The organism is Actinophytocola sp., from assembly GCF_036402745.1.
GTDB lineage: Bacteria > Actinomycetota > Actinomycetes > Mycobacteriales > Pseudonocardiaceae > Actinophytocola.
On record NZ_DASWSJ010000097.1, the window covers coordinates 1 to 47,243 of the forward strand.

At 70.1% G+C, this 47,243-nt stretch carries 46 protein-coding genes and 2 pseudogenes; 25 read left to right on the forward strand and 23 right to left on the reverse strand.

The genetic code is table 11. The annotated features are described in order from the left end of the window. Positions 1-262: 262 nt before the first annotated feature. The 6 genes and pseudogenes from VGD70_RS09460 to VGD70_RS09485 all read right to left on the reverse strand — a co-directional run bounded on the left by VGD70_RS09460 (position 263) and on the right by VGD70_RS09485 (position 7,140). On the reverse strand, positions 263-3,481 hold the full coding sequence (locus VGD70_RS09460; RefSeq protein WP_331080188.1) for a S8 family peptidase: 3,219 nt from the start codon (positions 3,479-3,481) through the stop codon (positions 263-265). A gap of 222 nt (positions 3,482-3,703) precedes the next feature. After that, on the reverse strand, positions 3,704-4,717 hold the full coding sequence (locus VGD70_RS09465) for a sensor histidine kinase (protein WP_331080189.1): 1,014 nt from the start codon (positions 4,715-4,717) through the stop codon (positions 3,704-3,706). 210 nt (positions 4,718-4,927) lie between these two features. Next, the gene (locus tag VGD70_RS09470) at positions 4,928-5,584 is read right to left on the reverse strand and encodes a response regulator transcription factor (RefSeq protein ID WP_331080191.1); all 657 of its coding nucleotides are present in this window, start codon (positions 5,582-5,584) and stop codon (positions 4,928-4,930) included. Positions 5,585-5,745: 161 nt separating this feature from the next. Next, a pseudogene (locus tag VGD70_RS09475) lies at positions 5,746-5,943 on the reverse strand (winged helix-turn-helix domain-containing protein); the annotation flags it as partial. A 40-nt stretch (positions 5,944-5,983) separates the two neighbouring features. Then, on the reverse strand, positions 5,984-6,799 hold the full coding sequence (locus tag VGD70_RS09480; RefSeq protein ID WP_331080193.1) for a class I SAM-dependent methyltransferase: 816 nt from the start codon (positions 6,797-6,799) through the stop codon (positions 5,984-5,986). After that, entirely contained in the window at positions 6,796-7,140 is a 345-nt protein-coding gene (locus tag VGD70_RS09485) for a hypothetical protein (protein ID WP_331080194.1), read from the reverse strand. The genes VGD70_RS09480 and VGD70_RS09485 overlap by 4 nt, the downstream gene beginning before the upstream one ends. A gap of 167 nt (positions 7,141-7,307) precedes the next feature. Here VGD70_RS09485 and VGD70_RS09490 point away from each other — a divergent pair, with 167 nt between their 5' ends. Beyond that, a complete protein-coding gene (locus VGD70_RS09490) occupies positions 7,308-7,649 on the forward strand; it encodes a hypothetical protein (RefSeq protein WP_331080195.1) in 342 nt (113 codons plus the stop codon). On the opposite strand, the pseudogene VGD70_RS09495 reads toward VGD70_RS09490, so the two are convergent. Then, positions 7,636-7,716, reverse strand: a pseudogene (locus VGD70_RS09495) (SAM-dependent methyltransferase); the annotation flags it as partial. The gene VGD70_RS09490 and the pseudogene VGD70_RS09495 sit on opposite strands and share 14 nt — an antisense overlap. A 331-nt stretch (positions 7,717-8,047) precedes the next feature. Next, entirely contained in the window at positions 8,048-8,836 is a 789-nt protein-coding gene (locus tag VGD70_RS09500) for an alpha/beta hydrolase (protein ID WP_331080271.1), read from the reverse strand. 329 nt (positions 8,837-9,165) lie between these two features. Here VGD70_RS09500 and VGD70_RS09505 point away from each other — a divergent pair, with 329 nt between their 5' ends. Continuing rightward, positions 9,166-9,603 carry a hydantoinase/oxoprolinase N-terminal domain-containing protein gene (locus VGD70_RS09505; protein WP_331080197.1) on the forward strand — a complete coding sequence of 146 codons (438 nt, stop codon included), beginning with the start codon at positions 9,166-9,168 and terminating at the stop codon, positions 9,601-9,603. Between the two features lie 43 nt (positions 9,604-9,646). Here the strand turns inward: VGD70_RS09505 and VGD70_RS09510 are convergent, their stop codons facing one another. Next, positions 9,647-10,096, reverse strand: a complete 450-nt coding sequence (locus VGD70_RS09510; protein WP_331080199.1) for a MarR family winged helix-turn-helix transcriptional regulator — start codon at positions 10,094-10,096, stop codon at positions 9,647-9,649. A 56-nt stretch (positions 10,097-10,152) separates the two neighbouring features. Here VGD70_RS09510 and VGD70_RS09515 point away from each other — a divergent pair, with 56 nt between their 5' ends. After that, positions 10,153-11,079, forward strand: coding sequence for a zinc-binding alcohol dehydrogenase family protein (locus VGD70_RS09515; RefSeq protein ID WP_331080201.1), 927 nt, complete (start codon positions 10,153-10,155; stop codon positions 11,077-11,079). Between the two features lie 371 nt (positions 11,080-11,450). On the opposite strand, the gene VGD70_RS09520 is transcribed toward VGD70_RS09515, so the two are convergent. From VGD70_RS09520 to VGD70_RS09545, 6 genes are read right to left on the reverse strand one after another with little or no spacing between them, the layout of a single operon-like run. Beyond that, the gene (locus tag VGD70_RS09520) at positions 11,451-12,182 is read right to left on the reverse strand and encodes an alpha/beta fold hydrolase (protein ID WP_331080273.1); all 732 of its coding nucleotides are present in this window, start codon (positions 12,180-12,182) and stop codon (positions 11,451-11,453) included. Continuing rightward, on the reverse strand, positions 12,179-12,943 hold the full coding sequence (locus tag VGD70_RS09525) for an ABC transporter ATP-binding protein (protein WP_331080203.1): 765 nt from the start codon (positions 12,941-12,943) through the stop codon (positions 12,179-12,181). The genes VGD70_RS09520 and VGD70_RS09525 overlap by 4 nt, the downstream gene beginning before the upstream one ends. Then, entirely contained in the window at positions 12,940-13,716 is a 777-nt protein-coding gene (locus tag VGD70_RS09530; protein WP_331080205.1) for an ABC transporter ATP-binding protein, read from the reverse strand. The genes VGD70_RS09525 and VGD70_RS09530 overlap by 4 nt, the downstream gene beginning before the upstream one ends. Beyond that, positions 13,713-14,705 carry a branched-chain amino acid ABC transporter permease gene (locus VGD70_RS09535; protein ID WP_331080207.1) on the reverse strand — a complete coding sequence of 331 codons (993 nt, stop codon included), beginning with the start codon at positions 14,703-14,705 and terminating at the stop codon, positions 13,713-13,715. Before VGD70_RS09535 ends, VGD70_RS09530 begins: the two co-directional genes overlap by 4 nt. Further along, entirely contained in the window at positions 14,702-15,580 is an 879-nt protein-coding gene (locus tag VGD70_RS09540; protein ID WP_331080209.1) for a branched-chain amino acid ABC transporter permease, read from the reverse strand. Before VGD70_RS09540 ends, VGD70_RS09535 begins: the two co-directional genes overlap by 4 nt. A gap of 3 nt (positions 15,581-15,583) precedes the next feature. After that, positions 15,584-16,642, reverse strand: a complete 1,059-nt coding sequence (locus VGD70_RS09545) for an ABC transporter substrate-binding protein (RefSeq protein WP_331080210.1) — start codon at positions 16,640-16,642, stop codon at positions 15,584-15,586. Positions 16,643-16,887: 245 nt separating this feature from the next. On the opposite strand from VGD70_RS09545, the gene VGD70_RS09550 reads away from it, so the two are divergent. Then, positions 16,888-17,685 (forward strand): IclR family transcriptional regulator, encoded by a 798-nt coding sequence (locus tag VGD70_RS09550; RefSeq protein WP_331080212.1) that lies wholly within the window; start codon positions 16,888-16,890, stop codon positions 17,683-17,685. Here the strand turns inward: VGD70_RS09550 and VGD70_RS09555 are convergent. From VGD70_RS09555 to VGD70_RS09585, 7 genes are read right to left on the reverse strand one after another with little or no spacing between them, the layout of a single operon-like run. Continuing rightward, positions 17,682-18,404 (reverse strand): class II aldolase/adducin family protein, encoded by a 723-nt coding sequence (locus VGD70_RS09555; RefSeq protein WP_331080213.1) that lies wholly within the window; start codon positions 18,402-18,404, stop codon positions 17,682-17,684. The genes VGD70_RS09550 and VGD70_RS09555 overlap by 4 nt on opposite strands. Beyond that, positions 18,401-19,630: an FAD/NAD(P)-binding oxidoreductase gene (locus VGD70_RS09560; RefSeq protein WP_331080215.1), complete on the reverse strand. Its 1,230-nt coding sequence runs from the start codon at positions 19,628-19,630 to the stop codon at positions 18,401-18,403. The genes VGD70_RS09555 and VGD70_RS09560 overlap by 4 nt, the downstream gene beginning before the upstream one ends. Then, on the reverse strand, positions 19,630-19,824 hold the full coding sequence (locus VGD70_RS09565) for a ferredoxin (RefSeq protein WP_331080217.1): 195 nt from the start codon (positions 19,822-19,824) through the stop codon (positions 19,630-19,632). The genes VGD70_RS09560 and VGD70_RS09565 overlap by 1 nt, the downstream gene beginning before the upstream one ends. A 15-nt stretch (positions 19,825-19,839) precedes the next feature. Beyond that, positions 19,840-20,646 carry a 3-(cis-5,6-dihydroxycyclohexa-1,3-dien-1-yl)propanoate dehydrogenase gene (gene hcaB / locus VGD70_RS09570; RefSeq protein WP_331080219.1) on the reverse strand — a complete coding sequence of 269 codons (807 nt, stop codon included), beginning with the start codon at positions 20,644-20,646 and terminating at the stop codon, positions 19,840-19,842. Beyond that, a complete protein-coding gene (locus tag VGD70_RS09575) occupies positions 20,643-20,963 on the reverse strand; it encodes a hypothetical protein (protein WP_331080221.1) in 321 nt (106 codons plus the stop codon). The genes hcaB and VGD70_RS09575 overlap by 4 nt, the downstream gene beginning before the upstream one ends. Beyond that, complete coding sequence (locus VGD70_RS09580; RefSeq protein ID WP_331080223.1) at positions 20,960-21,544, reverse strand: 3-phenylpropionate/cinnamic acid dioxygenase subunit beta; 585 nt, start codon at positions 21,542-21,544, stop codon at positions 20,960-20,962. Before VGD70_RS09580 ends, VGD70_RS09575 begins: the two co-directional genes overlap by 4 nt. Further along, positions 21,541-22,923, reverse strand: coding sequence for a Rieske 2Fe-2S domain-containing protein (locus VGD70_RS09585; protein WP_331080225.1), 1,383 nt, complete (start codon positions 22,921-22,923; stop codon positions 21,541-21,543). The genes VGD70_RS09580 and VGD70_RS09585 overlap by 4 nt, the downstream gene beginning before the upstream one ends. Before the next feature lie 206 nt (positions 22,924-23,129). Between VGD70_RS09585 and VGD70_RS09590 the strand changes: the two genes are divergently transcribed. The 5 genes from VGD70_RS09590 to VGD70_RS09610 are packed head-to-tail and all read left to right on the forward strand — an operon-like array spanning position 23,130 to position 29,779. Beyond that, on the forward strand, positions 23,130-25,229 hold the full coding sequence (locus VGD70_RS09590) for a hydantoinase/oxoprolinase family protein (RefSeq protein WP_331080227.1): 2,100 nt from the start codon (positions 23,130-23,132) through the stop codon (positions 25,227-25,229). A gap of 11 nt (positions 25,230-25,240) precedes the next feature. Continuing rightward, positions 25,241-27,247 carry a hydantoinase B/oxoprolinase family protein gene (locus tag VGD70_RS09595; RefSeq protein ID WP_331080229.1) on the forward strand — a complete coding sequence of 669 codons (2,007 nt, stop codon included), beginning with the start codon at positions 25,241-25,243 and terminating at the stop codon, positions 27,245-27,247. Continuing rightward, entirely contained in the window at positions 27,244-27,537 is a 294-nt protein-coding gene (locus VGD70_RS09600) for an acetone carboxylase subunit gamma (protein WP_331080231.1), read from the forward strand. Before VGD70_RS09595 ends, VGD70_RS09600 begins: the two co-directional genes overlap by 4 nt. Continuing rightward, the gene (locus VGD70_RS09605; RefSeq protein ID WP_331080233.1) at positions 27,534-28,295 is read left to right on the forward strand and encodes an SDR family NAD(P)-dependent oxidoreductase; all 762 of its coding nucleotides are present in this window, start codon (positions 27,534-27,536) and stop codon (positions 28,293-28,295) included. The genes VGD70_RS09600 and VGD70_RS09605 overlap by 4 nt, the downstream gene beginning before the upstream one ends. A gap of 17 nt (positions 28,296-28,312) precedes the next feature. After that, positions 28,313-29,779: an aldehyde dehydrogenase family protein gene (locus tag VGD70_RS09610; protein ID WP_331080235.1), complete on the forward strand. Its 1,467-nt coding sequence runs from the start codon at positions 28,313-28,315 to the stop codon at positions 29,777-29,779. 152 nt (positions 29,780-29,931) lie between these two features. Here the strand turns inward: VGD70_RS09610 and VGD70_RS09615 are convergent, their stop codons facing one another. Beyond that, positions 29,932-30,942, reverse strand: coding sequence for a Gfo/Idh/MocA family oxidoreductase (locus VGD70_RS09615; RefSeq protein WP_331080237.1), 1,011 nt, complete (start codon positions 30,940-30,942; stop codon positions 29,932-29,934). 152 nt (positions 30,943-31,094) lie between these two features. On the opposite strand from VGD70_RS09615, the gene VGD70_RS09620 reads away from it, so the two are divergent. The 16 genes from VGD70_RS09620 to thiD all read left to right on the forward strand — a co-directional run bounded on the left by VGD70_RS09620 (position 31,095) and on the right by thiD (position 47,025). After that, positions 31,095-32,018, forward strand: a complete 924-nt coding sequence (locus VGD70_RS09620; RefSeq protein WP_331080239.1) for a glycosyltransferase — start codon at positions 31,095-31,097, stop codon at positions 32,016-32,018. Beyond that, positions 32,015-32,437, forward strand: coding sequence for a YciI family protein (locus tag VGD70_RS09625; RefSeq protein WP_331080241.1), 423 nt, complete (start codon positions 32,015-32,017; stop codon positions 32,435-32,437). Before VGD70_RS09620 ends, VGD70_RS09625 begins: the two co-directional genes overlap by 4 nt. A 17-nt stretch (positions 32,438-32,454) precedes the next feature. Then, positions 32,455-32,892: a cupin domain-containing protein gene (locus tag VGD70_RS09630; protein WP_331080243.1), complete on the forward strand. Its 438-nt coding sequence runs from the start codon at positions 32,455-32,457 to the stop codon at positions 32,890-32,892. Next, positions 32,889-34,106: a class I SAM-dependent methyltransferase gene (locus VGD70_RS09635; RefSeq protein WP_331080245.1), complete on the forward strand. Its 1,218-nt coding sequence runs from the start codon at positions 32,889-32,891 to the stop codon at positions 34,104-34,106. Before VGD70_RS09630 ends, VGD70_RS09635 begins: the two co-directional genes overlap by 4 nt. Before the next feature lie 10 nt (positions 34,107-34,116). Further along, positions 34,117-35,142: an SDR family oxidoreductase gene (locus tag VGD70_RS09640; RefSeq protein WP_331080247.1), complete on the forward strand. Its 1,026-nt coding sequence runs from the start codon at positions 34,117-34,119 to the stop codon at positions 35,140-35,142. Between the two features lie 12 nt (positions 35,143-35,154). Further along, positions 35,155-36,405, forward strand: a complete 1,251-nt coding sequence (locus VGD70_RS09645; RefSeq protein ID WP_331080249.1) for a glycosyltransferase — start codon at positions 35,155-35,157, stop codon at positions 36,403-36,405. 125 nt (positions 36,406-36,530) lie between these two features. Continuing rightward, the gene (locus tag VGD70_RS09650) at positions 36,531-37,748 is read left to right on the forward strand and encodes an MFS transporter (protein ID WP_331080251.1); all 1,218 of its coding nucleotides are present in this window, start codon (positions 36,531-36,533) and stop codon (positions 37,746-37,748) included. Beyond that, the gene (locus VGD70_RS09655; protein WP_331080253.1) at positions 37,745-38,950 is read left to right on the forward strand and encodes a glycosyltransferase 87 family protein; all 1,206 of its coding nucleotides are present in this window, start codon (positions 37,745-37,747) and stop codon (positions 38,948-38,950) included. Before VGD70_RS09650 ends, VGD70_RS09655 begins: the two co-directional genes overlap by 4 nt. Next, positions 38,931-39,782: an FAD binding domain-containing protein gene (locus VGD70_RS09660; RefSeq protein WP_331080255.1), complete on the forward strand. Its 852-nt coding sequence runs from the start codon at positions 38,931-38,933 to the stop codon at positions 39,780-39,782. The genes VGD70_RS09655 and VGD70_RS09660 overlap by 20 nt, the downstream gene beginning before the upstream one ends. Before the next feature lies 1 nt (position 39,783). Beyond that, positions 39,784-40,491, forward strand: coding sequence for a hypothetical protein (locus VGD70_RS09665; protein WP_331080257.1), 708 nt, complete (start codon positions 39,784-39,786; stop codon positions 40,489-40,491). After that, on the forward strand, positions 40,488-41,513 hold the full coding sequence (locus tag VGD70_RS09670) for an alcohol dehydrogenase catalytic domain-containing protein (protein ID WP_331080259.1): 1,026 nt from the start codon (positions 40,488-40,490) through the stop codon (positions 41,511-41,513). The genes VGD70_RS09665 and VGD70_RS09670 overlap by 4 nt, the downstream gene beginning before the upstream one ends. Continuing rightward, positions 41,513-42,181: an HAD family phosphatase gene (locus VGD70_RS09675; RefSeq protein ID WP_331080261.1), complete on the forward strand. Its 669-nt coding sequence runs from the start codon at positions 41,513-41,515 to the stop codon at positions 42,179-42,181. The genes VGD70_RS09670 and VGD70_RS09675 overlap by 1 nt, the downstream gene beginning before the upstream one ends. Then, positions 42,178-44,655, forward strand: coding sequence for a molybdopterin-dependent oxidoreductase (locus tag VGD70_RS09680; protein WP_331080263.1), 2,478 nt, complete (start codon positions 42,178-42,180; stop codon positions 44,653-44,655). The genes VGD70_RS09675 and VGD70_RS09680 overlap by 4 nt, the downstream gene beginning before the upstream one ends. After that, entirely contained in the window at positions 44,648-45,673 is a 1,026-nt protein-coding gene (locus VGD70_RS09685; protein WP_331080265.1) for a thymidylate synthase, read from the forward strand. Before VGD70_RS09680 ends, VGD70_RS09685 begins: the two co-directional genes overlap by 8 nt. Before the next feature lie 25 nt (positions 45,674-45,698). After that, entirely contained in the window at positions 45,699-46,205 is a 507-nt protein-coding gene (locus VGD70_RS09690; protein WP_331080267.1) for a nucleoside 2-deoxyribosyltransferase, read from the forward strand. A 4-nt stretch (positions 46,206-46,209) separates the two neighbouring features. Continuing rightward, positions 46,210-47,025 carry a bifunctional hydroxymethylpyrimidine kinase/phosphomethylpyrimidine kinase gene (gene thiD / locus VGD70_RS09695; protein ID WP_331080269.1) on the forward strand — a complete coding sequence of 272 codons (816 nt, stop codon included), beginning with the start codon at positions 46,210-46,212 and terminating at the stop codon, positions 47,023-47,025. Positions 47,026-47,243 lie beyond the last annotated feature (218 nt).

The following is a 47,243-nucleotide window of genomic DNA, read 5'->3' on the forward strand; positions in this document are numbered from 1 at the left end:
TAAAAGACAGGCCTGGTAGGTATTCAAAGTCCAGCCTTGTCAGATCCAGAAGTACCACCCCCAATCGTCGGCGTTTGCCGTGGATGGCGCCCAACAGCAGGCCCATTTATCCGAAGTCCTGCCCCAAGTAATCAGGCCGTCCGGTTCCGGATAAACAGGCGCGCTGAAAAGTTCGAACGAGGGTATGCACGAGACAACGGGAGGGCGGACGAGGTGCCGGCAGGGCCGTTACCTCGTCCGCCAGGAGGAGACGGGCTCCGGGTCAGCGCACGTGGTACGCGTCGATGATCGTCTGCTCGACGGTGTTGCCGTCGGTGTCGGTCGCCTTGGCGCGCAAGGAGACGTTGCCGCTGGCCGGGTGGTGGATCACCGCCTTGCCGTTGACCACCGGCACGTGCCTCCAGTGTGCGCCGTGGTCGAAGGAGACCTGGACGCGTAGCGATGCGACATCGGCTGGTTTGGCGCCGGGGTTGCGTTGCACGCTGACTGGCACCTCAACCACCCGGTTGCCGGGCGCGGAGTTGGTGGCGTCGAGAGCCGGGGTGAAGCGCACTACCTGGGCCGGCATCGCGGGATGATCCTTGTCGTTGGTGACCTCCCATACCACGCTGACCTTCGTCGACAGGTCGGTCCAGCCGCGGGTGGCCTCGGTCTCCACTCGGTACCGTCCGGGTGGCGGGGTGATGCCGTGGGTCTCGCACTGCATGGCGTTCGTCTCGCACAGCCTGGTGCCGTTCCGGTAGACGATGATGTGCGCGGTGTCCGTTTTCGACTCTCCTTCGGTGTCGCCGTAACTGCTGAACATCGGCACCTGGAACCGCACGTTCCCGTGAAGGGGGTCTTGTCGCGCCCAGCTGGCGTCGCCCGGCTCGGGCAGCGATGGCCCAAACACGGCGCCGTTCCACCGCTCCGTGTCGTGCGTGCCCTTCTGATAGCTCCGCTGGATCGCCACGTGCTGCGCGTCGGCCTTGTCGGGGTCCGGTGAACCCTGCTGGAACACGGTGGTCCAGGTGACGTCGTCGACGGAGAACAGCTCCTCGCGGGTGAACGGCAGCGTGATCGGCAACGGCGGCGCCGGGACCCCCAGGCCGGGGAACTTCGTCGGGACCGCGATCGATCCCTTGAAGGCGGAATTCCCCTTGCCCTGCGCCAGGTTCTCGGTGCGCACCGTGGCCAGGTCGGAGTCGAGGACCTGATGGGAGCCGGTGAACACCGTGCCAGGGCTGAAGAGGGCCAGATGGTAGACGTAGGGCGAGTCCGTGAAGGTCTTGTCCGCACCCGGCGCCGCCAGGGTCGCCCCCAGGACACCGGCGAACCTGTCCGCGGGAGCATCCGCGCCCAGCTGTGCCGCGCGCACCTTGCTGAGGTCTCCGCCCTCGGTCCAGCTTTGGCTGGTGCCGCCGTCATCGGCCATGGTGACAGCGCCCGTCACGCTGCTCGCCATGGTCGCGTCCTCGCGTTCCACGCCGACCTTGATCGGCTTGGTGGCGCGGGCGTCCACGGTGATCTTCCGGTCGGCCGACAGGTCGAGCCACGGCATCATGATGATGTCGTGGGTGCCGCCGTCGCCGGCGATGTCGGCGTCCATGACGTAGCGGCCCCTCGGTGCGCGGAACCGGATGCTGCCGTCCGGGTTGGCCGTCTGGTCGATGGTCACCGCGCCCGCGTAGCTTCCCAACCGCGGCATGAAGTTGGCGGCGGGCTTGCCGGCGCGGTCCAGCGCGTCGACCGTGACGTCGTAGCTTTCCACCTCGCGTACGACGGCGACCGGGGTGCGTACGGCCGTCCCGCCGGGTCCGGTCGCGACCACCGCGCCGGTGTAGTCGCCGTCCGGGTGGTTGCCTCGGGTGTCGGCCGCGACGTCGACGCTCGCCGTGCCGCCGGCGGGGACGGTCAGCGATGTGGTCGACAGGGTGAAGATCGTCGCCGGCGTGCCGTCGGGGCCGGTGGTGGACACCGTCAGCTTCAGCGGGACGTCGGTCTTGCCGGTGTTGCGGTAGGTCAGCCGGTGTTTGGTGATCGGGTCATCGTTGTGTGGCCATTGCGCTTTGCCGAAGCTGATGCTCGGCTGCTCGGGCACCACCTGCTGCATGATCGCCCGGGTCAGGTCGACCCGGCCGGCGCCCTGGCGGAACGGCGAGGCGCCGGCGGTCGGCGTCGCCGACGCCATCAGCGCGGCCTTCACCTGGGCCGGTGTCCAGTCCGGGTGCTCCTGGAACATCAGCGCGGCGGCGCCGGCGACATGCGGGGAGGACATCGACGTGCCGGTCCCTGTCATGTGCGGCTCGCCGGGCAGGCCCAGGTAGCCGTCCCTGGAGCGGGCGGCCACGATGCCCACGCCCGGCGCCGTGATGTCCGGCTTGATCGCGTAGTCACCCAGCCGCGGGCCCTGGCTGGAAAACGGCGGAATCGAGTCATCACGGTCGACCGCGCCGACCGAGAGCGCGGCATCGGCGGTGGACGGCGACGCCACCGTGTACTCCCCGCCGTCACCGAAGTTGCCGGCGCCGAGGACGAACAACGTGCCGTTCTTGGCGGTCAGCCGATTGATCGCCTCCTCAAGCGGCTCGTTGCTGCCGGGCTCGTCCGGACCGCCCGCGCTGATGTTGACCACCTTGGCGTGCTGCTCGGTCGAGGCCCACTCCATGGCCTCCAGCATCGCCGAGATATCACACCGCCCGTCCTTCAGGCACACCTTGCCGATGATCAGGGACGCGTCCGGCGCCACGCCGCGGTAGACCGAGTCGTGGGAGGCCACCGTTGCCGCGACGTGGGTGCCGTGCCCGCCCAGGTCGTCCGTGTCGGGCTCGGTGGTGAAGTTCTTCTGCGCCGCGATGTTGCCGACCAGGTCGGGATGGGCGGCGTCGACGCCGGAGTCCAGCACCGCGACCTTCACGCCCTTGCCGGTGTAGCCGGCCTTCCACGCGTCCGGCCCGCCGATCTGCGGGACACTGCGGTCCAGCTGCAGGTGAAGCTTTCCGTCCAGCCAGACCTTCTGCACCTCGCCGAGCAGCCGGTCACCGCTGGCCACCGCACGCCAGAATGTGTTGTCGCCCTTGGCCACCCGCAGCGCGGCGCCGTCGATCACGGACAGCGGCTGGACGTTTCGGGTGCCGGCCAGCGCTTGGCTACCCGCCCCGCCTTGCACGATCAGGGGGAGGTCGCCGCGCCCGCCGTACCCGTCCTTGTCCAGCAGGTCGACGTCGAACAGTTGCCGGTCGAGCTTGCCCTGGGCGACCAGTGACAACGCGTCGTCCGGGATGACGTACAGGTGGTCGCGGTCGCGGTCGATGACGAACCGCATTCCCTCGCGGCCCTTGCCGGCGACCGGCGTGACCTGCATGCTGCCCGCCGGTCCGAGCAGCACCGTGTCGCCGGTGATCAGGCTGACCGCGTGCCGGCCGTCCGGACTGCCGACGGGCGCGGCGGTCTGCCCTGTCGCCACCAACGTGGCGCCGAGCAGGAGGGCCCCGGCAAGCATTCCCGCCGCTGTGCCCAGCAACCGCTTTCGTGGCCGCCGGCCGGCAAGCCAACCGCGGCGTGGGTTGGGGTTCGGATCCATGTGATGAGCACTCGCAATCGGTTGTGTCCTACGGGGTCGTGCCGGGCTCTGCCACCAGGACCACGGCGCTGGGAATTAGAGCCGCAGCGACATTTCCCCGCCGTCACCGAGACGTTGACGCCGACGTGACGTCACCGTGCGTCACAGTGGTGCACGAGCAACATCGCGAGTGCTGTGCGGCGAAGCGCCATTTTCCTGACCGGGAACGTCGCTCGGAAGCGCCACGGTGACAACGAGCCCGCCGCCGTGGCGTGGTTCGGCGTGTACCTGGCCGCCGTGGGCGTTGGCCACGGCCCGCACGATCGACAACCCGAGGCCCGCGCCTCGGGACGTGGCGAGCCGGTTGGTGGCCAGCCGGTGGAACGGTTCGAACAGGTCCGGGACCTCGTAGGGAGGTATCGCCGGTCCGGTGTTGCTGACTACCAGCACGGCGGTGCCGTCCGGCCGGGTATCGCTGGTGATTCGTACCCAGCCGTCTTCGGAGATGTTGTGCCGCACGCCGTTCTCCACGCGATTCTGCACCAAGCGTTCCAGCAGCACGGCGTTGCCGGTGGTGGTGGCCGGTCGCGGTTCGGCGTGGATGGTGACCGTCTGTTGCGGTGTCTGGTCTATCACGTGCTCGACGATGTCGGCGAGGTCCACAAAGGAGCGATCGAGCACTTCGCGTTCGGAGCGGGCGAGCAGGAGCAGCCCGTCGATGAGTCGCTCATGGCGGGCGTTGATCTCCAGCAGTGTGCCGCCGAGCTCCCGTACCTCAGGTATCGCGGCGTTGCGGTGTAGCGCGATTTCGAGCAGGGAGTGGTTGAGGGTGAGTGGGGTGCGCAGCTCGTGGGAGGCGTTGGCGATGAATCGCCGCTGGCCGTCGAAGGAGTGGTCGAGGCGTTCCAGCATGACGTCGAAGGTGTCGGCGAGTTCCTTGATCTCGTCCGGTGGGCCGGTCAGCGCGATGCGTCCACGCAGTTCCCGGTCGGCCGCGGGGGCGTTGGCGATCCGTCGGGCGGTGTCGGTAACCCGGTGCAGTGGCTGCAGCATCCGTCCAGCGACCAACCAGCCGAAGCCGATCGCGGCCGCTCCCACTACCACGAGTGCGATCCCGCCCTGGGCGAGTAGCGCGTCGAGCGCGTCCTGGTTGGTGTCATCGACGGCCTGACTCACCGTGACACCCGCGGACGGGGCGCCGGCTCTTCGGTACCAGCGATATTCGGTTCGGAGACGGAGGAGTGGGAGTATTCGGAACCGTCGGATAGCCGGTGGGACACGAGGACATACGTCACCGCGAGCAGCAGCATGCCGGCAAGTAGGAAGAGCCCGCCGTAGACGAGGGTCAGTCGAACGCGGATAGTCAGTCTGGCGGGCCGCGGGCGGTCATGGGATCCGGTACCCCACTCCCGGCTCGGTCAGCACCACCGGCGGGTCGCCTAGTTTGCGCCGGAGTTTGTGGATCATCATGCGCACCGCGTGGGTGAACGGGTCCGCGTGTTCGTCCCATGCCTTCTCCAGGAGTTGTTCGGCGGAAACCGCGGCGCCGTCGACGCGGAGGAGTTCGGCCAGGACGGCGAACTCCTTGCGGGACAGCGGGACGTACCGGCCGTCGCGGTACACCTCGCGCCGGTTCGGGTCGAGCAGGATACCGGCGCGGTGCAGGATCGGTGGCGTAGCCGGGCGGGTTCGCCGGCCCAGCGCGGTGACCCGGGCCGACAGCTCTCGGAAATCGAAGGGCTTGGGCAGGTAGTCGTCGGCGCCAAGGGCCAGTCCGGTGATCCGGTCGTCGATATCGGCGGCCGCGGTCAGCATCAGCACACGCGTCGAGGTGTCGCCGCCGACGAGCTGTCGGCACACCTCGTCCCCGTGCACGAGCGGCAGGTCACGGTCGAGCAGCACGACGTCGTAGTCGTGCACACCGATCCGTTCCAGCGCGGCGTCACCGTCGTAGGCAACGTCCACCGCGTGCGCCTCGTCGCGTAGCCACCTGGCCACCGAGTCGGCCAGCAGCGGTTCGTCCTCGACCACCAGGATTCGCATTCCACCATGGTGATGCATGGTGACGTCATGTCGGCGTCAACGTTTTTCGGTGACGGCCAGGAAAGTCGCGCCGGCTCTAATCTGATGCGGTCTCGCGCGGCCGGCTGGGCGTTCGTCGGTAACCGGGAGATCCGCAGCCTGGCCGACGCCGTCATGACGGCTCATGGGATCCGGTACCCCACTCCCGGTTCGGTCAGCACCACGGGTGGCTCGCCGAGCTTGCGCCGGAGCTTGAGGATCGTCATCCGCACGGTGTGGGTGAACGGGTCGGCGTGCCCGTCCCACGCCTTCTCCAGCAGCTGCTCGGCCGACACGGCCGCGCCGCCGGCCCGCAGCAGCTCGGCGAGGACCGCGAACTTTCAAAACCAGATCTACATCACACTGCGCGAAAGACCCAGGCTAGAACCGGAACCGCACGATGCGGGTGGACCGTTTCATGCCCGGCAGCAGGTTCATGAGGCGGTACATGCGGCGTACGTTCGTGGGCGCCTTGGCCATCAGCACCGGTGAGTCGTTCATCGGCGCCTCGTCGACGTATTCGAGCCGCGGATGCCACTCGGCCAGCGCGGCCGGATCGTTGAAGCCGCAGTGGAACCGGGTGTCGTACTTGCGCAGGGTGGGGTCCCATTTCGAGGTGCGCCACGCCCAGACCGCCACCGTGTCGAACTGTATTTGGCCGGTGGGGAAGGCGTCGACGACACTGGTCAGCAGCCGCCGGACGTCGGTCTCGGTCAGGTAGGGCACCAGTCCCTCGGCGATCATCAGCACCGGCCGGCCGCGGGGGATACGGTCCAGCCAGGTCAGGTCGGTGACGCTGGAGCCGATCAGGGTGTAGTGCTCGCGCGGCGGCAGGAATTGTCGCCGCAGTTCGATGATGGCGGGGTAGTCCAGGTCGTACCAGTCGACGGTGGCGGGCGGGTCGATCCGGTACACCCGGGCGTCAAGGCCGCAGCCCAGATGCAGCACCACCGCGTCGGGGTGATCGGCGAGGAAGCTTCGGGCCCAGTCGTCGTGGGCCTTGGCGCGCACCACGGCGCCGAGGCCCATCTGGCTGGTGCCGAATCTGCGGTTGTCGTAGTCGGGGTCGAGGCGGCGCATCGCCTGCTCGGCGTATTTGTCGCCGAGGATCGGGTCCGGCAGCCGGTTGTCCAGTGCTTTGGCCCTGAGGACCGGGCTGAGGGTCTTCTGCACTCCGACGAGTTCGGTGTCTTTCACGCCAACGACACTAGTGTCGCGTGATTCTGGTGAGCTTCCCCGGTGAACGTCGCCCCGATGAACCGTGCGGTACGGGTTTGGCATCGGGCCAGGTCGAGGTCGATGAGCACGGCGCCGGTGAGGTCGAGGTCGGTGTCGGGCCAGAAGGTGTCGATTGGCTGGTTGGGATCGTCGCCCGGACGCAGGTGGGTGGCCAGGATACGTTGGGCGGTGAGACGGACCTGGCGTTCCTGTACGCGCTCCGTGTACCTGGTGCGGGTCGGCTCAGCGGCGTCGTCGTCGGGCGGTTCGGAGGGCAGGATGTAGGGCATGCGCAGGTAGGCACACAGGACGTTCACCACGGTCGGCCTCTGGTGGGGGTTGTCCTGAGCGAGGCGTTCCAGAGAGTAAAACCCGCCCATGCGTATTGGAGCCTTGTCCGAACCGAGCTGGTCGACGGACTTGGCGTATAGCTCGGTGACCGTCGTTCGGCGGCGTCACGCTCACTCGCCGCGGCCACACGCTCGGCGTGAGCCTGCACTCGGTCGCGCTGGGCCAGCTCGGCCTCCCGGTGACGCAGCTCGGTGTGTCGGACATCGAGCTCCAGTTCCTGGGTGCGCTGGCGGCGGGCCGCCAGGTACAGGGCGAACAGGCCGCCGCCACCCACTGCGATCGACGCGGCGACCTTGATCGCGTCGAGCTGCGCGTCGCCTTCTTCTCCACATCGGCCAAGGCCAGGCCGTCGATCCACTGCCACAGCACCACCAGCACCACGCCGGTGGCCGCGAGCACCAGCACAGCGACCACCAGCGCCATCCACTGCGGCAACGGTGTGCGACTTGGCGCGGCGCTATTCACCGTAGTTCGGTGAGCCCGTGTCGCCAGTCGGTCCAGTGGTGGACGGTGAGCACGGCCAGTGCGGCGTCGACTGCGTGGTCACGACGACTCCGGCTGCGCCTCTTCGCCGTCGCCGGACACCTCGTGCGCACCGACCGCCGAAACACCCTCAAAATCCCCGAAACCTGGCCCCGGGCCGACAACATCACCCACGCCCATTACCGACTCGCCACGCTGTCCACACCCTGACCCGAGCGCCCTGCCTCCACGAGGAACGACCGGAGCACCCGCAGAACCTGCTCAGCGGGCGACACCCCACGCCCTCAACCAGACACCATCCCGCCGAAGACCAACAACGCCAACCCAAGATCGACAGACCAAGATCACGAAAGATCGAGGCTAGGGCATGAGGCCTCCCGACAGTCCTTTGTCCTAAACAGACAGTTTGTCGAGGATGGCGGCTACCTCCGGTGCTCGGTACAGGAATCCGACGTGCGAGGTGTCCAGGGTGTGGACGTCGTACGGGTTGTCTGGGGTCAGCGCGTCCGCTTCGGCGATCAGCCTGTCCTGCATGGCGATCGGGAGCGAACGGTCATCGGTGAGCCGGATGTAGCTGCGGGCGATCGTGCCCCACGTGTCTGCCTGGACCCGAGCATCGCCCATCATCACCGACAGCGATTCGTCGGGTTGCAGGATGTTGAGGAAGGCTCGAAACTGCTCGTCGGTGGTATCGGCCATGATCGCCGCCTTGAGCTTGGCGAGCAGGTCGGGGTCGGACGTGCGGTAGTTGGCCCGGCCGACTCCGAGTTCGGCGGGATCACCCACGTTCAGCGCGGACAGGGGGCTCATCAGGTTGGCGGCGAACTCGGGCTCTCCCATGTACTCGATGGGGTTGGCACGCTCCACACAGGACCAGGCGGAGATGTACACGAGCCGGTCCACCAGGTCCGGCACCAGGTTGCCAGCCACGCTGATGGCCGTTCCGCCGAGACTGGCGCCCGCCAGCACGACCGGCCCGTGCTCGGCGACGCGGCGGATGACGTCGACGACCAGGTTGGCGTTGTCCCGCAAGGTGACCTCGGCGAGCGTCGAGGGCTCCGCCGCCCACGCGCCGAGATCCTGCGGCGCCTGGTAGGCGACCGGGTACTGCGCATCCAAGCCGTGCCCGGGGAGGTCGACGGCGAAGCTGCGGTGACCGATCAGCGCGAGTTCACGCTGGATCGGGGGCCCACATAAACGAACTCGAGCCGGAACCGTGCACCAGTACGAAGGTCGGTGCCGAGCGCGGGCGTGACGAGGTGTTCGAAGACATGAGAAGTCGTCCTATCGGATCAAGTGCGCCAGACGTCGCCGACGCGGAAAAGTGGGGTGCCAAGAACCGAGGCCTATCGACCGCGAGTGCCAACTGACGACACCGGCCGGAGGCCGTGCGGGTGTGACGGGCTGAACCGATCGTCAACGACCGGCGGAGCACCTATCTCAGGCGGTCCGGAAGCGGACGAACATGTAGACCATGATCGTTACCCTAACCGACGCTATGGCCCGCCGCGGTGGTTCTCGACAACGAGGGGACGACCCGCCTGCTCAAGACGCCCACGACGCTCGACGAGCCCGCCGTGGGGGTGTACAACGCGCTCACGCTCGCCGAGCGCGAACTCGACCTGCCGGCGGGCTCGCTGCTGGGCGAGGTCGGGTACTTCGGTCTCGGCACCACGGTCGCCACGAACACGCTGATCGAGCGAACGGGTGTGCGGACCGGGATCATCACCACCCGCGGCTTCCGGAACACCGTCCTCACGCAGCGCGGCATGGGGGCGTGGGCCGGCAGGGAACCGCACGAGATCGCCCACTACGCGCAGCGCAGGAACCCCGAGCCGATCGTGCCTTGGGAGCTCATCGAAGAGGTCACCGAGCGGGTCGACTACCGGGGCGCGATCCTCGCCCCGCTTGACGAGGACGACGTGCGCCGGGCCGTCAGGTCGCGGTAGTCAGACCGGCGGCGGCGCCCGGCTGGGTCAGGATCTCGATCTTCTAGCCGCCGGAAGCGTCTGTGCGCATCTCGTCCAGTGCCGCCACCAGCCGCCGTATGCCGGTGCGGGTGGTGTCGCGTTGCCGGGTCGGTAGCTGCGTGAACAGGCTGTCCTCGATCTTCGCGAGCGCGATGCGGGTGGCCTGCCACGCGCGGCGGCCGCGCGGGGTGATCGCGATGGTGCGCCTGCGGCGGTCGTCGGGGCCCGGTTCGCGGGTTGCGTGGCCGTTGGCCTCCAGTTCGTCCATGACCCGCACGACCTTGCTCTTGTCCAGGCCGAGGGCCTCGGCGAGCTCGAGCTGGCTCTGCGCGGGCTCGCCGATCAGGCGGGTCAGCACCTCGTAGCCCCACAGCGACAACCCCTGCGCGCGCACCGCGGGGAGCTCGAGGGTGCCGAGGTTGCGGTAGAGCTGGAGCGCGAGCCAGTGCAGGTCGTTCCGCGGCGAGGCCATGTCCGCTACTGTATCACCGTGAGATGATCTCACAGTGAATCTAATTGGAGGACGTTGTGCGGGCGTTTGTGTTGCGGGAGTACGGGACCGCGCCGATGGTCGAGGAACACGACGAGCCGAGGGCACGTGCCGGGCTCGTCGCGGCGCCCGTGCTCGCCGCCGGTGTGAACCCGGTCGACGTGGCGATCGCGGAGGGGATGCTCGGCACCGCCGAGCCGGTGCCGAGGGTGCTCGGGAACGAGGCGGTCGTGCGGCTCGACGGCCGGGTGGTGTACAGCCAGCGAACCTCCGGCTCGTTCGCCGAGACCACGCTGGTCGACCCAGCGGGTGTCCTCGACGTCCCGGACGGTGTCGAGCCGGCGACCGTGTTCCTCGCTGGCATCTCTGGTCAGCCGGCGTGGATCCCGCTCGAGACCACCGCGGGCCTGCGGCCCGGCGAGACCGTCCTCGTGCTCGGCGCGACGGGCGCGGCTGGGCAGGTCGCAACCCAGGCGGCCAAACTCCTCGGCGCGGGCCGCGTGGTCGCCGCCGGCCGGCACGCCAAGACCCTCGACTCGTTGCTCGACCGCGGCGCGGACGAGATCGTCATCTTGGGCGGCGATGACGACGCGGCGGCACTGCTCGAGGCGACCCGCGGCGGCGCGGACGTGGTGTACGACCCGCTGTGGGGAGCACCTTTCGTGGCCGCGCTGAAGGCCACCAAGCCGGGCGGCCGAACCGTCACCGTCGGCAGAAGCGCGGGCGAGCTGGACGCCGCGGTGCCCGTGTTCGCGTTCCTCGGCAAGTCGATGCTGACTTACCGCAACGGAGAAGCAGACCCACAGGTGATCGGCCACGCGTTCCGGCGGATGCTGCGGCACGCTGCGGCTGGCGAACTAGCCGTCGACACGACGACCTTCGCGCTCGAGCACGCGGCCACAGCGTGGGCAGCACAACAAGCCATGCCGCACGGCAAGATCGTGCTGCGAATGGACAACCACTGACCAGGCGCCGGACGGCCACGACGACACCGGAGGTTACAACGGAGGTTGCGAGCGATGTCGCTCTGAAAAGAGTGCCAACGTCCAATTAGCGCGTGCTGGCGCTTGGTGACGCCGTCGGGTCGGCGTGGAGGTGCATCACCTGGAGGCCGAACCGCTCGCGGTAGCGGTGCACCTTCTCGATGATCGCGCCGGGCTGCCGACCAGCGTGGAGCTGATCTCCTAGGCTGGCTCGATGAACGTCGTGTGGGCGAAGGTGCGCTTGGAGGAGTACCTGGCCTTGTTGGGGCGGTTCTCTCCGCGTACAACCTCGTCCGGGCAGTTTCGACAACCACGCCGCGTTCGGCCCTACATGCGAGGACATGCCTCTCGGCTCACTCGATGGCGACTTGGAGGGCCGCCGCCAACTCCTTCGGGTGGGTGAGCATGGCTTCGTGGCTGCCATCGCAGTCCACAGTTCTCGGGTTGGTGAGCCGGGCGGCGGCAGCGCGGTAGATCTCCTGGGGGACCGCCTGATCGCCGCGGAGGAACACGAAGCTCGATGGAGGTTGGTCGGTCCAGAAGCGGGCGAGCTGGATGGGTTGGTCGAACCAGCCGTATGGGCTGGGGACGAGCCTGCTGACAGTGTCGCGCAGCGTCGACTCCTCGGCGTCCTGCATGAACGTCGCCTGCCACATGTCCGCGGGGATCGCGACGGTGCGGTCGGGTGTCTGCGCGGCCATGGCGGCCACTGCCTCGGCCAGCTCACGCGGGAGGACGTCGTTGATGCACTCGCCGTTGTGGAGCACCCACGCGTCGACGAACACGACCCGCCGTACCTGGGTACGGAGTCGATCGGCCACGATCTGGATCACTGGGCCGCCGCCGCTGTGGCCGACGAGCGTGAAGTCGGTGAGTCCCTGCTCGTCGAGTTGGCGGACCAGGTCGTCGGCCATGTCATGGAGGGTGATGCCGGCGCGGTCCACGTCTCCTTCTTCGAGGCCGCGGAGTGTTGGTGCGACCACGTCGTGGCCGGCCGCGCGCAGGTTGTCGGCGACCGCGTCCCAGGCCCAGCCGCCCTGCCAGCCGCCGTGTACAGAACAATCTTCATTCGCTCTCTCCTTCAGCGCAACGGTTCGCGAATTCCGGTGGGCAGGGTGCGTTCGTGTCCCACATCGACCGGGTCGACGGCAGTGCCCAGGTAGTGCCTGCTGACTTCCTCGTCATTGCGCAGTGCGGCCGCGGTGTCGGCGCGGGTGATCGTGCCGTTCTCCACGACCACGCCGAGGTCGGCGATGTCGAGCGCGGCCGCCGCGTTCTGTTCGGCCAGCAGGATCGTCACGCCGTCGTCGACGAGTTGGCGCAGGACGTCGAGGATCTGCGCCACCAGCAGTGGCGCGAGGCCGAGGGACGGTTCGTCGAGCAGCAGTACGGAGGGCTCGCGCACGAGGGCTCTGCCGATCGCCAGCATTTGTTGCTGCCCACCGGAGAGCAGGCCGGCCCGGCGGCCGCCGAACTCCTCCAGGACGGGGAACAGCGTGAAGACGCGGTCGAGCCGGGGGTCATGGGCGCCGGCGCCCCGCAGGCCCACTCGGAGGTTCTCCAGCACCGTCAGTTCTGTGAAGAGCTGACGGCCTGCGGGGACGAGGCATAGTCCGTGGCGGGCCACCCGGTGGGCCGGTAGTCCGGTGATGTCGTCCGTGCCCAGCTCGACGGTGCCTGTTGTGGGGCGGTGCAGTCCGGCGATGCAGTGGAGCAGCGTGGTCTTGCCGGCGCCGTTGGCGCCGATCATGGCGACCATCGTGCCGTCCGGCACCTCACAAGACACGTCGTGCAGTGCCCTGGTCGCGCCGTACCGGGCCTCGATGTCGCGTACCGCCAGTTTCATGGCTTCACTCCCAGGTAGGCGGCGATGACGTCCGGGTTCGCCTGCACCTCATGCGGAGCGCCGTCGGCGATGACCTTGCCCGCGTCCAGCACCGTGACGCGGTCGCTGACCGTCATCACCAGCTCCATGTTGTGTTCGATGACGACGAGTGAGATCCCGCCAGCGCGGACGGCGTGCAGCGCCGCGGCGAGGTCGGCGGTCTCGGTGTCGTCGAGCCCGGCCGCCGGCTCGTCGAGCAGCAGCAGATCGGGGCCGGTGGCGAGCCCCCGGGCGACCTCGACGAGCCGTTGCGCGCCGGCGGGGACGTCGGCGGCCGGGGTGTCGGCGAACTGTTCGAGCTCGAGGAATGCGAGCAACTCGTCCGCGCGGCCGGCAGAGGCCCGTTCTTCCCGTCGTGTCCTCGGTAGGCGCAGGCCGTCGGAGAGGAACCGCGCCCGGGTGAAGCGGTAGGCGCCCAGCATGACGTTCTCGCGCACAGTGAGTGTGTGAACGAGCCGGGCCGACTGGAAGGTGCGGGCCAATCCCATGGCCGGCAGTCGGTGGGGGCGGGTGCCGGTGATGTCCTTGCCGGCGAACTCGACCCGTCCCGAGTCGGGCTTGGTGAACCCGGTCATCAGGTCGAGGAGGGTGGTCTTGCCGGCGCCGTTGGGTCCGATGATCGCGTGGACGGTGCCGGGTGCGACGGCGAGGCTGACCTGGTCGACCGCCGTGAGGCCGCCGAAGCGGCGGGTCAGTGCGTGCACGGCGAGCAGTGGCGCGTCGGAGGTGGTCATCGCATCACCAGTTTCTTGATCGAGCCCCAGACGCCGTGGGGGAGATAGGTGATCACGACGATGAGCACGACCCCGGCGACGAACGGGGACCACGTCGCGAAGCTCTGGCCAAACTCGGGCAGACCCTGAAGGACCAGCGCGCCCAGCAGCGGACCGACGAGGGTTCGCGCGCCGCCGAGCGCGAGCATGATCACGATGCTGAACACGACGGTCACCCCGACCACTTCCGGAGAGATGAACCGGAGGTAGTAGGCGTACAGGCTGCCGCCGAGCGAGGCGTACACCGCCGAGACGACGAAGGCGCTCGTCTTGTACCGAGAGGCGTTGATGCCCAGCATGGTCGCGGCCGCGGGGTCGGCGGCGATGGCGGACAGCGCGCGGCCGGTCTGAGACCGTTGGAGGTTGCCGACGAACCACGCGCCGAGCCCGCACAGGACCAGCAACAGGTAGTAGTTCGCCTCGTCGGAGAAGAACACCAGCGAGCCCACCTGCAGGCTCGGTATGCCGACGAGCCCGGAGGGACCGCCGGTGAAGTCGGTCAGACCGGCCGCGAGGGACTCGGTGATCACCGCGAGGCCCAGCGTGGCCAGCGCGAGGTAATAGCCGCGCAGGCGCAGGAACACCGCACCCAGACCCGCCGCCACCAGCGCGGAGATCCCCGCCATGACGATCATGGCGACCGTGGTGGGCCAGTGCCACGCGAGGGTGAGCAGACCGGCCCCGTAGCCGCCGATCGCCATGAACAGGGTCTGGCCAAGCGACACCTGGCCCGCGTAACCCATCAGCAGGTTCAGGCCCAGCACGATGAGGAAGAAGATGCCGGCGATCACCAACAGCCCGATCCAGCCCGGCACGAGGAACGGCAGAACCACCACGACTGCCAGGGCTGCCAGCGGCACCACCTTGCGGACCGTGGTGTTCGACGACCCGGCGCGACCGGAGGACGTGGGAGACGGCGTGGTGGGGGACGCCTCGGAACGGATGGTCATCGCCGCACCTCGCTCGCCTTGCCCAGCAACCCGGTCGGCCGCACCAGGAGCAGCACGATCAGCACCCCCATCGCGATCACCTGCGCCAGCTCTCCACTCATGTACCTGCTGAACACCCCTTGGAGCAGACCGAGCACGAGGCCACCGAGCACCGCTCCGATATTGCTGCCCAGGCCGCCCGCGACGGCCGCGATGAAGCCCGCGACGGCATACGGCGTGACCGTGGTGAACTGGAGGAAGGTCGCCGGGATGACCGTGGTGCCGGCGAGTGCGGCCATCGCGCCGGACAGGCTGAACGCGATCAGCCGGATCCGGCCGACGTCGACGCCCTGTAGTGCGGCGGCCTCGGGGTTGTTCGCCGTCGCCCGCATGGTCAGTCCAAGCTCGGTGCGTCGCAACAGGAACCACAGCGCTACGACTGCGAGAGCAAGGGCACCGACGATCCAGAAGTACTGGGAGACGATCCGCACGCCGCCCACCGTCACCGCGGTGTCGCCGGTGAACGGCTGCATCGTGTACGGCAGGTTGCCCCACACGAGCAGCAGCAGCCCGCCGATCGCCTGCAGCAGGCCGACCGTGACGAGCAGCATGCGGTCCGGCGTGGCGCGGGCTGCGGCCGGCATCATGATCACCCGGTCGACGCCCGCCAGCAGCAGTGCGAAGAGGACGACCACGATCAGCACCACCATAAATGGTGATACGCCCAGCCACTGCTGCACCGACACGGCGACCAGTGCTGCGAAGACGACGAACCCGCCCTGGGCGAGGTTGATGATGCGGCTCATCGAGTACACAAGGGACATGCCCAGCGCGATCAACGCGTACACGCAGCCGTCGGCGAGTCCACCGACGACGACTTGAACCAGTCCGCTCATCGGTCACCGCCCCACGTAGGTGATACGGCCGCCGCGGGCGTCGACGATGCCGACGTCGGCGGGACCGATGCCGCGGTGGTTGTCGTGGGCGAACGAGTAGGTACCGACCACGCCCTCGACGCCGCGCAGGTTCTCCAGGGTGTCCCTGACCTTGGCGGTGTCGCCGTTCGCGTCGTCCAGAGCGCGGGCGAGGAGCAGCACGGCGTCGTAGCCGACGCCGGGACCGAAGTCGGGCTCGCCGCCGAACCTGTCGCGGAAGTCTTTGTGGTAGCGCTCTTCCAGCTCGCGCACGGCGGGACTCGGGTTCTGCTGTTGCCACCAGAAGTCCCGCGTCGCGGGGATGAGCAGCGTCTCCGGCGCGTAGTCGGCGATGCGCTGCAGGAACGTGTACGTGAGGTTCCCGTCGGTGGTCGCGACCGGAAGCTTCAGGCCCATCTGGTGTACGCCCTTGAACGCGACACCGGCGGCCGCGCCGGTGCTCCAGACGACCAGGGCCTGCGGGTCGCCTGCTGTAGCGGCCTGCAGCTGCGAGGTCACCGACACCGCGCTCGGGCTGTAGCTCGCCTGGCCCACGAGCGTGAGCCCGGCGCCTTCGATCGCCTGCTGGGTCGCGTGCGCGCCGTCGATCCCGCTGGAGTCGGTGGTGTGGATGAGCCCGATGCGGGTGATGCCCTTGCTCTTCCAGTACCGCATGACACGGTCGGCGAGGACCGTCGTCGGTGCGCTGGCCGACCACTGGTAGGAGCCGGGATCCGGCTTGATGCCGGGAGAGAGGCAGTAGTTCACCAGGCCCGCACTCGCGGCGAGGGGGATCACCGCTCGGCAGGGGCCGGACAGGGACGGGCCGATGATGGCCTCCACGGCACCGAGCATCTTCCTGGTCTGGAGCACGGCCTGGGCCGGATTGCTCTGGTCGTCCGCGGTGCGCAGCTCGACGCGGTGGCCGTCGACGCCGCCATCGGCGTTGATCTCGTCCACCGCGAGCTGCGCACCTTGCAGCTCGCCGACTCCGAGCTGGCTGCCGTTCCCGGTCTGGCTGGTGATCAGCCCCAGCGCGAACACCGCGGAGTCGTCACCCGCGGCGGGCAGAGCACAACCTGTCAGACCGAAAAGGAGAAGGGCGGCGGCGGCAGATCGCCACCGGCGCCGCGATGCGGGTAACGAGACACCAACGACCATTGGTTCACCTATTTCTTCTGCTTTGAAGAACAGTGCTCTGTTTAGCAGTGAGCGAGCGAGAGAGTCAACCCATGTCGTTTTTCTGACAAGCAGTCGTGGTAGCGCTGACATGCACTACTATTTCTGCTATGAAGAAGACTGCAGGTGATCCGGCCGCGATCGAGCACACGTCCGCTCCGCAGTACCCGATCGAGTCGGTGGACAACGCCCTCCGGGTCCTGCTCCTGCTCGGGGAACGCAGCGAGCTGCGGTTGACGGACGTCGCGGAGTACCTGGGGGTCGCGTCGTCGACGGCACATCGGCTGCTCGCGATGCTGCAGTACCGCGGGTTCGTCCGGCAGGACGCGCGGTCCAAGACCTACCGGCCCGGCACGTCCCTGACCGGGGTGGCGTTCGCGGTCCTGCAGCGCTTCGACGTCCGTGAGGCGCTGCGACCGGTCCTGGAGGACCTCAACCGTTCGCTCGCCGAGACCGTCCACATCGGAATCCTGGACGGCACCGTGGTGCGGTTCATCGACGCACTGGAGAGTCCGCGCGCGGTGCGGGTGGCGTCCCGGCTCGGTCAGTCGATGCCGGCCAACTGCACCTCGACGGGTAAGGCCATGCTGGCCGAACTGTCCACTGACGACCTCCGCAGGTTGTATCCGAACGAGGACCTCGAGGCGCTCACCGGCAACTCCGTCCGCAACCGCACTGACCTGGAGCTGGAGATCGAGGTCATCCGGCGCAAGGGATACGCGACGAGCAGCGAGGAGAGCGAGGAGGGCGTGTCGTCGGTGGCGGTGGCGTTTCCTCGCGGCACCTCACCGATCCAGCTCGCGATGAACGTCGCCGTCCCCGTGACGAGGATGTCGCACAACGACGTCCGGCGGATCGGTGAGCAGCTCAGGGCGACCGTCGCCGACGCGACCAAGCTCCTGCACTAGGTCCGTCCCAGCCGGGCCATCTCGTGGCGCCAGGCCACGCCCTCGTGGAACGCGGGCCCGAGGTCCGGCAGCTCGGCGAGGTCCTTGGGCGGCAGGTCGACCGGCGTGCCGCCCGCCGTCACCACGGCCAGGGTCATCCGCGCGATGCCGTCGACCGACAGCGCCCGCAACACCGCTTCCTGCACCGACGAGCCGGTGCTGGTGAGGCCGTGTCCGCGCAACAGCACGACGGGATGGTCGCCCTTGGCCGCGACCATCTCCGCGGCGAGGCGCCGGTCGCGCACGAGAACTCCGCGTGGGTAGACCGGCACACCCGCGGCGGCCAGCTTGGTCCCCGGGATGTCGAACGCCCCGACGATGGGGTGGATGCGCAGGCCGGCGAGGTCCGCCGCGACGACGGATGGCGGGTGGGCGTGCACTACGGCCGTCACTGCCGGATCGGCGCGGAACACCTCGGTGTGCAGGGGCAGTTCGTTCGGCACCGACCACCCGTCCAGCTCGCCCGTCGCCCCGGGCGCGCCGTCGAGGTCGACAAGTCGGACGTCCTCGGCCGTGGTCCAGGCCAGCCCGCGCTCTTGCGGGCCGCGGCAACGTACGAGGACGTGGTCGGCGTCGACCCGGACCGAGATGTGTCCGAGGAAGCCGTCCGCGAGTCCCCGCGCGGCGAGCACTCGGCACCCGTCAGCGACGAGCTGCCGGGTCTGGTCGAGGTCGGTCATGAGGCACCTGCCGGGGTCGGGAGTTGGTGCACGCTGGCGATTCCTTCCTCATAGGACGCCTTCGCGGTCACGAGGCGGCGGATGACCAGGAGCGCCTTGGGCCAGTTGACAGCCGCGCCGCCGCACAGCAGGCCGTCCGCATCGCGGTACACCGCGGCGAACCGGGGCCGTTCGGCCCGGGGATCGCCGAGTACCTCGTGCCCGTCGCCACGATGTGGACGGCCGACGATCTGGATGCGCCAGTCGTACTGGTCGCTCCAGACATACTCGGTCGGCTCGTAGGCGTGGGGTGCGCCGGGATGAACGATGTTGTGTGCCACGCAGTTGGCCTGTTCGACGGCGTTGGTCCAGTGTTCGACCCGGACCCGTTCGTCGTGGCCCGGGTGGTACCAGCGCGCGATGTCGCCGACCGCGTACACGTCCGGCCGGTCGACCGCGCGGCAGAACCTGTCGCACACCAGCCCGTCCTCGACGAGCAGCCCGGACGTCTCGAGCCACGACACGTTCGGTGTCGCGCCGATACCGGCCACCACGACGGCGGCGCGCAGGACCGCGCCGTCGGTGAGCGTCACCGTCAGGTCGCCGAGGTGCCCCTCGATGTCCTGGACGCCGGTCCCGAAGTGGGTGGCGACGCCGTGGCGGCGGTGCACGTCACCGACCAGCGCGCCGACTTCGGGTCCCAGCACCCGGCCGATGGGGCACGGCAGCGGGTCGACGACGGTGACCTGCCGGCCGGCCGTGTGCAGGGTGCCGGCGATCTCCGCGCCGATGAACCCGCCGCCGACCACCACCACAGGGCCGCTTGTGTCCAGGTCAGTGCGGAGCCCGCGGCTGTCGGCGACGGACCGGATCACGCGCACCCCGGACTCCGCCGGCCACGGGGCGAGCCGGGCGGCCGAACCGGTGGCGAGAACCACGGTGTCGTAGGAGATCCGAGTGCCGTCGGCGAGGACGACGGTGTGGCCGGCGACATCGAGGTGCTCGGCCGGGACACCGAGCCGCAGGTCGATCCCGCTGGCGGCGGCGGTCTCCCGGTCCAGCAGCGTGATCCGACTGGTGTCCCACGTACCGGCGAGGAAGTGTTTCGACAGCGGTGGTTTGTCGTACGGCAGGTCCGGTTCTGCGCCGACCAGCACGACACGTCCGTCGTACCCCTTGGCGCGCAGCGCCTGCGCCGTGCGGACGCCGCCCACAGACGCGCCGACGATCGCGACGGTGCCGGGCATCAGTCCGACACGGTCAGTGCGCTGACCGGGCAGCTGAGGGCGGCGGTCTCGACCCGAGCGCGGTCCTCTTCGTCGATCACGTCCTTGCGCAGCACCACCGTGCCGTCGTCGTCGATGTCATACACGTCGGGCGCGCCGGTGACACAGTTGCCGTACCCCTCACACACGTCGTGGTCGGCGGTGACCTTCGGCATGGTCTCCTCCTCTGGTCAGGATCGCTTCTTCGGTGCGGCGGACACGCCGATCCCGCCGTCGGGGTGGACGGTCTCGCCGGTGATCCCGCGGGCCCGTCCCGAGGCGAGGAACACATAGCTCCAGGCGTGGTCCTCGCCGCTGAGCGCGACGCGAAGCGGCACCCGCGCGGCGAGCTCAGCGGCGCGGTCCGGCGTGTCGCCAAGGCTACGGTCGGCGGTGCCCAGGCTCGGCAGGCCGCGCAGGTCGGTGCCCACGGTGCCGCCGGGTGCTACGCCGTTGACGCGGATGTCCGGTGCGAGGTCGTGCGCCAGCGCGGTGACCAGGCCGCGTACGGCGAACTTGGACGCCAGGTACAGCACGCCGCCGCGACCCGGGTAGTAGGCGGACGTCGACTCGGTGAGCAGCACGACGCCCTGGCCAGACTCCTTCAGTGCCGGCAGCGCGGCTTTCACCGAGTGCAGGTGGCTCTTGACGTTGGTGCGGAACATCTCGTCGAATGCGTCGTCGAGCACGTCGGCGTCGATGTCGGTGATGCTGCGGTAGAAGTCGAACACCCCGACGCAGTTGACGAGCAGGTCGAGGCCGCCGAACGCGTCCACTGCCGCACACACCGCCTCGTCGTTGGCGGCTCGCGTCGTCGCGTCTCCCACTACGACCGGCACTTCGGGCCGGGCCGCGGCGAGGGCGTCGGCCTTGGCCCGATCTCGTTCGAGCACGGCGACCCGTGCGCCTTCGGCGCCGAACGCGTCCACGACGGCCCTGCCGATACCCGAGCCTGCGCCGACGACCAGCGCGCGACGTCCGTCCAGCCAGCCGGTCACGGAGTCTCCTCGTCCGCGGTCTCCGTGACGAGCGGTCCGAACGGGTGACCGATCATGGCCGAGAACGTCGCCGTGCTCTGCCAGGTCAGCGCTTCGAGTTCCAGGGGGCAGAGGGCGACCCACTGGCCCGACTTCGGCGACTCGACCAGCAGCCGCGCGCCGTTGCGGGTCTCCACTCGGCGGACCTGGATCTCGGCGAACTCGTTCGCGATGCGCAGCGGTTCGCCCGTCGCTCTCGCGAGCAGCTCGGCGTGCCGGGCGGCCGCCTCGGTCGCGGCCCTGGCGTCCTCCTCTTCGCCTTCCCATTTCAGGTTCATAGGAAGATCGCCAGGTTCTGCATGCGGATCACCGAGTCGTCGACGAGGATCACGCGACGGGCGAGTCGCCACCCGTCCGCCGTGCGGCGCAGCAGGTCCTCGCGGCCGGCCGAGACCAGCGCGCCGGCGAGCACGTCCCCCCGGCTACGGAACAACAGGGTGGCCGACTCCACGACGAGGTGGTCCGGTTCGTCGGTGGCGAACGTGCGCACGTTCGACAGGTGGTGCCGCAGACGCGACGGCGGGTCCTCGGTCCACGCGTGTTCGGTGAGGAACCGGGCGACGCGGCGCGAGAGGGAGTACTTGTCCTCGTCGAAGTGCGCCATCCCGGGTGCGGTGTCGAACCCGGCGCCCACCGCCGTGGTGACCCGGACCGGCATCAGGTAGTGGACGTCGTCGGTCAGCAACGCCAACCAGTCCTCATAGGACTGTCCATCGAGCAGCCAGGCCTCGTCGACCAGCCACTGGTGTGCCTGTAGGTGGCGTGGGTCGTCGAACGGCAGCGGTGTTCCGGCGCGCTCGAGCCGCGACGCGTGCGCGCCGAGCACCGACCGGCTGGAGTGGGTGGCGGGCGAGGTCATGCGATCACGCCCTCGCCCGCATTACCGACCTCGACGGGCGCGGCCGACTTCACGGGGCGCTCGAGGTGGTCTGCCCATCGGGCGAGCAACTCGCGTTGGTTGTACTCGCTGTAGCCGGTGTGCGCGACGCCCGGGCCATGGAACTCTTCGCGGGTGAGTGCGGGGGAGACCTCGGTGCCGTCCTCGAGGACACCCATCCGGCTGTTCAGCCGCAGCCTGCGGGCCATCGACCCGGCGGCGGTGTTCGTCAGCGACACCCAGTTCTCGACGTCGTCCTGTTCGAACATGCCGGTCGACCCGAAGCACATCAGGTATGCCTTGTAGGACAACGCCTTGTACTCCTCGGGCGCCTCGGCGTCCACCGCGAACCAGGACAGCACCTCGGTCTCGTTCTCGCTCACCGGCTGCCACTGCCGCACGGAGATGAACGGCAGCACGTCGTCGGACTCGGCCACCTTCGGCCAGTTGTGCACAAAGGACAGGTTCGGGAAGACCGACGCCGCCGAGATCATGAAGCCGTCCTCGCCGATGACCTTCTGCTGGTCGGCGGAGAGACACTCCTTCATCCGGTCGACCATCTCATGCGGGTACCCGACGTAGCGGGTGCGTTCGTCGAAGTCGCCCGGCGGCAGCTTGTAGGTCGTGCCGCCGCCGTTACCGGCCCAGTAGGTGGCCCCGTCCTTGCGCTTCTCCGCCTTCGGCTCGCGGAACAGTCCGATCTCGACGACGGACGTGTGCGTCTGCGGCGTGTGGTACATGTCGCCGGCGAAGTTCTCGGCGCCGATCTTCCAGTTCGCCTTGATGCGCCAGCGTTGTGGGCCGCGCAGCTCGATGCCGCTGCGGCTCTGCTTGGTGTAGTAGTCGAGGTAGAACCTGAAGTCGCCGAGGAAGTCGGTCAGCGGTGGCGCGTCCGGGTCCAACGAGATGAAGATCATTCCGTTGTAGCTGTCCAGGTTCGGCGCCGGCAACAGCCGCTGTCCCTTGCGCCGGAAGCCGTCCTCGCCGCCGTAGGCCTCCCGGTGGAACGGCAGGCCTACGATCCGCCCGTCGTTGCGGTAGGACCAACCGTGATAGGGGCACCGGAAGTGCGATGCGTTGCCGATCTCGGCACGGCAGACCTGCATCCCCCGGTGCAGACACATGTTGAAATGCGCGCGCACCACGCCGTCCTCGCCGCGGACGACGATGAACGAGTCGTCCAGAACCCGGCGCACCACGTAGTCCCCCGGCTTCGCGATCTCCGACTCGTGTGCGACGAACACCCAGGCCCTGCCGAAGATCCGCTCCCTCTCCAACTCGAAGATCTCGCGGTCGTTGTAGATGTGTGCCGGGATCATGCCGCGGCGCACATCGGACAAGGTGCCGGACTGGTCGGTCATCCTGGTGATCCCCTCGGTGTGACCACTGACTTCTCTACTAGTCAGAACTTAACTCTGGCCAGTAGAGCACTTGGTGGTTCAATGGGTCAACCTGGTCCAACATCCATCTCTGTCTAACAGAGACGACGACTGGACAACAGAAGATGTCGGGGTTACGGTCACGCTGCCCGGTAGTACCTGGTCAACGAGGACGAGAGGGGCTGCCCGTGACCTATGTGATCGGTATCGACATCGGTGGAACCTTCACGGACGCGTTCGCGGCGGACGAGTCCGGACGTGTCGCTGCCGCCAAGACGCCATCGACCCCACCCGACTTCTCCCAGGGCTTCCTGACGGTGCTCGACGAGCTGGCCGCCACGCTCGGTGTAGCCACAGAGGACCTGCTCGCCGACACCCACTACATCGTCCACGGCACCACGTCCACGTTGAACGCGCTGGTCACCGGCGACGTGCCGATGGTCGGCTTCCTGACCACGCGCGGCCACGCCGACTCGATCGCGATCATGAACCTCGAAGGGCGGTACGCCGGGCTCAGCTCGGACCAGGTCCAGGACATGGTGCTGACCGACAAGCCGAAGCCGCTCGTTCCGCCGCACCTGATCAGGGAGATCGACGAGCGCGTCGACCACAAGGGTCACGAGGTCGTGGCGCTGGACGAGGAGGGCACACGGGCGGCGATCCGTGAGCTGATCGCAGCGGGCGCGCAGGCGATCGCGGTGTCGCTGCTGTGGAGCTTCCGCAACGACGCGCATGAACGGCGGGTCGGGGAACTGATCGCGGAGGAGGCGCCCGCGGCGTACGTCGCGCTGTCCTGCGACGTGAGCCCGCGGATCCGGGAGTACGCACGGAGTGCGACGACCATCATGAACACGCAGGTCGGGCCTCGGTTGCGGGACTATCTGCGGCCCATCGAGGCCGAGCTACGCGACCGCCGGTTCGGTGGTTCGCTGCTGGTCATGCAGGGCTCCGGTGGCTGCGTCGACTCGAGCGTCGCGCCGTCGCGCGCCATCACCACGATCGGGTCGGTGCTCACCGGCGGCGTTGTCGGCTGTACCCGCCTCGCCGGCGCACTCGGCCACCGCAACGTCATCTCCACCGACATGGGCGGCACGACGTTCCTCGCGGGGCTCGTGGTCGACGGCGAGCCCGCGGCCACCACGTCCACCGTGCTCAACCAGTACCAGCTGAATGTGCCGATGGTTGACGTACATACCATCGGCGCCGGTGGCGGTGCCATCGCCTGGGTCGACGCCGGCCGCAACCTGCGGGTCGGACCACGCAGCGCGGGCGCCCGCCCCGGTCCGGCCTGCTACGGGGAGGGCGGCACCGAACCGACGGTGAGCGACGTGGACCTCCTACTGGGCATCATCAATCCGGACAACTTCCTCGGCGGGCGGAAGAAACTGTCGAAGGACCTTGCCGCCGACGCGGTCCGCACCCACCTCGCCGAGCCGCTCGGCATGTCCGTGGACGACGCGGCGGCGGCGGTCTACGCCATCCAGAACGCCCAGACCGCCGACCTGGTCCGCAAGGTGGTGGTCACCTCCGGCCAGGACCCGCGTGACTTCGTGCTCTACGCCTTCGGCGGCGCGGGCCCCATGCACTGCGCGAGCTACGCGGCCGACCTCGAGATCGCCGAGGTTGTCGTGCCGCTCGGCTCGACCGCGGCGGTCTTCTCCGCCTACGGGCTCGCCGCATCGGACATCGTCCTCACTGCGGAGCTGTCCGCACCGGGCAACTTTCCGACACCTGTCGACGACTTCAACGCCGCGTTCGCGCAGCTGCGGTCCGAACTGGACGGTCGACTGGCCGGCCAGCGGTTGAGCTTCGCCGATGTGGCGTACCGCAACGAGGTCGACATGCGCTACACGATGCAGCTCGCCGAGGTGTCCACCCCGGTGCCGGACGAGCAGGTCACCGACACCGGGCTCGCCGCGGTGGCGACCGCGTTCGGCGACCGGTACGAACGCTTGTACGGCAAGGGATCCGGCTTTGCCGAGGCCGGGCTGCAGCTGATCACCTACCGCACCAAGGCGGTCGGCGTGCTGCCGATCCGGCCACAGCTCGGCGAGGTCGGCGCCGCCACCGGCGCACCGGCGCCGAGCGGCACACGCCGGGTGTTCCTGGACGCCCGCCGTGGGTGGCAGCCCGCGGACATCTTCGACTACCGGGACCTCGCGGCCGGGCACGAGCTCAAGGGCCCGGCCGTGGTGGAGGCGCCCACGACCACCGTCGCGCTGCCCGAGGGATGCATCGGCCGAGTCGACCGGCTCGGCAACCTTGTCATCCGATACACCAAGGCCTGAGAGGACCTCCGATGCCCGTCATCCCGGTCGCCGGCGCCGAGGAGTTCGCCGAGCTGCCCGCCACGCCCGCTGAGACCCGCCGGATCGTGGGCGACGCCGTGCGCCTGCACGACGTCGCCCGGTCGGTGGTCGACGACCTCGATCCGCTCACCTACGAGGTGATCCGCCACCGCCTCACCTCGATCACCGAGGAGATGGGCGAGGCGCTCAAGCGGATGTCCGGCTCGGTCGTGGTGACCGACTGCAACGACTTCGACGCCGCGATCATGGACGAGGTCGGGGACGTCGTCCAGGTCGGCCACTACAACACCGAGCTGGCGGCTTCGCTCGACATGGCGACGGGCTGGACGCTGCGCCACCGCGCGGCCCGGCCCGGCATCGGCCCCGGCGACATGTTCCTGTGCAACGACCCCTGGGTCGGCGGTGGCCTGCACCAGAACGACGTCAGTCTGTTCGCGCCGCTGTTCGTCGACGGCGAGCTGTTCGCATGGACCGGCGCGGTCGCCCACCAGGTCGACCTCGGCGGTGTGTCGCCGGGCAGCTGGTCGGTCGGCGCCACCGATGTGTTCTGGGAGTCGGTGCCGACACCGCCGGTCAAGATCGTCGAGGGTGGTGAGATCCGCGACGACATCGAGGACATGTACCTGCGCCGGTCCCGGGTGCCCAAGCTGGTGGCGCTCGACCTGCGGGCCAAAATCGGCGCCAACAACGTCGCCCACGAGCGGTTGCGGGCGCTGTGCGACAAGTACGGCGCAGACACGGTCAAGGCCGTGATGCGGCGCGTGCTCGACGACGCGGAGACCCGGCTGCGCGACAAGCTGTCCGAGCTGCCGGACGGGTCATGGACCTCCGTTGCGCACCAGGACTCCGCACGCGCGGGCGACCGGGGCATCTACAAGATCGTGTGCACGCTGACCAAGACCGCCGATCGCCTCGCCTTTGACTTCACCGGCACCGACCCCCAGGTCGACGGCCTGATCAACTGCACGTACGCGGGTCTGCGCGGCGGCATCATGCCGGTGCTGCTGACCACCCTCTGTGGCGACATCCCCTGGGCGCCCGGCGGGCTCTACCGCTGCCTGGAGATCGTCAGCGAGCCCGGCACGATCAACAACTGCACCTTCCCCGCTGGCATCGGCAAGGCGTCGGTGGCCTCGGCGTGGGCGACGACCAACGTGGTGACCGAATGTCTCGCCGGGATGCTCGACGCCCACCCCGAGCACCGCAAGCGGCTTATGAGCGTCTGCTGCGGGACCTGGGACTTCGCGCTGCTCGCCGGCGTCGACCAGCGTGGCGGCGGGTTCGTCACCATGTTGTGCGACTCGATGGCCGGCGGGCTCGGTGCCCGGACCCACGCCGACGGCGTCGACACCGGGGGACTGGCGTGCATCCCGATGGGCCGGGTCGCCGACGTGGAGATGAACGAGTTCAGCTTCCCCATGCTCTACCTGTGGCGCAGGGAGGAGCCCGACTCCGGCGGCGCGGGGCGTTACCGGGGTGGCGTCGGCGCGTCGAGCTGCTTCATCCCGTACGACAGCCCGTTGGGCGGAGTGCACCTCGTGGTGTCCGCTCCCGGTAAGGCACTGCCCCTCGCCGGTGGCATCGCCGGCGGCCTTCCCGCGGGCACACAGCACGACGTGCTGCTGCGCACGACCTCGGTGCGCGACCACCTCGCGGCTGGCCGCATACCGGCGTCGCTCGAGGACATCGGTGGCGCACCGGACCTGTTGCCCACGCATCACGAGACCGACCTGGGACCCGACGACGTCTACTTCACCCACTGGCAGGGCGGCGGCGGATACGGTGATCCGCTGCTCCGCGACCCCGCCGCGGTCGCGGCAGACGTCGTCGCGCACAAGGTGTCCCACCGCGGCGCCGAAGACGTGTATGGCGTGGTGCTCACCGCGGACGGCGCCGTCGACGAGGACGCGACTCGTGCCTGCCGTGCCGCCCTCCGGCGCAGCCGCGCCGGCCTGGACGACGATCTGGACGACGACCGGCAGGAGGCGACCACATGACCGTCCACATCGACGACAACCTCGAACTGCACCCCGACGGGACGGTCACCTGCCGGCACTGCGGGCACGTGCTCGGCGACGCGGAACGGCCGCTGCGCGACGCCCGGGTCCGGGAGACCGAGCCGCGTACGGCAGGCCCGTCGGTCCGTGCCGACGCCAGCCTGTTCGCCGACCGGCCGGTGGTGTTGCGCCGAACCCTCTGCCCCGAATGCCTCACCCAGCTGCAGGCCGAGATCGTGCCCGGCGACGAACCGACCTCGCGGCACCGGTCTTGGGCGGTGCGGCCGTGACCGCGCCACTGGCGGGACGCACGGTCGTCATCACGGGCGCGGGCCAGGGACTGGGCCGCGCCTACGCCCACCGCGTCGCCGCCGATGGGGCCACCGTGGTCATCGCGGACCTCAACACCGAAGCAGGAGAGCACGTCGCCGCAGAGGTCACCGAGAAGGGCGGCAACGCTCGTCACCACCATCTCGACGTCGGCGACCCGGCATCCTGCACCGCGTTGGCCGAGTACGTTGACGCCGAGTTCGACGCCGTGCACGGGCTGGTGAACAACGCGGCCATCTTTTCCACGATCACCATGCGGCCCTTCTGGGAAATCCCGGTCGACGAGTGGGACCGGCTGATGGCGGTCAACCTGCGTGGCCCGTTCCTGCTCACCGCCGCCCTGCTGCCCGCGTTGCGCCGGGCAGGCGACGCGAGCGTCGTCAACGTCGCGTCCGACGCGGTGTGGCTCGGCCGCTCCGGCTACCTGCACTACACCGCGAGCAAGGGCGGCGTGACCGCCATGACGTACTCGATGTCGCACGAACTGGGCGACGACGGGATCCGAGTCAACGCGATCTCACCGGGCCCCACCTACACCGAGGTGCCACGCGGGACCGTCTCGGCGGGGCAGAAGGCCGCCATGCACGCCGCGCAGGCGCTGCACCGGGACGCCGAACCCGAGGACATCGTCGGGGTGGTCGCGTTCCTGCTCTCCCGCGACAGCCGCTGGGTGACCGGACAGGTCCTGTCCGTCAGCGGCGGCCTGATCCACCGCTGACCCGGAGGAACCACGACATGACCGCGCTCGAACAAAGCCTCGCCGCCGTCGACCGGCCGTGGGAGGTGCAACTGGCCGGAAAGCCGATGCCCACCGAGAGCCGTTACGAGGTCGAGGAGCCGGCCACCGGGCGCAGGTTGACCGACGCGCCCGACTGCTCACCGGCCGAAGTAGACCGGGTCGTGCGGGCGGCGGCACGGGCGCAGCCCGCGTGGGCGGCGCTGCCGCCGCGTGTACGAGCGGCCAAGGTGCGGGCGTTCGCCGACTTGTTGCGTGCGCACGAGGAAGAACTGGCCACGATCGACGCGATCGACGCGGGCTTCCCGCTGCCGGTGATGCGCGCGGACGTCGGTGCCGCGGCCACGATGGTCGACATCATGGCCGACCACGCGCTGCGGCTCGGCGGCGACACCTATCCGTTGTCCGGCAACCTGCACTACAGCGTGCGCGAGCCCTACGGCGTCGTGGCCCGGATCGTGCCGTTCAACCATCCGCTGTTCTTCGCCGCGTCCAAAGTGGCCGCACCGCTCGTGGCAGGCAACGCGGTCGTGCTGAAGGCACCGGACCAGACACCGCTGTCGGCGCTGCGCATGGCAGAGCTGGCCACCGACGTGTTCGGGCCGGACCTGTGCGCGGTCGTCAGCGGGCGGGGTGCGGTCAGCGGCGCCGCCCTCGTGGCGCACCCGCTCATCCGGCGCATCGGGTTCATCGGCGCCCCGCACACCGGCCGGATGATCCAGCGGGCCGCCGCCGACGCCGGCGTGAAGTACGTCAGCCTCGAACTGGGCGGCAAGAACGCGTTGATCGTGCTGCCCGACGCCGATCTCGGCCGCGCGGTCGACGCCGCCGTTGCCGGCATGAACTACACCGCCACCGCGGGCCAGTCATGCGGCTCGACGAGCAGGCTCCTGGTGCACGAGTCCGTCGCCGGTGAGGTCGTCGACGCTGTCGTGGCACAGGTCCAGGCGATCCGGGTCGGCCACCCGCTCGACCCAGGGACGCAGATGGGGCCCGTCATCTCCCGCGCCCAGTACGACAAGTCGCTTGACGCGATCGCGGCGGGCACCGCGGGCGGCGGCGAGGTGCTGGCCGGCGGCGGCCGTCCGGACACCGTCGGCCCCGACGGCTGGTACGTCGCGCCCACTGTTCTCGGCGGACTCGCCCCCGAGAACCCCGCCGCCGTGACGGAGATCTTCGGACCAGTGCTGTCCGTCCTGACCTTCCGCACCGAACAAGAGGCCGTCGAGATCGCAAACCGCAGCGAGTACGGCCTGACCGCCGGAGTGTTCACCAACGACGTCCGGCGGGCCCACCGACTGGCCCGCGAACTGCAGGCCGGCTACGTGTGGATCAACGGCAGCTCACGGCACTACTGGGGACTGCCCTTCGGCGGCGTCAAGTCTTCAGGCGTCGGCAGGGAGGAGTCGATCGAGGAGCTCTGGTCGTATACCGAGACCAAAGCGGTCACCGTGGTGATGGAGTAACCCATGGACGTCCCGGCAGAACTGCCTGTGACTTCATGGCCACCCGCTTGCTCGCGGACTCAGGCAACCGGCAACAACTCCACCAGAACCTCGCGTGTCGACCGCTGCTGGTGGTCCCGATTCGCGAGCCGGGGCGCATCTCGGGGCAAAGATCAGGGATGTCCCTGACATGGGTCGGCCGAACCGTCCACAGTGGCCTGGAACCGTTGCGCGGCCACGCGTACGGCGTCGAGAAGCGCGGCCTGCCGCAGGATCTCCGTGCGGCGCGCCGACCTCGCCTCGGGGTCCCGCACCGCCCGCCGGAACGCGGCGACGGCGTTGCGGACCTGGTCGTCGGCCGCGAGGGTGTGTTCGGTGACGGTGTCCTGCCGCTCGACGCGCAGCACCGTCCGGCGCTCGGGTGGCGGCGCGAAGGCGTTCTCCAGTTCGACGCGGCCCTCGTCGCCCCACAGTGAGTACGTCGCCCGGTAGGAGTGCCGGTAGCCGTAGGACAGGTGCGCGGTGACGCCCGCCGCGGTGCGGAGCAAGGCGGAGCCCGTCACGTCGACACCGTGCTCGCCGTCCACAGTGGATGTCGCGCCGACGACCGCAAGATCGGCGCCCAGCAACAGTTGTGCCGCGCGCAGCGGGTAGACGCCGACGTCGTTCAGTGTGCCGCCGCCGAGCGCGGGATCGTTGCGGGTGTCGCTCGCCGGGCGGGGCGGGATGCCGAAGTCGCACGTGAACGTGGCGACCCTGCCGATCGTGCCCGCGGCTTGTTTCACCGCCACGTGCTGACCGTGGTGCGGGAACGTGAAGTTCTCCATGAGCAGCAGCCTGCGACGCTCGGCCAGTCGTGTGACGGTGACCGCGTCGGCGGTGGTGGTCACGGCCGGTTTCTCGACCAGGACGTGCTTTCCGGCCTCCAGCGCGGCACGTACCCACCGCGCGTGCAGTGCGGGCGGGAGCGGCACGTAGACCGCGTCGAGGTCGGCGCGGGCCAGGAGCGCCGCGTAGCCGACGACCGGCGCGCAGCCGAACAGCCCGGCGAACTCGTGCGCCCGGTCGGCCGTGCGGCTGGCGACCGCGACCACGTCGACGAACGGGTCGGTCACCAGCGCGGGCAGCAGTTTGCGCCGGGCGATGTCCGCGCAGCCGAGCACCCCGATTCGCAGACGGTCCACATCGGACGAGTCTAGGAGCGCGGCTCGGTCGCCACCTCGTGTCTCACTCGGCACTCGTCTGACAACCGTTGCTCGATCCAGTAACCGAGGGCACCATCGGCGACTGAGTGTGCGAGACGCGCTACACACCGTCGTGCGAGGGGAGCTCTCGGTTGAACCCCCGGCTGAGCGTCATCATTCCGACCAAGAACCGCCAGGACACCCTGCGCAGGGCGCTGACCAGCGTCGTCGCACAGGGGCGTGCCGACGTCGAGGTCGTGGTGGTGAACGACGGTGGCGCGCCCGTCGACCCGGTGCTCGACGAGTTCCGCGACCGGCTGGCGGTGCGTCACCTCGCGTTCCAGGAGCCGGTAGGCACGTCGGCGGCCCGCAACCACGCCATCGAGGTCGCGGAGGGCGAGTTCCTGGGCTTGCTCGACGACGACGACCTATACCTTCCCGGTCACCTCGACGCGGCGGTCGACACGCTGACCGGCGGTGCCGTGGACGCCGTGTACGCCACGGTCGGCGTGAGCAAGCACTGGATCGACCCGAACGTGACCGAGCCGCCCGACCTGCCGCACGCGTTCGACTACGGGTTCCACGACGGCTTCCTGTCCGTGCTCAACTACATCCCGACCACCGCGGTGGTGGTGCGGGCCGACCGGACCGAGCCCCTGAGGTTCGACCCCGCGCTGCGCGTCGGTGAGGACTGGGACCTCTGGCTGCGGCTCGCCCGCGGGCACGGGTACCGGTTCGGGCATCTCGACCGGGTCGGCGTGGTGTACCACCGCATCCCGGCGCACAGCGTGTCCGCCGACCCGGTCGGTGACGGGCGCAGGGCGTTGAGCATGTTCCACGACGGCTACCTGCTCATGTGCAAGCGCTGGGTGGTACCGGGGGAGTCGGCCGAGGCGGCGTATCGCGACCTCGTGCTGCGGGTCTACGAGCTGGCGTTCGAGCGCTACGACAGCGGGCGGACGCTCGGGGCCTACTGGTACGAGCGGATGGTCCGGACCCTGCACGACGGCTTCGTCGCCGGCGAGCCCGCCGCCGCGCTTCTTTCCGTGCTCCCCACGGTGCTGGAGGAGCGATGACGCGCCACCTGACGGCGGCACAGGTGTACGCCAGGATGGCGTGCCTGCCGATGTTCGTCGTGCTCATGCGACCGACCGACGCCTACGAGCCGGACAGCGAGGCGGGGCGTGAGCTGATGCGTGCCCACCTGCAGTGGCAGCTCGAGCTGGAGGACGAGGGCAGGCTGTTCGCGGCCGGTCCGCTGAACTACGGCCAACCGGTGGCGACGGGTCATCCGATCGTCAACGCGGGCGGCATGTACATCATCGCCGCCGCGACGGCGGCCGAGGCGGAGCGGATCGCGGCGCGGGAGCCGTTCGGGGCGGCGGGTTGGCGCACCCATGTCGTGTGCACGTGGCTGCTGAACGAGGGAGTCGCCCGCGACTGCGCGGCGGACGTGGTGGAGCACTTCGGATCCGGTGTCCCGTTTACCGGCTGACCGCAAGGAGACGACAGGTGGCACTGACGCACAACACCGACAAGATCCTGGTGCCGGAAGGGATCTATGCCGACGCGCGTGGCCGGATCATCGCTCTGCCGGAGTTCCCCACGGCGCACGCGATGATCATCGAGTCGACCGTCGGCGCGGTCCGGGGTAACCACTACCACCACCACGAGAGCCATCTGATGTACGTGGTGTCCGGGCGGATGATCTATCTCGAACAGCAGGAAGACGGCGAGATGCTGATGCTGGACGTCGAGCCGGGTGGCGCCGTGGTGAGCCCTCGCGGTCTCGCCCACGCGACGGTGTTCCCCGAGCGGTCGGTCATCGCCGTGCTGTCCGATGTGGACCGTGGCGGGGACCGCTACGAGAGCGAGGTCGTCCGCGTCGATCCGCTGCAGCACCAGGTCGACATCTCCCACCTCTACAGCGGACCACAGGTCACCCCATGAGATCTGTTTGTCTGCTCTGCGGCTCCGCCGACGTGTCCGTCGTCGTCCCGCTGAAGCCGACGCCACCCGCCAACCACCTCGCCGCGACGCCGGAACAGGCGAAGGCACTCGCGCGGCACCCGCTCGACCTCGTGCACTGTGCCGCCTGCGGGCTCGTGCAGCTCGGCGACGTCGTGGACCGCACGGAACTGTTCAGCGACTACCGCTACGCGACCGGCGCCGTGCCCGCACTCGTACGGCACTTCGGGGAGCTCGCCGATCAGGTCAGCACCCGGCTGGGCCTCGTGCGGGGCGCCCGAGTCACCGAGATCGGCTCCAACGACGGCACCCTTCTGTCGCTCTTCGCGCAGCGCGGACACGAGGTGCTCGGTGTCGACCCGGCGGGCGCGTTGGCCGAGGCGGCGCGGCTGCGTGGCGTGCCGACCGAGGTCGCACTCTTCGACGACGTCGTGGCGGACCGGATCGTGGCCGAGCGTGGGCACTCCGACGTCGTGCTGGCCAACAACGTGCTGGCCCACGTCCGGGACATCGACGCGGTGATCCGGGGCATCTCCCGGCTGCTGGCACCGAACGGGACCGCCGTGGTCGAGGTGGCGCACGTGCTGCCGATGGTCGCCGGTGGCGTCTTCGAGTTCGTCTACCACGAGCACACCGCGTACTACTCGGCACACGTGCTGCGGAACGCGTTCGCCCGGCAGGGCCTTGTCCTCGTCGACGTCGAGCGGATCGACACCCAGGGCGGGTCGCTGCGGTGCTGGGTGCGGCACGAACCGGCGGAGCCCTCGGCCGCGGTGACACGGTTGCTCGCCGTCGAGCGAAAGGCGGGTGTCGCCGACGGTTCCTTCCTCACCGGCTACGCCGATCGCGTGCTCAGGGTCGCCGACCGCCTGAACGACGTCGTCGCCGGGCTGCACGCGCGCGGCAGGGCGATCTGCGGGTACGGGGCGTCGGCGCGGGCGGTGACGTTGCTCGGCCAGACCGGCATCGGGCCGTACCTGGAGTGGATCGTCGACGACAACCCGCGCAAGGTCGGCCGGTTCACACCCGGCGACGGCATCGAGGTGGTCGGGAGGCAGTGGCTCGACCAGCGCAAGGCGGACTACTGCGTGGTGTTCGCGTGGAACTACGCGGACTCGGTGCGGCGCAACGCTTCCGCGTTCGTCGAGGCGGGCGGGCATCTGATCGTTCCGTTCCCCGACCTGGTCGTGGACTGAGGCGGCGGGCATGCGGATCTTTCTCACCGGCAACGCGGGCTACTTCGGCTCGGTGGTGCACGAGGAGCTTCTCGCCGCGGGGCACGAGGTGACGGGCTGCGACGCGGGCTTCTTCGACGTCGAGCGCGACGAGTCGGCCGCCTGGGACGTCCGCGACGTCACCGTCGAGGAGCTGCGGGGGCATGACGCCGTGGTGCACCTCGCCGGCCTGTCGAACGACGCCGCGGGCGAGCTGTCGGAGGAGGTGACGGTCGAGATCAACCAGCGCGCCTCGATCCGACTCGCCTGGCTGGCGAGCAAAGCGGGGGTCGAACGGTTCGTGTTCGCGTCGTCGTGCAGCGTCTACGGCGCCGCGGCGGAGCCGAACCTCACCGAGGACGGCATCGTGCGTCCGCTGACCGCGTACGCGCACAGCAAGCTCTGGGCCGAACGCGCGATCGTCGCGTTCACCGCGAACGGGCTGTGCCCGACCGCGTTGCGCTTCGCGACGCTCTACGGGCCGTCGCCCGCGTTTCGCAACGACTTGTTGGTGAACCGGATGACGAGCACGGCGTGGCGCCACGGCCAGGTCACCGTGACCGGCGACGGCAGCGCCGAACGGCCGCTGCTGCACGTGCGGGACGCGGCGTCGGCGATCCTCGAGACGCTGTCCGCCGACTCCGCCGCGGTCTTCGGCGAGGTGTTCAACGTCGGGGTGCCGGGCGCCAACTACAGCCTCCGGCAGGTGGCCGACCTGGTGACGGCCCGGTACCCGGACGTCGGGGTGCGCTTCACCGGGTCGCCGGACCGGCGCAGCTACACCGTGTGCTTCGACCGGTTCACCGACCGGGTCGACGGCTGGCGTCCACAGCGGACGGTCGAGGACGGGGTCGCCGAGGTGGCCGCGCTGCTCAACCGCACCGCGCCGTTCCCTCGCCTCGGCACCCGCTGGGGCCCGGGGGAGCGGAGCTCGTGGCTCGCCGGGTTGATCCGGGAGAACGTGCTCACCGACGAGTTCCGCTGGACGGGACCTCTTCCCGCGGTCGCGAACCTCTGAGGGGAGGACGTCATGTCGCTGTCCGTCGTCATCCCGGCGTACAACCAGGCGAGCGGTCTACGGCTGGCGCTGTCGTCGCTGACCACGCAGACGCTTCCGTCCGACGAGTTCGAGATCGTCCTCGTCGACGACTGCTCGACGGAGGATCTCGCGGCGGAGGCCGCCCACTTCTCGGACGTACTGGACATCCGCTACCTGCGCAACGAGGAGAACCTCGGGCGCGCCCGCACCCGCAACCGTGGTATCGCGATCGCGCGGCACGACGACCTGTTGCTGCTGGACGCGGATTCCTTCTGCGCCCCGGACCTGCTGGCGCGCCACGACCGGTTCGCCGACCGCGCGGACGGTCACATCCTGCTCGGGCGCCGTCTAGAGCCGGAGTGGGACACCCTCGCCGAGCTCACCGCGGGCCGGTTCCCGTCCGGGCACGGCGCGCTGGAGGAGGATCCGCGCTACCAGCTCGGTTTCGAGCCCGACGTGTTCCCCAGCAGCCGTACGCCGTGGCTTTTCGCCTACTGCAACAACATGTCCGTCTCGCGCAAGCTGCTGGACACGGTCGGCGGGTTCAACGAGGACTTCCGCCGCTGGGGGTACGAGGACAACGAGCTGGCCTACCGGATCTTCCTGCACCAGGGGCGGGGGTCGGGGTATTTCGAGTACGACCCGGCGGCGCTGACCTACCACCTGCCGCACTACCGCGACTGGCGCGCCGACTGGGCCGGTGCGCAGGGCTACGTCCCGTACATGAAGGACCGGTACCGGCACTTCGACGTCGAGCTGCTCGGCGCGCCGCCGCTGCGGGTCGCCCGCGCGGTGCCGCACTACGAGCGGTGTCTCGACACGATGCGGGGCGGCGGCGTCGTCCGCGGCGCGGCCGTCGCCGCCGCGTTGCCGAAGGCGGAACGGGAACTGTGGTTCGGCTTCGGCGTCGACCGCACCGGAGTCCGTTGTGACCATGGGGATCCACCGGACGAGGACAACCGCCACCTCCTCGGCGTGTCGACGCCGTTCGCGGACGGATCGTTCGACCGCGTGGTGAACGTGGACCTGTGGCGGATGCTCAACGCGGCCGACATGTCCGCACTGCTGCTGGAGGGCCTGCGTGTCGGCGCCGAGGTCGTGCTGGTGTGGTCGACGGCGCTCGACGCCCCGGTGGCCACGGATCCGGAGTACGTAACGGCGATGCTGCGGCCGCACTGCCGGCTCGTGGCGGAGGGGGATGATGGCCGTGGCTTCGCGCTGCTGCGCTGCCTGCCGTTGTGACGGCGCGCCCGAGGCTCGGTCGAGCCGAATTGACAAACCGGGCGGTCGGTTTTATAGATCGAGTATGCTCTGCGCCGCCGCCTCCGTCGTCCCGGTCCGGCCAGTGCTCGGGACGGGTGGCTGACATGGCGAACCGCAACCTCCCGTTCTTCGCGGCGACCTCCATCGACGCGTTGGGCACCGGACTGTTCACGCCGATGTCGCTGCTGTACTTCGCACGGGTACCCGAGATCCCGCTGGCCACGGTCGGGGTGCTGCTCAGTGTCGCGGCGGCCGTGACGCTGCCGCTGCCGGTGCTGGTCGGCCAGGCGGTCGACCGGTTCGGCGCGCGTTCCGTGGTGATCCTCGCCCAGTTCGCGCAGGCGCTCGGGTTCTTCTGCTACCTCGCGGTGTCCGGGCCGGTGTCGCTGGTGCTCGCCGCGATGCTCGTCTCCTGTGGCCAGCGCGCGTTCTGGTCGGCCGTCTTCACACTCGTCGCCGACCTGTCCGAACGCGACGGCACGACACCGGACCGGTGGTTCGCGCTCGTCGGCATGACGCAGACGGCCGGTTACGGCGTCGGCGGGCTCGTGTCCGGGCTGCTGCTGGCCGGCGCGACCGACGACCTGTTCCGCCTGGTCGTGCTCGCGAACGCGGTCACGTTCGTCGCGGCCGGGGTGCTGTTGCTGTTCGTGCGGGCCGGGCGTCGCCAGCAGCGCGCGGCCGCTGAGCGGGGCGGCTACCGCGTGTTGCTCGCCGACCGGCCCTACCAGGCGTTGATCGCCACCAACACGGTGTTCGCGCTGTGCAGTGTGTTCCTCGGGATCGCGCTGCCGGTGTACCTGGTCGACGGGGTCGCGGCGCCGGGCTGGCTCCTCGGGCCGCTGCTCGTCGGCAACACCATCCTGCTCGCCGTCGGCCAGACCGTCGCCGTGCGTCTCGTCAAGCCGCTGTCCCGGGTGCGCGCGCTCGTCATCGCCGGCGCACTGTGGACGGTATGGGCGATCGCCTCCGCGCTCGCCGTGGAGGTGCCGGCCGGCGTGCTCGTGCCCTACCTCGCGGTCTGCATGGTGTTCTACGCGGTGGCCGAGCTGATCCACGCTCCGGTGTCCAACGCGCTGGCCGCGGCCGCCGCGCCCGCCGAGCTGCGCGGCCGGTACCTCGCGATCTTCCAGTACTCGTTCACCATCGCCATGGTGTTGGCGCCGGGGCTGTTCACCGTGCTGTTCACCGCGGGACGGACGCTGCCCTGGCTGGCGCTCGGCGTGCTCGCCGCGGTCGGCACCATCGCCATGAGCGCGCTGGAACGCCGGCTGCCCGCGCACGCACTGCGCGCGGACGAGGAGAAGGCGGCAACGACGTGACCGGCGCGACGACGACACCGCCCGACATCGCGCCGGGTCGGTCGCGCACCGGCTGGCTGCTACTCGGCGCGATGGTCGCGGGGGCGGTGTTCGGCGTGCTCGCCTACCGACAGCACCGCGACTGGCCGTTCTGGATGGTCGACTTCGACGTCTACCGGCTCGGCGCGGACACCGTGCTGCACGGCGGCGCGCTCTACGACGTGACCACCGGGGGCGGGCTTCCGTTCACTTACTCACCGATCGCCGCCTTGCTGTTCGTGCCGGTGCTCGTGGTGCCCGCCGCGGTGTGGGCCGGGCTCGAGATCCTGTTCCTCGAGCTGGCCGTGTGGCTGACGCTCGGCGCGGTCGGCGTCACCCGCACCGGCCCGCGTGCCGCCGCGACCGTCGTGCTCACGTTCGGTGCGCTGTTCGGCTCCCCGGTCGACAGCGACCTGAGCCTCGGGCAGATCAACCTGCTGCTGATGTTCGTGGTGCTGGTCGACCTGTTGCGTGGCGAAGGAAGGCGCTGGCAGGGCGTCGGGGTCGGTGTCGTCGCCGCGTTCAAGCTCGTGCCGTTGATCTTCGTGGTGTACCTGGCCTGCACCGGCCGGGTGCGGTCCGCGCGCACCGCGCTCGGGACGTTCCTGCTGTGCGTCGCGGTCGGTTTCGCCGTGCTGCCCGGCGACTCCGTCCGGTACTGGTTCGGCGCCGGGTTCTCCCCGGAGCGGGTCGGCACGCCGGAGAGCCCGTTCAACCAGTCGCTGCGCGGTGTGGTCGCCCGGCTGACACGGTCCGCCACCACGATCAACCCGGTGTGGGTCGTCGTCGCCGTCGTGGTCGGTGTCGCCGGGCTCGGGGCCGCGATCTTGCTGCACCGCAACGGAAGGCGGCTGCGCGGGATCCTGGTGTGCGCACTGACCGCGTGCCTGGTGTCGCCCGTGTCGTGGGAGCACCACTGGGTGTGGACGATCCCGGTGGTCATCCTGCTCGGCACGTTGGCGGTGCGCGAGCGGTCGGTCGGATGGGCGGTGGTCGCCGTGGCGGCCGCGGCCGCGTACGGGTTGCGGCTGCTGGACTGGTTCGTGCCGGAGTTCGGCCCCGCGCTGCTCGACCTCGACGCGGGCCCGCAGCTCGCCGCCGCGTGCTTCGCGCTGAGCGGCATGGCGCTGATCGTGGTCCTCACGGTGACAGGGAGGCGAACCGATGTGGCCGGCGCCTTGTGAGTACCACCGCGCGCGCACCGTCGACGACGCCGTCGCGCTACTCGCGGACTGCCCGGACGCGCGGGTGCTGGCCGGTGGGCTGAGCCTGGTGCCCGCCATGCGCCGCAGACGGGTCCGGCCCGCGCACCTGGTCGACATCAACGCCGTTCGCGGGTTGGCGGTGATCGGGGACGACGGCGGGTTCGTGTCGGTCGGGGCGACCTGCCGGCAGGAGACTCTGTTGCGCTGGGCGGGAAATCCGCTGCTGACCGACGCGCTCGCGCACACCGGTACGGCACAGACGAGACAGCGCGGCACCGTCGCCGGGATCGTGGCCAACGGCGAGCCCGCGACCCAGCTCGCCGCGGCGTGCGCCGTGCTCGACGCGACCGTGACGCTGCGCGACACCGACGGCGCGCGGGAGGAGTCCGCCGTGCGGCTGTTCGCCGATGGCGGCGTCCCTCGGCCCGCTCTCGTCGCCGCCGTGCGGTTCCCGGTCTGGCTGCCGGCCGACGGCCACGCGTTCCTGCAGGCAGGCAGGCGGGCGGTCGGCGCGACGATCGGCGGGGTGGCGGCGCGGGTGCGCCTCGACGCGTCCGGGACCTGCGTCCGCGCGGATGTCGCGCCGTTCCTGTCGGGACACGACGGCTCCCGGCTGCCCGAGGTCGCCGACGGCCTGCTCGGCACCGGACTCGACGACGGCGACCTCGCCGATGCGGCGGACATGGCGGCGGAGCGGGTCCGGGCGGCCGGGGACGTACTGGCGACCGAGGACTACCGCAGGCACCTGGTGCGGGTGCTGGTGCGCAGAGCACTGGTGATGGCGAGGGCACGTGCGAGGAAAGGAAGCTGACGTGGGTTCGTTCGTGGGGGAATGTGAAGAACACGCGGCGTCGGTCTGGCAGGCCTACCGCCACCACCCGTGGATCGAGTCGATGGCCGCTGGCACGTTGCCGGTCGAGAAGTTCGTGTCCTTCCAGGTCAACGACGCGCCCTACATCGTCGATCTACACAGGACACTCGCGCTCGGCGTCGCCAAGGCGCCCGCCGGCTCCGCGTGGACGAAGGCGGCCACCACGGTCCTCGACGACGTGTGGGTGCTGAACGAGGTGGCGGCCAAGCAGGAGCTGCTCGACGAGCTCGGCTACCGCGAGAAACTACGCATCGACCCGGCTGTGTACACGCCCGCACGGGAGGGGTACGCGAACCACCTGGTGCGCACGGCGCTGGAGGGCGACATCGGGGACATCGCGTCCGCGCTGTTGCCGTGCGCGATGTTCACCAAGGTGATCGGCGAGCGGTTCGCGGGCCTGCGGATCCAGGGCCCGCCCGCGTACCAGAAGTGGGCGGACATCTACGTGATGCGTGCCGTGCACCGGATGGCCGAGGCGCACGCGAACATGATGGAGGACCGGGCGACGGCCACCGACCAGGCGGGCCGGGACCGGATGAAGCTGCTGTACCTGCGCAGCCTCCAGCACCAGGTCGACGTGTTCGACTCCGCGTGGGAGCTGGATGTCGACTGGCCGGGCACGGCACACGAGACAGGGGCCGCGGCATGACCGGGCCGCTGATGCGGGCCGCCTGGTTCGACGCCGTCGGCGAGCCGCCGAGGATCGGCAAGCGGCCCCGGCCGGAGCCAGGCCCCCGCGAGGTGCTCGTCGCCGTGCGGGCCGCCGGTGTCTGCCACACCGACCTGCACCTGCGCGACGGTGTCCCGCAACCGCCACCGTTCCCGTTGGTGCCCGGTCACGAGGTCGCGGGTGACGTCGTCGCCGTCGGCGCGGAGGTGACCGGGCCGGTGGCCGTCGGTGACCGCGTGCTCGTCTACTACTACGACGGCTGCGGCGAGTGCGCGGCGTGCGCCACCGGCGAGGAGAACCTCTGCCCCGCGCCCAACGCGAAGTGGGGCTTCGACACCGACGGCGGCTACGCGGAGTTCATGACTGTCGCCGCGCGGTGCTGTGTGCCGCTGCCCGACCACGTCGACTACGCCGACGCCGCCGTCATGGGGTGTTCCGGCACGACCGCGCTGCACGCCGGCCGCGCGGTGGCCGGGATCCGTCCCGGCGAGACGGTCGTGGTCGTCGGTGCGGGCGGCATCGGCCTCGCGGTCGTACAACTCGCGCTCCACGACGGCGCGACGGTGATCGCCGTGGACACCCACGCCGACAGCCGCTCGCGGGCCGCCGAGCTCGGCGCCATCGCGTTGCCCTCGGGCGACGACCTGGTCGCCGAGGTGCTGGCACGGACCGGGGGAGCGGACGTCGCCATCGACACGGTGGGCAACGACCGCACCCCGGCGCTGTGCGCCGACCTGCTCCGCACCGGCGGCCGGCTCGTGTTGATCGGCTACACCGGTCAGGCCGCACCGCTGGACGTGGCCCGCGTCGTCACCGGCGAGCTCGTCGTGCGCGGGTCGGTGGGCGCCACCCTCGCCGACGCCCACGAGGCGGTGCGCCTGCTCGCGGCGGGCGACCTGCGTGCGGTCATCTCCCGGCGCTACCCGCTCGCGGACGCGGACAGCGCGCTCGCGGAACTCGCCGTCGGTGGCACCGTCGGCCGGATCGTGTTGGAGCCGTGATGACCGACGTGCGTGCGCTGCTCTACGACTTCGACGGGCTGCTGGTCGACAGCGAGTTCGCCGGACTCCGGTCCTGGCAGGCGTTGTACGACTCGCACGGCCACGAGCTCGACCTGGAGCACTGGCTCGGCGAGGTCGCCGCGGGTCGCGGGCCGTGCATGCCTATCGCGCGACTGGAGGAGCTGGTCGGGCGGCAGCTCGACTGGGCGGACCTCGAACCCGTGCGCAAGCGGCACCGCGACTCGCTCATCGCCGTCCGCCCCGGCGTGCTCGCACACCTCGACCGGGCCAGGGCACTCGGCGTGCCGTGCGCCATCGTGTCAAACGCGCCGGGCTGGTGGATCGACGAGCAGCTCGCCAACACCGGGCTCGCCAGGGACCACTTCACGGCGATCGTGTCCAAGGACGGGAAGCGCGCCGGCAAGCCCGCACCGGACTCCTACCTCGCCGCGCTCGACGCGTTGTCCGTCGCGCCGGGCGACGCGCTCGCCTTCGAGGACTCCCCGGTCGGCGTGGCGGCGGCGAAGGCGGCGGGTATCCGCTGCGTCGCGGTGCCGAACGAGGTCACGGCCGCGATGCCGCTGGACGCCGCGGACCAGCTCGTGTCCTCGCTCGCCGACGTGACGCTCGACGAGCTGCTGGCCGCACGAGAGCGGCTCGCGGGATGAGCGCGCGGCGGGAGATCCACTGCAGGGTCGACGGCACGGCTTTCGTGGGCGCCGTCGAGGCGCGGGAGCCACTCGCCGACTTCCTCGGCCGCAACGGCACGCCGGTCAACGTGGGCTGCGGGACCGGCGCGTGCGGGGTCTGCCTGGTGCGCCTCGACGGGCGGCTCGTCCGCTCGTGCGCGGTACTCGCCGTCCAGGTCGACGACGCGCAGGTGCGCACGATCCGGGACCACGACACCGAGCTGTCCGGGGTCCGGCGGGCGATGAGCGGGTGCTCGGCGGTCCAATGTGGATATTGCGGTCCCGCGTTCGCGCTGACCATCGGCGACGGCGCGGTCGGGCGGGCCGCGCTGTCGGAGACCATCTGCCGCTGCACCGGCTACACCGGTCTCGTCGCGGCGGCGTCCGCACCGGCGGGCCGCACCCCGCGCCGGGTGGAGGACGACCGGCTGCTGACCGGGCGCGGTGAGTTCGTGGCCACCAGGAACCTGCCAGGACAGCTCGCCGCGCGGTTCGTGCGCAGCACCCACCCCCACGCGTCGATCGCGGTGCACACCGCCGCGGCCGCGCGCCTGTCCGGGGTGGTCGCGGTGCTCACCGCCGCCGACCTGCCGGACCCGGCCACCATGTTGTCCGGCGGCGACGAGCCGACGCTCGCCCGCGACGAGGTGCGTTACGTCGGCCAGCCGGTCGCCGTCGTGGTCGCCGAGAGTCCCGCGGTCGCCGAGGACGCGGCCGAACTGGTGTTCGTCGAGTACGTGCCGCTGCGGGGCGACCCGGCCGCGGTCCCGGCGCGCACACAGGGCGAACCGTTGCCCGACACCGTGTTCGCCCGCGCCGACGTGGTGCTCGACGAGCGGTTCACCGTGCCGCGCCAGACCGGGCTGCCGATGGAGCCGCGCGGGCTGCTGGCCGGCCGGGACACCGACGGCAGGTTCACCGTGTGGGGCTCGACGAAGAATCCGTTCGGCAACCGGGACGCCACGGCGAAGGCGCTCGGCCTCGCCGTCGACGGGATCAGGATGGCGCCGGGGGACGTCGGCGGCGCGTTCGGGGTCAAGGGCGAGCTGTACCCGGAGGACATCCTGGTGCCGCTGGCCGCCGTGCTGCTCGACCGCCCGGTGAAGTGGATCGAGGACCGGGACGAGCACCTGGTGTCGATCAACCACTCGCGGGAGCAGACCTGGCACGTGCGGCTCGCCGCCACCGCGACCGGCACACTTCTCGGCGCCGAGGTCGAGGTGGTCAGCGACGCGGGCGCCTACGTTCGTCCACTCACGACGCTCGTGGCCGACGAGGCGACGGCCACGTTCCCGGGCCCGTACCGGTTCGGGGCGTACCACGCCACGGCGACCTGCCTGCTGACCAACCGGACGCCGTCGGGGACCGTGCGGGCGCCGGGGCGCTTCGAGGCCAACTTCGTCCGTGAGCGCGCACTCGACCTCCTCGCCGAGCGGCTCGGCATCGACCGGGAGGAGCTGCGCCGCCGCAACCTGCTCACCGACGCCGATCTGCCGTACTCCGTCGGCACCTTCGGCGAGGGACCGGTCGAGTACCCGGAAGGGGACTTCCTCGGCGTGTTCGACCGCGTGCGCGCGCTGTCCGGGCCACCGCCGTCGGCCGACGGCCTGTCCCGCGGCCGCGCGGTGGTGCCGTTCGTCGAGCTGTCCAGCCTGGGTGGCACCGAGCGCGCCAAGCTCCTCGTGCTCGCCAACGGCCGGGTGCGCGTCGAGTCGGCGTCCGCGCCGTCCGGTCAGGGCCACGAGACGGCCTGGGCGCTGGTCGCGGCACGGGAGCTGGGCATCGCGCCGGAGCGCGTCGAGGTGTCCTGTGGCGACACCGACGGCGGCGGCGCGGGCATCGGCACGTTCGCCAGCCGCAGCGCGGTGATGGCGGGCAACGCGGTCGCCGCCGCGGCGGCGAAGCTGCGTGCGGAGGGACTCACCCCGGGCACGGTCGTGGCCGCCGAGTACACGAGCGACGAGCACACCTGTGCCTACGGCGCGCTCGCGTGCTCGGTCGCCGTCGACCCGGAGCTGCTGACCGTGCGCGTCGAGGAGCTCACGATCGTCTGTGACGCGGGCAATGTCATCGACGAGCACCTGGTCACCGGGCAGCTCACCGGAGGCGTCGTGCAGGGGGTGGGCGCCGCGCTGCTCGAGGAACTCGCCTACGGCCAGGACGGCGGGCTGCTCGCCGACGGCCTCGACGGCTACCTCCTGCCGTTCGCCGCCGACGTCCCGGACGTCACCGTGTTGTTGGAGAACCACCACCCCGCGCGCACGAACCCGTTGGGTGTCAAGGGGATCGGCGAGGCGGGCATCGCCGCGGCGGGTGCCGCGGTGGCGTCCGCGGTCGCGACCGCCGTGCCGGAGCTGAACCGCACGTTGACCGGCCTGCCGCTGTCGCCGTCCCGGCTGCTCGACGCTGCGCGCCGGGCGGCCCGAACCGGAAAGGAGACAACGGATGCCTGACGTCTTCGCCCATTTCCAGGCCGCCTACCTGGACCAGCTCCGTCGCACGTACTACGCGTCGGAGTACGTCAACACGCCACGGGGCAACCCGAGCAGGGAGCGGCTGGGGGTGAGCTTCCGCATCGAGGATCCCGTGCAGCGCCACGTCTGGCTGCCGAGCAGGCGCACCAACATCATCTTCAACTTCGCGGAGGCCCTGTGGTACCTGTCCGGCTCCGACCGGCTGGACTTCATCGGCTACTACGCGCCGAGCATCGCCAACTACTCCAAGGACGGCGAGACCCTCGCCGGCACCGCCTACGGTCCCCGGATCTTCCACCACGGCGGCGGCGCCACGCCGACGAACCAGTGGGACAGCGTCCTCGCGACACTGCGCGAGGACTACGACAGCAAGCGCGCGGTCATGCAGATCTTCGAGGGCGCCGAGCTGACGGTCCCCGGCAACATCGACGTAGCGTGCACGCTCGCGCTGCAGTTCATGATCCGCGACGACGCGTTGCACGGTGTCGGTTTCATGCGAGCCAACGACGCGTTCCGCGGTGTGGTCTCCGACGTCTTCTCGTTCACGTTCCTGCTCGAGATGATGGCCACCCAACTCGGGCTCCCGGTCGGCACCTACATCCACCAGGTCGGCTCGTTCCACGTGTACGAGTCCGACGCCACCTGGGGACACCGGGTGCTGCGCGAGGCCGAGAACGTCGCCGGCCGGACGCTCGCCGAGGCGCCGCCGTTCCCGCGCATGCCCGCCGAGGACAACTGGCCGCACGTGCGCGAGGTGCTGCGGCTGGAAGAACTGTTGCGCACCGACACGGTGCGGCTCGACGCGGTGGCGCTCGCCGGGCTGGACCTGCCCGGATACTGGCGCGACGTCGTCGCGCTGTTCGAGATCCAGCGCCAGCTCAGGCACCGCACGAAGGTCGACGCCTACGTCGTCGCCGCGCTGCCCGACCTCTACTACGACCTGGTGATCACGAAGTGGCCCCAGCTGCGGTCCGAACCGGACACCGACGCCGCGTGACGGCGGAACACACAGGAGGATGCAGATGACCGACACAGCGAAGTCCCTCGCCGACAACGGGATCCGCTCGGTGTTCGTGGCCGGGCCGTTCTACGGCCTCGTCGACGAGAAGACCGGCGTGATGGACGAGGCGTCGCAGCAGCGGATCACCATGCTGATCGACTACTTCGAGCAGGCGGGCTGCAAGGTGTACAACGCGCACCGCAGGGAGGCCTGGGGCAAGGAGTTCCTCACCGCGGACGTGTGCACGAAGCTGGACTTCGACGAGATCGCCGCCGCGGACATCTGGGTCGGTTACCCCGGCCCGCCGGTGTCGCCGGGCACGCACGTCGAGATCGGCTGGGCGAGCGCCACCCGCAAGCCGATGGTCGTCCTGCTGGAGAAGGACGCGCGGCACAGCTTCCTCGTCACCGGGCTCGCCTCGTTCGCGAACGTCGCATACGTGGAGTTCACCGAGCCGAGCGAGATCCTGCCGCAGCTGCCGGCCGCGATCGAGAAGGTGATGGGTGCCGGCGCCGCGCGGGCGGCATGATGCCGTGACCGACCAGACCATCGCCTGCCTCACCATCGGCTCCAGCGACTCCAGCGGTGGGGCCGGGGTGCAGGGCGACATCAAGGCGTTCGCGTCGGTCGGGTGCTACGCGGCCACCGTGCTCGTCGGGGTGACCGCGCAGAACACGACCGGCGTGGTCGCCAGGCACGGGCTGCCGCTCGACCTGGTCGCCGAGCAGCTCCGGTGCGTGCTCACCGACCTGCCGATCCGTGGGATCAAGGTCGGCACCGCATGGAGCGCCGACCTGTTGCGTCTGCTCGGTGAAGAGCTGGCGGCCCAGGCCGTGCCGATCGTGGTCGACCCCGTCCTGGTCACCGCGGCGGGCGCGTTCCTGTCCGACGTCGACGAGATCAGGGACGTGCTGGTCAAGTCGCTGTTCCCGGTGGCGGCCGTCGTCACGCCCAACCGGCGGGAGGCCGAGCTGCTGGTCGGCGCGCGGTCCGAGCACCTCGACCGCCGCGGGCTCGCCGAGGAGCTGGTCGCCCTCGGCGCCCCCGCGGTCGTCGTTACGGCGGACGCCACGGACAACGGCGACTGGTTCTACGACGGGGCGACCCACCGTCTGCTCGGGAGTGACTGGCACACGACCAACTGCGAGCACGGGGCGGGCTGTGCGCACTCCGCGCTGACCACCGGGCTGCTGGCACAGGGCGTCCCGCTCGTCGAAGCGGTGGCGACCGCGCAGCGGCTCGCGTCGAGGGGGGTCAGCGCGGGGCTCGCGCACCTGGGGGCCGGCGTGCACCCGGTCGACGTGCTCGACCTGCCGGCACATCGGCCGGAGGGGCTGATGCCCGGCTGATGTCCGGAGTGCCCGGGTGAGGATGACGGAAGACGAGCGACCGAGGAACCCGGTCAGGCGCGGCCCGGTGCCGTGTACGAGGCCGTCTCGGGCGCCCCCGCTGACGGTGGCCCGACCTCGTCGACGACCGCCTCGCCCGGGTACTCGACGCGGTGACCGGTCGCTCGGCGGAGCGGACCTCGCCACCGTCTATCCGGCCGGGTTCGCCGAGATGGTCG

Excerpts from the sequence above, each read along its gene's own strand:
- VGD70_RS09635 (WP_331080245.1), top strand. The coding sequence starts at position 32,889 with ATGAGATCTGTTTGTCTGCTCTGCGGCTCCGCCGACGTGTCCGTCGTC.
- VGD70_RS09610 (WP_331080235.1), top strand. The coding sequence starts at position 28,313 with ATGACCGCGCTCGAACAAAGCCTCGCCGCCGTCGACCGGCCGTGGGAG.
- VGD70_RS09525 (WP_331080203.1), bottom strand. The coding sequence starts at position 12,943 with ATGAAACTGGCGGTACGCGACATCGAGGCCCGGTACGGCGCGACCAGG.
- VGD70_RS09685 (WP_331080265.1), top strand. The coding sequence starts at position 44,648 with ATGCCTGACGTCTTCGCCCATTTCCAGGCCGCCTACCTGGACCAGCTC.
- VGD70_RS09675 (WP_331080261.1), top strand. The coding sequence starts at position 41,513 with ATGACCGACGTGCGTGCGCTGCTCTACGACTTCGACGGGCTGCTGGTC.
- VGD70_RS09530 (WP_331080205.1), bottom strand. The coding sequence starts at position 13,716 with ATGACCACCTCCGACGCGCCACTGCTCGCCGTGCACGCACTGACCCGC.
- VGD70_RS09660 (WP_331080255.1), top strand. The coding sequence starts at position 38,931 with ATGTGGCCGGCGCCTTGTGAGTACCACCGCGCGCGCACCGTCGACGAC.
- VGD70_RS09585 (WP_331080225.1), bottom strand. The coding sequence starts at position 22,923 with ATGACCGACCAGTCCGGCACCTTGTCCGATGTGCGCCGCGGCATGATC.
- VGD70_RS09540 (WP_331080209.1), bottom strand. The coding sequence starts at position 15,580 with ATGAGCGGACTGGTTCAAGTCGTCGTCGGTGGACTCGCCGACGGCTGC.
- VGD70_RS09535 (WP_331080207.1), bottom strand. The coding sequence starts at position 14,705 with ATGACCATCCGTTCCGAGGCGTCCCCCACCACGCCGTCTCCCACGTCC.
- VGD70_RS09565 (WP_331080217.1), bottom strand. The coding sequence starts at position 19,824 with ATGCCGAAGGTCACCGCCGACCACGACGTGTGTGAGGGGTACGGCAAC.
- VGD70_RS09680 (WP_331080263.1), top strand. The coding sequence starts at position 42,178 with ATGAGCGCGCGGCGGGAGATCCACTGCAGGGTCGACGGCACGGCTTTC.
- VGD70_RS09645 (WP_331080249.1), top strand. The coding sequence starts at position 35,155 with ATGTCGCTGTCCGTCGTCATCCCGGCGTACAACCAGGCGAGCGGTCTA.
- VGD70_RS09650 (WP_331080251.1), top strand. The coding sequence starts at position 36,531 with ATGGCGAACCGCAACCTCCCGTTCTTCGCGGCGACCTCCATCGACGCG.
- VGD70_RS09625 (WP_331080241.1), top strand. The coding sequence starts at position 32,015 with ATGACGCGCCACCTGACGGCGGCACAGGTGTACGCCAGGATGGCGTGC.
- VGD70_RS09640 (WP_331080247.1), top strand. The coding sequence starts at position 34,117 with ATGCGGATCTTTCTCACCGGCAACGCGGGCTACTTCGGCTCGGTGGTG.
- VGD70_RS09510 (WP_331080199.1), bottom strand. The coding sequence starts at position 10,096 with ATGGCCTCGCCGCGGAACGACCTGCACTGGCTCGCGCTCCAGCTCTAC.
- VGD70_RS09575 (WP_331080221.1), bottom strand. The coding sequence starts at position 20,963 with ATGAACCTGAAATGGGAAGGCGAAGAGGAGGACGCCAGGGCCGCGACC.
- VGD70_RS09670 (WP_331080259.1), top strand. The coding sequence starts at position 40,488 with ATGACCGGGCCGCTGATGCGGGCCGCCTGGTTCGACGCCGTCGGCGAG.
- VGD70_RS09470 (WP_331080191.1), bottom strand. The coding sequence starts at position 5,584 with ATGCGAATCCTGGTGGTCGAGGACGAACCGCTGCTGGCCGACTCGGTG.
- VGD70_RS09460 (WP_331080188.1), bottom strand. The coding sequence starts at position 3,481 with ATGCTTGCCGGGGCCCTCCTGCTCGGCGCCACGTTGGTGGCGACAGGG.
- VGD70_RS09595 (WP_331080229.1), top strand. The coding sequence starts at position 25,241 with ATGCCCGTCATCCCGGTCGCCGGCGCCGAGGAGTTCGCCGAGCTGCCC.
- VGD70_RS09560 (WP_331080215.1), bottom strand. The coding sequence starts at position 19,630 with ATGCCCGGCACCGTCGCGATCGTCGGCGCGTCTGTGGGCGGCGTCCGC.
- VGD70_RS09555 (WP_331080213.1), bottom strand. The coding sequence starts at position 18,404 with ATGACCGACCTCGACCAGACCCGGCAGCTCGTCGCTGACGGGTGCCGA.
- VGD70_RS09690 (WP_331080267.1), top strand. The coding sequence starts at position 45,699 with ATGACCGACACAGCGAAGTCCCTCGCCGACAACGGGATCCGCTCGGTG.
- VGD70_RS09550 (WP_331080212.1), top strand. The coding sequence starts at position 16,888 with ATGAAGAAGACTGCAGGTGATCCGGCCGCGATCGAGCACACGTCCGCT.
- VGD70_RS09580 (WP_331080223.1), bottom strand. The coding sequence starts at position 21,544 with ATGACCTCGCCCGCCACCCACTCCAGCCGGTCGGTGCTCGGCGCGCAC.
- VGD70_RS09600 (WP_331080231.1), top strand. The coding sequence starts at position 27,244 with ATGACCGTCCACATCGACGACAACCTCGAACTGCACCCCGACGGGACG.